General features: G+C 64.6%; 42 protein-coding genes, 1 tRNA gene and 1 riboswitch. Of the genes, 16 read left to right on the plus strand and 27 right to left on the minus strand.

Going from position 1 to position 48,714, the window contains the following annotated elements:
- The first annotated feature begins 418 nt into the window (after positions 1–418).
- Positions 419–1,120: a cold shock domain-containing protein gene (locus ACLHZ1_RS17675; protein WP_427263122.1), complete on the plus strand. Its 702-nt coding sequence runs from the start codon at positions 419–421 to the stop codon at positions 1,118–1,120.
- A gap of 258 nt (positions 1,121–1,378) precedes the next feature.
- On the opposite strand, the gene ACLHZ1_RS17680 is transcribed toward ACLHZ1_RS17675, so the two are convergent.
- From ACLHZ1_RS17680 to ACLHZ1_RS17705, 6 genes are all read right to left on the minus strand, one after another.
- Positions 1,379–1,936 carry a hypothetical protein gene (locus ACLHZ1_RS17680; protein WP_427263123.1) on the minus strand — a complete coding sequence of 186 codons (558 nt, stop codon included), beginning with the start codon at positions 1,934–1,936 and terminating at the stop codon, positions 1,379–1,381.
- A 133-nt stretch (positions 1,937–2,069) separates the two neighbouring features.
- Entirely contained in the window at positions 2,070–4,862 is a 2,793-nt protein-coding gene (locus ACLHZ1_RS17685) for an FAD-binding and (Fe-S)-binding domain-containing protein (RefSeq protein WP_427263124.1), read from the minus strand.
- Entirely contained in the window at positions 4,862–5,506 is a 645-nt protein-coding gene (locus ACLHZ1_RS17690; RefSeq protein WP_427263125.1) for a LutC/YkgG family protein, read from the minus strand. Before ACLHZ1_RS17690 ends, ACLHZ1_RS17685 begins: the two co-directional genes overlap by 1 nt.
- Before the next feature lies 1 nt (position 5,507).
- The gene (locus ACLHZ1_RS17695) at positions 5,508–6,944 is read right to left on the minus strand and encodes a LutB/LldF family L-lactate oxidation iron-sulfur protein (protein ID WP_427263126.1); all 1,437 of its coding nucleotides are present in this window, start codon (positions 6,942–6,944) and stop codon (positions 5,508–5,510) included.
- Entirely contained in the window at positions 6,937–7,728 is a 792-nt protein-coding gene (locus ACLHZ1_RS17700; protein ID WP_427263156.1) for a (Fe-S)-binding protein, read from the minus strand. The genes ACLHZ1_RS17695 and ACLHZ1_RS17700 overlap by 8 nt, the downstream gene beginning before the upstream one ends.
- A gap of 12 nt (positions 7,729–7,740) precedes the next feature.
- Positions 7,741–9,438 carry an L-lactate permease gene (locus ACLHZ1_RS17705; RefSeq protein WP_427263127.1) on the minus strand — a complete coding sequence of 566 codons (1,698 nt, stop codon included), beginning with the start codon at positions 9,436–9,438 and terminating at the stop codon, positions 7,741–7,743.
- A gap of 63 nt (positions 9,439–9,501) precedes the next feature.
- Between ACLHZ1_RS17705 and ACLHZ1_RS17710 the strand changes: the two genes are divergently transcribed.
- Positions 9,502–10,479, plus strand: coding sequence for a LysR family transcriptional regulator (locus tag ACLHZ1_RS17710; RefSeq protein ID WP_427263128.1), 978 nt, complete (start codon positions 9,502–9,504; stop codon positions 10,477–10,479).
- Between the two features lie 30 nt (positions 10,480–10,509).
- On the opposite strand, the gene ACLHZ1_RS17715 is transcribed toward ACLHZ1_RS17710, so the two are convergent.
- Positions 10,510–11,304: an alpha/beta fold hydrolase gene (locus tag ACLHZ1_RS17715; RefSeq protein ID WP_427263129.1), complete on the minus strand. Its 795-nt coding sequence runs from the start codon at positions 11,302–11,304 to the stop codon at positions 10,510–10,512.
- Between the two features lie 108 nt (positions 11,305–11,412).
- Between ACLHZ1_RS17715 and ACLHZ1_RS17720 the strand changes: the two genes are divergently transcribed.
- From ACLHZ1_RS17720 to ACLHZ1_RS17730, 3 genes are read left to right on the plus strand one after another with little or no spacing between them, the layout of a single operon-like run.
- Positions 11,413–11,769, plus strand: coding sequence for an MmcQ/YjbR family DNA-binding protein (locus tag ACLHZ1_RS17720; RefSeq protein WP_427263130.1), 357 nt, complete (start codon positions 11,413–11,415; stop codon positions 11,767–11,769).
- Positions 11,766–12,281, plus strand: a complete 516-nt coding sequence (locus ACLHZ1_RS17725; RefSeq protein ID WP_408796767.1) for a GNAT family N-acetyltransferase — start codon at positions 11,766–11,768, stop codon at positions 12,279–12,281. Before ACLHZ1_RS17720 ends, ACLHZ1_RS17725 begins: the two co-directional genes overlap by 4 nt.
- 35 nt (positions 12,282–12,316) lie before the next feature.
- Positions 12,317–12,652, plus strand: coding sequence for a DUF3802 family protein (locus ACLHZ1_RS17730; protein WP_408796768.1), 336 nt, complete (start codon positions 12,317–12,319; stop codon positions 12,650–12,652).
- 260 nt (positions 12,653–12,912) lie between these two features.
- On the opposite strand, the gene msrA is transcribed toward ACLHZ1_RS17730, so the two are convergent.
- Positions 12,913–13,545, minus strand: coding sequence for a peptide-methionine (S)-S-oxide reductase MsrA (gene msrA / locus ACLHZ1_RS17735; RefSeq protein ID WP_427263131.1), 633 nt, complete (start codon positions 13,543–13,545; stop codon positions 12,913–12,915).
- A gap of 251 nt (positions 13,546–13,796) precedes the next feature.
- On the opposite strand from msrA, the gene argA reads away from it, so the two are divergent.
- Positions 13,797–15,125 (plus strand): amino-acid N-acetyltransferase, encoded by a 1,329-nt coding sequence (argA, locus tag ACLHZ1_RS17740; protein WP_427263132.1) that lies wholly within the window; start codon positions 13,797–13,799, stop codon positions 15,123–15,125.
- Positions 15,126–15,234: 109 nt separating this feature from the next.
- Positions 15,235–15,460, plus strand: a riboswitch (Lysine riboswitch).
- 86 nt (positions 15,461–15,546) lie between these two features.
- Complete coding sequence (lysC, locus tag ACLHZ1_RS17745; protein ID WP_427263133.1) at positions 15,547–16,899, plus strand: lysine-sensitive aspartokinase 3; 1,353 nt, start codon at positions 15,547–15,549, stop codon at positions 16,897–16,899.
- Between the two features lie 66 nt (positions 16,900–16,965).
- Here lysC and ACLHZ1_RS17750 read toward each other — a convergent pair whose 3' ends face one another.
- Complete coding sequence (locus ACLHZ1_RS17750; RefSeq protein ID WP_427263134.1) at positions 16,966–18,042, minus strand: hypothetical protein; 1,077 nt, start codon at positions 18,040–18,042, stop codon at positions 16,966–16,968.
- Between the two features lie 233 nt (positions 18,043–18,275).
- On the opposite strand from ACLHZ1_RS17750, the gene ACLHZ1_RS17755 reads away from it, so the two are divergent.
- Positions 18,276–20,540 carry an LTA synthase family protein gene (locus ACLHZ1_RS17755; protein WP_427263135.1) on the plus strand — a complete coding sequence of 755 codons (2,265 nt, stop codon included), beginning with the start codon at positions 18,276–18,278 and terminating at the stop codon, positions 20,538–20,540.
- A gap of 63 nt (positions 20,541–20,603) precedes the next feature.
- On the opposite strand, the gene ACLHZ1_RS17760 is transcribed toward ACLHZ1_RS17755, so the two are convergent.
- The 4 genes from ACLHZ1_RS17760 to ycfP all read right to left on the minus strand — a co-directional run bounded on the left by ACLHZ1_RS17760 (position 20,604) and on the right by ycfP (position 24,198).
- The gene (locus ACLHZ1_RS17760) at positions 20,604–21,614 is read right to left on the minus strand and encodes a S66 family peptidase (protein WP_427263136.1); all 1,011 of its coding nucleotides are present in this window, start codon (positions 21,612–21,614) and stop codon (positions 20,604–20,606) included.
- A 242-nt stretch (positions 21,615–21,856) separates the two neighbouring features.
- Complete coding sequence (locus ACLHZ1_RS17765; RefSeq protein WP_111874480.1) at positions 21,857–22,174, minus strand: heavy metal-binding domain-containing protein; 318 nt, start codon at positions 22,172–22,174, stop codon at positions 21,857–21,859.
- A 113-nt stretch (positions 22,175–22,287) separates the two neighbouring features.
- Positions 22,288–23,580, minus strand: a complete 1,293-nt coding sequence (locus tag ACLHZ1_RS17770) for an NAD(P)/FAD-dependent oxidoreductase (protein WP_427263137.1) — start codon at positions 23,578–23,580, stop codon at positions 22,288–22,290.
- Positions 23,581–23,658: 78 nt separating this feature from the next.
- On the minus strand, positions 23,659–24,198 hold the full coding sequence (gene ycfP, locus ACLHZ1_RS17775; RefSeq protein ID WP_041998845.1) for an alpha/beta hydrolase YcfP: 540 nt from the start codon (positions 24,196–24,198) through the stop codon (positions 23,659–23,661).
- Positions 24,199–24,375: 177 nt separating this feature from the next.
- Between ycfP and ACLHZ1_RS17780 the strand changes: the two genes are divergently transcribed.
- Positions 24,376–25,533 carry a diguanylate cyclase gene (locus ACLHZ1_RS17780; RefSeq protein ID WP_427263138.1) on the plus strand — a complete coding sequence of 386 codons (1,158 nt, stop codon included), beginning with the start codon at positions 24,376–24,378 and terminating at the stop codon, positions 25,531–25,533.
- Here ACLHZ1_RS17780 and ACLHZ1_RS17785 read toward each other — a convergent pair.
- The 3 genes from ACLHZ1_RS17785 to ACLHZ1_RS17795 form a co-directional block, all read right to left on the minus strand.
- Positions 25,526–27,355: a M3 family oligoendopeptidase gene (locus ACLHZ1_RS17785; protein ID WP_427263139.1), complete on the minus strand. Its 1,830-nt coding sequence runs from the start codon at positions 27,353–27,355 to the stop codon at positions 25,526–25,528. The two genes, ACLHZ1_RS17780 and ACLHZ1_RS17785, sit on opposite strands and share 8 nt — an antisense overlap.
- A gap of 156 nt (positions 27,356–27,511) precedes the next feature.
- Complete coding sequence (locus tag ACLHZ1_RS17790; protein ID WP_427263140.1) at positions 27,512–29,290, minus strand: M3 family oligoendopeptidase; 1,779 nt, start codon at positions 29,288–29,290, stop codon at positions 27,512–27,514.
- A 176-nt stretch (positions 29,291–29,466) separates the two neighbouring features.
- Complete coding sequence (locus ACLHZ1_RS17795; protein WP_427263141.1) at positions 29,467–30,384, minus strand: DUF808 domain-containing protein; 918 nt, start codon at positions 30,382–30,384, stop codon at positions 29,467–29,469.
- 215 nt (positions 30,385–30,599) lie between these two features.
- Between ACLHZ1_RS17795 and ACLHZ1_RS17800 the strand changes: the two genes are divergently transcribed.
- Positions 30,600–31,202: a DUF924 family protein gene (locus tag ACLHZ1_RS17800; RefSeq protein WP_427263142.1), complete on the plus strand. Its 603-nt coding sequence runs from the start codon at positions 30,600–30,602 to the stop codon at positions 31,200–31,202.
- Between the two features lie 69 nt (positions 31,203–31,271).
- Here ACLHZ1_RS17800 and secF read toward each other — a convergent pair whose 3' ends face one another.
- The 9 genes from secF to hinT all read right to left on the minus strand — a co-directional run bounded on the left by secF (position 31,272) and on the right by hinT (position 39,162).
- Positions 31,272–32,186 (minus strand): protein translocase subunit SecF, encoded by a 915-nt coding sequence (gene secF / locus ACLHZ1_RS17805; protein ID WP_427263143.1) that lies wholly within the window; start codon positions 32,184–32,186, stop codon positions 31,272–31,274.
- Positions 32,187–32,188: 2 nt separating this feature from the next.
- Positions 32,189–34,000: a protein translocase subunit SecD gene (gene secD, locus ACLHZ1_RS17810; protein WP_427263144.1), complete on the minus strand. Its 1,812-nt coding sequence runs from the start codon at positions 33,998–34,000 to the stop codon at positions 32,189–32,191.
- 131 nt (positions 34,001–34,131) lie between these two features.
- Entirely contained in the window at positions 34,132–34,530 is a 399-nt protein-coding gene (locus ACLHZ1_RS17815) for a hypothetical protein (RefSeq protein WP_427263145.1), read from the minus strand.
- A 136-nt stretch (positions 34,531–34,666) separates the two neighbouring features.
- Positions 34,667–35,524, minus strand: coding sequence for a DUF6279 family lipoprotein (locus ACLHZ1_RS17820; RefSeq protein ID WP_427263157.1), 858 nt, complete (start codon positions 35,522–35,524; stop codon positions 34,667–34,669).
- Positions 35,525–35,532: 8 nt separating this feature from the next.
- Complete coding sequence (locus tag ACLHZ1_RS17825) at positions 35,533–36,366, minus strand: phosphotransferase (protein ID WP_427263146.1); 834 nt, start codon at positions 36,364–36,366, stop codon at positions 35,533–35,535.
- Complete coding sequence (lpoB, locus tag ACLHZ1_RS17830) at positions 36,356–36,952, minus strand: penicillin-binding protein activator LpoB (protein ID WP_408796785.1); 597 nt, start codon at positions 36,950–36,952, stop codon at positions 36,356–36,358. Before lpoB ends, ACLHZ1_RS17825 begins: the two co-directional genes overlap by 11 nt.
- Positions 36,952–37,350: a YcfL family protein gene (locus ACLHZ1_RS17835; RefSeq protein WP_408796786.1), complete on the minus strand. Its 399-nt coding sequence runs from the start codon at positions 37,348–37,350 to the stop codon at positions 36,952–36,954. Before ACLHZ1_RS17835 ends, lpoB begins: the two co-directional genes overlap by 1 nt.
- Before the next feature lie 67 nt (positions 37,351–37,417).
- On the minus strand, positions 37,418–38,812 hold the full coding sequence (locus ACLHZ1_RS17840; protein WP_427263147.1) for a COG3014 family protein: 1,395 nt from the start codon (positions 38,810–38,812) through the stop codon (positions 37,418–37,420).
- Positions 38,812–39,162, minus strand: coding sequence for a purine nucleoside phosphoramidase (gene hinT / locus ACLHZ1_RS17845; protein ID WP_427263148.1), 351 nt, complete (start codon positions 39,160–39,162; stop codon positions 38,812–38,814). Before hinT ends, ACLHZ1_RS17840 begins: the two co-directional genes overlap by 1 nt.
- 260 nt (positions 39,163–39,422) lie before the next feature.
- On the opposite strand from hinT, the gene ACLHZ1_RS17850 reads away from it, so the two are divergent.
- Positions 39,423–41,423, plus strand: a complete 2,001-nt coding sequence (locus tag ACLHZ1_RS17850) for a methyl-accepting chemotaxis protein (protein ID WP_427263149.1) — start codon at positions 39,423–39,425, stop codon at positions 41,421–41,423.
- Between the two features lie 69 nt (positions 41,424–41,492).
- Here ACLHZ1_RS17850 and ACLHZ1_RS17855 read toward each other — a convergent pair whose 3' ends face one another.
- Positions 41,493–42,368 (minus strand): 6-pyruvoyl trahydropterin synthase family protein, encoded by an 876-nt coding sequence (locus ACLHZ1_RS17855; protein ID WP_427263150.1) that lies wholly within the window; start codon positions 42,366–42,368, stop codon positions 41,493–41,495.
- Positions 42,369–42,446: 78 nt separating this feature from the next.
- Here ACLHZ1_RS17855 and ACLHZ1_RS17860 point away from each other — a divergent pair, with 78 nt between their 5' ends.
- The 4 genes from ACLHZ1_RS17860 to ACLHZ1_RS17875 all read left to right on the plus strand — a co-directional run bounded on the left by ACLHZ1_RS17860 (position 42,447) and on the right by ACLHZ1_RS17875 (position 46,330).
- Positions 42,447–43,790: a dihydroorotase gene (locus ACLHZ1_RS17860; RefSeq protein WP_427263151.1), complete on the plus strand. Its 1,344-nt coding sequence runs from the start codon at positions 42,447–42,449 to the stop codon at positions 43,788–43,790.
- Between the two features lie 336 nt (positions 43,791–44,126).
- A tRNA-Pro gene (locus tag ACLHZ1_RS17865) sits at positions 44,127–44,203 on the plus strand.
- Positions 44,204–44,427: 224 nt separating this feature from the next.
- Positions 44,428–44,874, plus strand: a complete 447-nt coding sequence (locus tag ACLHZ1_RS17870; protein WP_427263152.1) for a CC0125/CC1285 family lipoprotein — start codon at positions 44,428–44,430, stop codon at positions 44,872–44,874.
- 196 nt (positions 44,875–45,070) lie between these two features.
- Positions 45,071–46,330 (plus strand): dicarboxylate/amino acid:cation symporter, encoded by a 1,260-nt coding sequence (locus tag ACLHZ1_RS17875; protein WP_427263153.1) that lies wholly within the window; start codon positions 45,071–45,073, stop codon positions 46,328–46,330.
- 73 nt (positions 46,331–46,403) lie between these two features.
- On the opposite strand, the gene ACLHZ1_RS17880 is transcribed toward ACLHZ1_RS17875, so the two are convergent.
- Positions 46,404–46,844: a methyltransferase family protein gene (locus ACLHZ1_RS17880; protein WP_427263154.1), complete on the minus strand. Its 441-nt coding sequence runs from the start codon at positions 46,842–46,844 to the stop codon at positions 46,404–46,406.
- A 186-nt stretch (positions 46,845–47,030) separates the two neighbouring features.
- Here ACLHZ1_RS17880 and alr point away from each other — a divergent pair, with 186 nt between their 5' ends.
- Positions 47,031–48,257 carry an alanine racemase gene (alr, locus tag ACLHZ1_RS17885; protein ID WP_427263155.1) on the plus strand — a complete coding sequence of 409 codons (1,227 nt, stop codon included), beginning with the start codon at positions 47,031–47,033 and terminating at the stop codon, positions 48,255–48,257.
- Positions 48,258–48,714 lie beyond the last annotated feature (457 nt).

The following is a 48,714-nucleotide window of genomic DNA, read 5'->3' on the forward strand; positions in this document are numbered from 1 at the left end:
TCGATGTGGTTGAGGATTAGTTCGTGGTTAAACATGGGGATAGTCTGTTGGGTATTAGCTGGTCAAGGATGGCGATCATACCTCAGAAGCCGCGCCACGCCTCGCTCATATGAGGGGATGGTTAAGGTTCGTACCTCGTCAATCGGTTAACCGCAGCACAATGGAGGCTATATCCCGTGCGGTAGCCGTGTGATTTAGTGAGTAATGAAATAGGACTGGATACCAGTAAACACCATTGCTTGATAGTTAAGCAGGGTTTATAACATCAAGATTGAGTGTGTTATACGACATGACAATCTCAGTGAGATCTTCCTCTATATATAAAGTACCTAGGGACACAAGAATAAAAAATCATTTTCTTTGTCAATCCCTCATTCATTAACACAGTCAATTCAACATTCGATACCCAGGGAAGAAAATGAAAGGAAAAATTACTCAATGGAATGATGGCAAGGGCTTTGGATTTATTACGCCAGAGGATGGTTCAGAAAAAATATTCTTCCATATCTCTGCTGTGAACCCCAAAGACAGAAGGCCACAGATTAATGACGAGGTGTTGTTTGAGACTGAGACCGATAGTCAGCGACGGGTGAGAGCGACAGAAGTTTACTATGAAGGTTGGACTCTTCGTCCTATCAAACAACCTTCCAAACAAAGCTCTCGTTCTAAGAGAGGGTCAAGTGATCAAAAAATCATTCTTGAACCGGTCAGAAAAACACCTCTGGATTATGTTTTTTTAATCTTGGCTATAGTTTTGATAACTTTATCTGGTTTTAAATATCTTAAAGAAAAAGACCTTGCGATATCACTTCCAACTGCATTGTTTGCAATGATATTACTTGCTCTCTTCAGTCGTCCCAAAAAACCTTCAAACAAATTCTTTACCTGTTCTCGTTGTCGTTGCAATGCCCTGTTTGACAATCGCACCATTCGCGCTTGGAATACGGGAACAATGAAACTCTATTGCTCAACTTGCCATGCTGAATGGTTGAGCAACCAAGAAACAACAAATAATTATTTCCACTCATCATCAGGCCGGGATAGCGGCTGCCTTGGTGTTCTAGCAATGATGATCGTTATTCCAGTAGGGTTAGTGTCTATCGCATCTTGGCTGAGTTGAACATTACTTAATCAGAACTTGTCGTGAAGCAGTTAATGGCCAGATAAACTCCCGACTCTTGCACCTACTTCTTTATCTCACCACTTGATCAACCAGATGAGGATACTGTGATAGGGAATGCTGTCTCCACCCCATTTCGCAGGTGCGGCTGTATTCCATGGCTGCAAGCACGGCAGCATGGAACTCAGATGTCATTAACTCCTTATCTTCTGCTTGTGCCAAAAAGTGAAGGTCAAGATGAGTGCTCTGGCATGGCGACTACAACACTCTTTCGCTCTCGGCCTTGATGGCGCCCAGTATCCGGCGCCGGATCAGGCCGCTGACGGGGCGGATCAGATACCAGTAAGGTGCGAACTTGAGGCGACAGGCCAGATCCGGGCAGAACACCCTTGTCTGGGTGGTCAACCGGGTGGTGCCGTTTGGCTGGCGGCTGGCCGAAAACCCCAGAGCCAGCTTGGCGACGCCTGGCACCGCAAAGTCCAGATAAGCCTGGCTGTCCGCCATGGTCACCAGACCAAAGTCCGGCCGCCAGAACCGGCCGACAAGGCCGTAGAGCAGCGTGTTGTCGTCCTGGCTGTCGAGCTGCACGAATCTGTGCAGGCCAAAGGGAGGAGGGCTGGCGCTCTGTTGGCGGCCAAGAAGATGCCCAAGGCGCATCGGCACTTCCCGCAAGCCGATCAGGTGGCGAAAGGCCGGATCCGTTTCCGGTCGATAGTTGGCCGCCGCCTGGATGACGGTGTGCGGGTCGGCGGCAATGTCGCGAGCGTGCTCTTCACAGAAGTGATAGGCAGGCAGATAGTGGTTCAGCGGCGTCATCCATTCTTCCTTGCCATCGTTCGTATCAGCATCGGCCCCTTTCATAGCACGTAGCTCCAGACAAGTCCCGCTTTCAAACCACCTTGTTCACCCCATTGAAAACGGCAGGATATTTATCCTGCCGTTTTTTTCCCTATCTCGCCGCCTGATCCACCAGATAGAGGATGCTGTGATAGGGAATACCGGCGTGCTGGCTGAGCCCCATTTCGCAGGTACGGCTGTTGCTAAAACCCTGACGGCAATCGACGGGCACTTGGGCAGGCAGGCTGGCAAGCGCCGCGGCGTTAAGCTCAGGGGTCATCAGCCCCTTGTCGCCGGCAAAGCCGCAGCACTGGATATGCTCAGGGACTATCACCTCGCGGGCGCAGGCGCGGGCCACCGCCAGCATCTTATCGCCGAGCCCCATGCGCCGGCTGCTGCAAGTGATATGGAGCATGACGGTCTCATCGATGGGGACCAGCTCAAGGTGGGGCAGCAGGTGTTCCAGCACAAAGGCGGAGGGTTCGAACACCCGAAGGCCCTTGCCAAGCGCCCCCGAGAACAGCCGCTGCACGCAGGGGCTGGTGTCGAGCAGCACGGGCCAGCGGCCGGCTTCGCTTGCCTGCCACAGGGCCTCGGCCAGCTCAGTACGCTTGGCCTCTGCGACCTCACTCATCCCCTTGCTGTCATAGGGCATGCCGCAGCAGAGCCCCTCAACCTCCGTCGGCACTATGACCCGGCAGCCTGCCTTCTTGAGCAGGGATAACACCACGTCCGGCAGTGACGGGGCCTCCTCCTGCTGGCCGAATACCCGGCTGGCGCACGACGGCAGATAGACCACAGCGCGCTCGCGGGATCCGCCATGGCTCCCCTCCCCTTGCGGCCAGTGGTAGCGGCTCGGCCCCGGCAGAGTGGGCAGCCAGGCGGGGGTGCGCTGGCCGCTGAGCTTGCGCACCCCGTTCACCAATCCTGCCAGCGCTTTCTCCCCCAACACCTTGCCAGCAATCCCTTTGAGGCCGAGAGCCCCGCGCGCCGTGCGGGTGACCCCGGCGAAGTGATCGGCGCTCCAGCGGGCGATGGGCACGAAGCGGCTGTACTTGTCAGTGCGCAGCTTCTTGATGAGCGCACCGGTGTTGATGCCCACCGGGCAGCGATCGGCGCACAGCCCCGTCGCGGCGCAGGTCTCAATCCCCTGATAGTCAAACAGCCGGGCCAGCTCGTGGGAGGGCTCATTGGCACGATTGCGGCGGGCCAGTTCGCGGTAAAGCACGATGCGCTGGCGCGGTGAGAGCGACAGGGTGCGCGAGGGGCAGACTGCCTCGCAAAAGCCGCACTCGATGCACGGGTCGACGATGGCATCGCTCGCCGGCATGGGTTTGAGGTGGGCCAGATGTGCCTTGGGGTCGTCGTTGATGATGACGCCGGGATTGAGCAAGCTATCGGGGTCAAGCAGCGCCTTGATGCGGCGCATCAGCGCCATCCCCTCCGGCCCCCATTCCAGCTCCACATAGGGGGCCATGTTGCGGCCGGTGCCGTGCTCGGCTTTCAGCGACCCGCCAAAGCGCACGGCGACGAGTTCGGCCACCGCATCCATAAAGGCGCCATAGCGGGCCACCTGCGCCGGATCATCGAACCCCTGGGTAAAGACGAAGTGCAGGTTCCCCTCCAGCGCGTGGCCGAAGATGATGGCTTCACCGTATTCAAAGCGATCGAACAGGGCTTGCAGCCCCGCCACCCCTTCGGCCAGACGCTCGATGGGAAAGGCGACATCCTCGATGATGACGGTGGTGCCGGTGGTGCGCACCGCCCCCACCGCCGGGAAGAGCCCCTTACGAATGGCCCAGAGCCCGGCGCTGTCGGTGGTAAAGGGCACAGAGGCGACCTGAGCGAATTCGGCGGCCATGGCCGTCACCTGCTCGCAGCGATCGACCAGCTCTTCCTTCGACTCCCCATGCACCTCGACAAGCAAGGCGCAGGCGGTTAAATCCAGCGCCTTGATAAAGTCCGGCAGGCCGGGCTTGCCCGCCACCGAGCGAAGGGAGCGCCCATCCATCAGCTCCACCGCCGCCACCGGGGCACTTTTCAGGCGCGAGGTGGCCAGACAGGCCTGCTCGGCGTCCCGAAACACCAGCAGGGCCGAGGCCTTGTGGGGGTATTCGGGCACGGTATCGAGCACCACCTCGGCGATAAAGCCGAGGGTTCCCTCCGAGCCAATCATCAGATGGGTGAGGATATCGATGGGATCTGCATGGTCGAGCAGGGCATTGATGGCGTAGCCGGTGGTGTTCTTGAGCCGGTACTTGTGGCGAATGTTGGCGGCAAGCTCGGTATTGGCCAGCACCTCGGCGCGCAGGGCGGCGAGCCCGGCCAGCAGCTCTGGGCGCTTGGCCGCAAAGGCGGCGCGGCTGTGGGGATCGCCGCTATCCAGCACGGTGCCATCGGCCAGCAGCAAGGTCATGGCGTGCAAGGTGTGATAGCTGTTGTGGGCGGTGCCGCAGCACATGCCGCTCGCGTTATTGGCGGCGATGCCGCCGAGCTTGCAGGCGTTGATGGAGGCCGGATCCGGCCCAATCTTGCGTCCCAGAGGCGCCAGATAGCGGTTGGCATCGGCGCCGATCACTCCGGGTTGCAGGGCAATGCGGGCCCCCTCGTCCAAAATGCGGTGGCCGCGCCAACTGTCGGTCAAGGTGATGAGCACCGAATCGCTCAGGGCCTGACCCGAGAGGCTGGTGCCGGCGGCGCGAAAGGTGCACGGCAGGTGCAATTCGCGGCACACCCCGAGCACGAAACGCACTTCATCGAGGGAGTCGAGGCGCACGATGCGCTCGGGCACCAAGCGGTAGAAGCTCGCGTCCGTGCCGTGGGCGAGCCGAAGATCCGGGTCGCTCACCAGCCGCTCCGGCGGGATGCGCGAGAGCACGGCGGCGTCAAATTGGCTCCAGCTCATTAGCAACCCTCCACCAGCACCACCAACAGGCGGCTCGGGCCGTGGGCGCCGTAGGCCAGGGTCTGCTGGATGTCGGCGGTCTTGGAAGGGCCGGAGACCAGCAGCAGATTGGTGGGCATGGCCTGCTGCCAGCGCCCGGCGTCCACCAGCCCCGCCAGGTTGTCGGCGATGGTGGAGGCCGCCAGCAGGGCGATATGGCAGGGGGGCACCAGGGAGAGGGTGCGCGGCTCGCCGCCATCGGGCAGCAACACCAGGGTGCCGGTATCGGCGATGGCCCCCGCGCAGTGGGTGATGCCGGCCTGCATCTGATCAAACAGCGCCTCCTTCCAACTGGCGAACTCTCCCGCCGGAGTCAACACAGAGCGCCCGGCGCAGGCGGCCGCGACCGCCTCCTGCCAGCGGCCCCCCTGACCGCAGGCCAACGTCTGAATCTGTTCCCCATCCAGCCAGGCAGCCAGATCTCGGGCCAGGGTTGCCTCCGTGACGGTGAGGGTCTCGGCGTGGCTGGCGCTGATCATGCCAAGAAAGCGCTCACGCCGCGCGCCGTCGTCTGCCCCGCGCCAGGGCTGCCAGCCATGGGGAGCGTGAGATATGGGGGTGGCGGCGCCGCGCAGGCGGCTTAATATGGCCTCTTTGCTGGTCATCTCAGGACTCCTTCTTCTTCTGGCGCAGCAGGGCGTGCAGGCTCTGGGGGGCGGGTTGGGGGGCCTCGCGGCACTGGGTCCAGGGGCCCAGATGTTTGGGCATCAAGCCTCGCAGGCGACCGGCCACATTGGTTGCGGCGTGATAGAGGCGTGGGTGGGTGGCCGCGAAGGCAAAGCCTTGCATGGCGAGGGTTTCGAGCCGGCTCTTGGCCGCCCCCTGCCCCGCCAGCGGCTCGTGGCCGGGCTGTGCGTCATGCTTGGCCTCCCGGCGCAGGCGCTGCAACATATCGGGAATGGGGATGCGCACCGGGCACACCTCGCCGCAGGCGCCGCACAGGCTCGATGCGGTCACCAAGTCCTGGGTGCTTTCCAGACCCAATAGATGGGGGGAGATGATTTTGCCGATGGGGCCCGGATAGATGGTGCCGTAGGCGTGGCCACCGATGCGGGTGTAGACAGGGCAGTGGTTCATGCAGGCGCCGCAGCGGATGCACTGCAAGGTCTTTCGCAGCTCCTCGTCCCGATAAGCCTGACTGCGGCCGTTGTCGAGCAGCACCAGATGCACCTCGTCCGGGCCATCCAGCTCCCCTGCCCGGCGCGGGCCGCTGATGACGTTGAAATAAGTCGTGATGGCCTGGCCGGTGGCCGAGCGGGTCAGGGCGCTGTAGAGGGGCGGCACGTCGGATAAAAACTCCACCACCTTCTCGATGCCGGTGATGGCCACGTGCACTTTCGGCACCGTCGTACACATGCGCCCGTTGCCCTCGTTCTCGACGAGACACAGGCTGCCGGTCTCGGCTACCGCGAAGTTCACGCCCGACAGCCCCATGCCGGCGCGGCGAAACTCTTCGCGAAGGGCCCGCCGCCCGGTCTGGATCAGGGCGTCCACGTCCGTGGTGGGGGTGAAACCTTCCAGGTTATGGGCGAAGGTGTCGCTCACCTCCTGCTTGTTCTTGTGGATGGCGGGCATGATGATGTGGGACGGGGTGTCGCCATCGAGCTGGACGATGAACTCCCCCATGTCGCTCTCAAGGCAGCGGATGCCGTAGCGCGCCATCTCGTGGTTGAACCCCACCTCCTCGCTCACCATGGACTTGCCCTTGACGATAGAGCTCACCCCGTGCTGCTGGGCGATGCGAAGGATAATGGCATTGGCCTCATCGGGGGTCTGGGCCCAGTGCACCTTGATGCCGTTGCGCTCGCAGTTGGCTTCGAGCTGCTCCAAAAGATCGGGCAGGCGCGACAAGCAGCGCTGGCGAATGCGCTCGGCGGCATCGCGCACCGCGTCCTCTTCAGCCGGATCGGCAAAGGCATCGCGGCGCTTGGCGCGCAGGTAATCCATGGCGCCGCGAAAATTCTGGCGCAGCACGGGGTCAGCCAGGGCCACCTCGGCCTGGGGATGGAAGCGGCGCGGCGAATACTTGGCGTGCTCACTCATGATGGGCCCCCTGTTTTTGCGCTGGTAAGCCCTGAGCCACCGGCTCGCTGTGGGCGAGCAGGAAGCTCGCCAGGTGCATGGCGGGCAGTGTCTTGCCCTGATAGGCCAGGGAGCCCTTGATGTTCAAGAGGCACCCCCAGTCGGCGCTCACCAAGGTGTCAGCGCCGGTCGCCAGCAGGTGGCGGGTCTTGTCTTCGACCATGGCCTGGCTGATGTGGGGATGGCGCACCGAGAAGGTGCCGCCAAAGCCGCAGCACTCGCTCTCGTAGGCCTGCTCGTGCAAGGTGACGCCATCGAGTTGCCCCAGCAGGGCGCGGGCCGTGGTATGTACCTGCATCTCGCGCCGGGCCGAGCAAGAGGTGTGCATGACGATGCTCGCCTCCCCCACCGCGCGCCAGCGTACCCGGCAGATCTGGGCCAGAAACTCGGTCAGCTCGAACACCCGCTCGCAAAACGCCGCCACCTCGGGGTTGCCCGGAAAGAGGCGGCCATAGTGATGGTGCATCATGCCGCCGCAGGAGCCCGAGAGCACCACCACGGGCCAGGGCTCGGGAAAGAGCGCCATCTGGCTTTGCGCCACCTGGCGCGCCTCCTCCTCATGGCCCGAGGTGTAGGCCGGCTGCCCGCAGCAGGTCTGTTTCTCGACAAAGTGCACCCTTATCCCTTCCCGCTCGATCAGGGCGATGGCATCGAGCCCCGCCACCGGGTCGAACAGGTCCACCAGACAGGTGGCGTAGAGATAGACATCGGCCGGCTTGGCCGGATAGACCCGCATTACCTTCATCACTTGCTCTCCTTACTTCAATTGCAGCAGTGCGTCCGAGATGTGGAAGCTATAGATGATCGCCAGCCCGATGAGGCCGGTGGCCAGCAGGTAGTAGAGGGTGGGCAGCGCCGTCTTGCGCAGCGTCGCCCCCTCGCGGCCGAGCAGACCCACGGTGGCCGAGGCCGCCACCACGTTGTGGATGGCGATCATGTTGCCGGCGGCCGCGCCCACCGCCTGAAGCGCCAGCATGGCGGCGGTGGAGACCCCCAGGGTCTGCGCCACCTCGAACTGGAACTGGCTAAACATCATGTTCGACACCGTGTTGGAGCCGGCGATAAAGGCCCCCAGGGCGCCGATAGTGGCGCTCAGCGCCGGGAAGAACTCCCCGACCAGCCCGGCGGCGAAATTGGCGGTGGTCACCGGCATGCTGGCGAGATCCGCCCCGTTGACGCCGGAGTTGATGAAGATGCGCACCATGGGCACGGTGAAAATCAGCACGAAACCGGCGCCGATCAGGGTGCGGCCGGACTCGCCCATGGCCTTGCCAAAGGGGGCGAGGGAGCGAGACTGGATCAGGGTCGCCAGCAGGGCGCACAGCACCAAGAGGCCCCCCGGCAGATAGAGCGGTTCAATGGAAGCGCTCACCCCCTTCTCTCCCAGCAGATCGGCAAACGGCAGGCTGACCGACAGGAGGCTCGCCTTGAACTCCGGGCTCACCCGGCTCGCCACCAGCAAGAGGGCCAGCGCCACATAGGGCAGCCAGGCCAGCATGAGCGACATGGGGCGGCCAGCGGCCTCCTTGAGATCCAGCTTGATGGAGCCGAGCCACTCGGCCGGCCACTCTTTCTCGGGGGCGAAATCCCACTGAGTCTTGGGCACCAAAAAGCCGTGGTGCGCCGCGGTCACCACCAGGGCCAGCCCCACCAGACCGCCGATGAGGGACGGGAACTCGGGGCCGAGCAGCATGCCGGTCAGGGCATAAGGCACGGTGAAGGCGAGCCCGGCAAAAATTGCGAACGGCAATATGGCGAGCCCCTCGGTCCAGCTGCGGTGGCGGCCGAAGAAGCGGGTCAGCATCATCACCATGAGCACCGGCATCAGGGTGCCGACGGTGGCGTGAATGAGGGCCACGTTGGTGGTGATCTGCTGCAGATAGATGTCCCAGCTGCTGCCGCCTGCGCTTAACGTCTGGCCAATGGCCTGGCTGTCGAGCCCCTTGTTGATGCCAACGAGGATGGGGGTGCCCACCGCGCCGAACGATACCGGGGTGGACTGGATCATCATGCCGAGCAGCACGGCGGCGAGCGCCGGGAAGCCGATGGCCACCAGCAAGGGGGCGGCGATGGCGGCCGGGGTACCAAAACCAGAGGCCCCTTCGATAAAGGCGCCAAAGCACCAGGCGATGATGATGGCCTGGATGCGCCGATCCGGTGAGATGTTGGTAAAGCCGCTGCGAATAGCGGTGATGGCACCGGTGTGCTTGAGGGTGTTGAGCATCAGGATGGCGCCGAACACTATCCAGAGCACGGTCACCGTGATCACCAATCCTTGCAGGGTGGAGGCGAAGACCCGGGTCGGGCTCATCTGCCAGCCCCACAGGGCGATAAAGACGGTCAACAGAAAGGCGATGGGCATGGCGCGCTTGGCGGGCCAGTTGAGGCCGACCAGCAGCACGGCGGCCACCAGGATCGGCGAGAAGGCCACCAGGGCCAGCAGGGTGTCTGTCATCATAACGTCCTTGTCCAGAGGGGGCACCGCGGGGGCACCTTGTTGTTGTTTTGTTAAGCGAACGTGACCTTACCCTGTTCCTTTTTCGCGATATATGGAAATAATGAACAACATTCATTCCAAAAGTTGATCAATATGGCCAGCACCGACGACCTCATCCTCTTCGCCCAGGTGGTGGAGGCAGGCTCCTTCAGCAAGGTGGCGGAACAAAATTCCCTGACAAATTCAGTGGTTAGCAAACGGATCGGGCGTCTTGAGGAAGAACTCGGGGTGCAGCTGCTCTATCGCACCACCCGTCGCCTCACCCTGAGCGAGGCGGGCAAGGCCCTCTATCAGGGTGCCAAAAATGTGAAGGCCGCCGCACTGGACGCCTTCGATGCGGTGGCGGGGTTTGGCGAAAAGGTGAGCGGCCACGTGCGCATGTCGGTGCCCACCATCTCGGGGGAACTGTTGCTGGCCGATGCGGTGGCCGATTTTTGCCAGCAGCACCCCGGGCTCACGGTGGAGATGTCGCTGGACAACCGCTTCGTCAATCTGGTGGAAGAGGGGTTCGATCTGGTCATTCGCACCGGCTATCTGGATGATTCCAGCCTGATTGCCCGCCACATCCTCGACTCCCAGTGGGTCATCTGCGCCGCTCCCGGCTACGTGCGCCGCTTCGGGGCGCCGCGCGAGCCCAGGGATCTGCAAGGCCACAACTGCCTGCGCTACGCCTACCAGAGCACGGGGGCGTCCGAGTGGGCCTTCAAGGGGGAACAGGGGGATTATCTGTTGTCGGTGTCGGGCAGCTTCTCAACCGACAACGCCGGGGCCCTGCGCAAGGCGGCGCTCGGGGGGCGCGGCATCGTCTATGTGCCGCGCTGTCTGGTCTATCACGATCTGATGAACGGCGAACTGGTGGACTTGTTTCCCGAGCGAGTGGGCAAGAAACTCGGCATCTACGCCGTCTACCCCTTCACCCGCCAGCCACCGCGCAAGATAAGGCTGCTCATCGAGCATATCCGCCAGCGTTATCTGGAGATTGGCCACTACTTCGTCTGAGGGGCCCGAACACGGGCTGGGGGCTCGCCGCTATCGGCCCGGCAGGGTCGCCTGGCGGGAGAGAAACGCCAACGATTGGCGATTGAAGCGCTCCGGTTGCTCCACGTTGCAGACGTGGCCGCACTTTTCGATGATCTCGAGCCGGCTGTAAGGATCCCGGGCCACCTGCTCGCGCACCGGGGCGAGGAACATGTGATCCTCCTCCCCCATCACGTAGAGGGTGGGAATGGGCAGGGCGCGCTCCTTGAAATAGCGCATAAGAGGGTTCACCTCGGTGGCGAGACGAAACCAGCGCTTGAACTCCTTCTGGCACAGCTTGCGGGCCTCGCGCACGAAGAGGTTGCGGGACTCCTGATGGTGCTGGCGCGGCATGATGATGAAGGCGAACAGGCGGTAGAGCCACATGTAGGGCAGGACGTGCTGACCGATCCGCCCCAGCTGCACCAGCACCCGGGAGCGGATGTCGAGGCGCAGGATGGCGCCGCCCAGCACCATGCTCCTGACCCGCTCGGGGCAGAGCTCCGCCAGGTGGCGGATGAGGATGGTGCCAAGGGAGATGCCGACAAAGTGGGCCTGGGGGATGCGCAGGTGATCGAGCAGCTGCAGGATGTCCTCGGTCACGGCGCGAAAGCTGTAGTGGCCCTTGACCACCTGCTGCAACTGGTTGGACTGGCCGTGACCGCGCAGGTCCAGCAGCAGCACGTTGAAGTGCTCCCGGTAGGCCCGCAGCTGCTTGAACCAGATGGAGGAGCTGCCGCCGGCGCCGTGCACGAACACCACCCAATCCCGATCGGGGCCCAGCTCAAAGGTCTTGTGGTACAACATCTCATGGGCTCCCGCTGTGATGGGGGGTATACTCGGCGCGCATATTAACAGATGGCTCACCCGGATGAATATGCTTGCTCGCATGATCGGATCCGCCTGGAGGCTTGCATGACCCTGACACAGTTACGTGAATTTCTGCTCAGCCTGCCGGGCGCCGCCGAGGATACGCCCTTTGGCCCCGAATACCTGGTCTATCGCATCGCCGGCAAGATGTTCGCCCTGCTGAGCTGGCAGGAAGCGCCGATGCGCCTCAACCTCAAGTGCGAGCCCGAACTGGCCCTGCTGCTGCGGGAGATCCACCCCGAGGTCACCCCCGGCTATCACATGAACAAACAGCACTGGAACACCGTGATCTTAAGCGAGAGCCTGCCGGACGATCTCTGGCAGGGCTGGATAGTCCACTCCTATGAGCGGGTGGTGGCCGGCCTGCCCAAGGCCAGGCGACCCCAGGCGGTCAAGCCATGAGGGCGCACCCGCCCCTGGCCCCCCGCTGCGTGCCCCTGACCGCAGCGCACATCCCCCGCCTGGCCGAGTTGTTCGAGCGGGCGGTGCGCCAGCTCGGCCCCGCGCACTACAGCCAGGAACAGGTGGAACAATGGGCCCGGGGAGCCCATCACCCCGGCTTCGCCGATCAGTTGCAGACCCATTACGGCTGGGTGCTGGCCCAGGGGGATGCGCTGCTGGGCTTCATCACCCTGAGCCCGAGTGGCCATCTGGGGCTGCTCTATGTCGCCCCCGAGTGGGGCAGGCAGGGGCTCGCCAGCCTGCTGATCCGCCGCCTCATCGCCGAGGCCCGCGCCCTGGGCCTGACCTGGATCGATACCGAGGCGAGCCTGCTGAGCTATCCCCTGTTTCTGCGTCACGGTTTCGTCCTGGACGGCCTGGAGCAGGTGAGCCGGGGCGGCGTCGGCTTCACCCGCCATCGCCTGCACCTCTCCCTTGACGACGGCCCTTGCCAAGCTGACGACAACCACTAGAATACGCCCTGATTTTTTCGATGAGGTAGCACCCCATGGTGGTTGAGAGTGACGGCTATATAGCGCTGATTGAGTATTTGGTTGAACGGCTCAGCCTGTTCGAAGGCCATCAATCCGGCCAGGGCGAGCTGACCATAGAGGATCTGGTGAGCAGCCGGGTCGCCAACAGCCTGATGACCCTGTGCGAGCAGAACCCCCAGCTCGATGCCAAGTTGCGCTTCGTGATGATGCAGGAGGCCGACGCCGTGGTCGCCGATCTGGAGGAGGTGCTCTCCGCCGTCTGGCTCCAGGCCCCGACCGAGCAGCAACACGCCTTCCTGAACGAATTCATCGACCTCATCAAGAACCTGTTCGACAGCGCCATCAACTGATCCTCCCCGCTCGGCTTGTCCCTGCCAGCGGCGCCCTCATGGGCGCAACCCGGGCGACGCCACCGGTCGGCGAGCTGAAATGAGAAGGGCCGCCCCTTGAGGGCGGCCCCGCTTGCTATCATGGTTGGGAGGCTCATCATGTGTCTGGCATCGCGGCCATCCTTGGCTGCTAACTAGTTAGTCCACGCCTTCCCGGCCAAGTTCCGCTTTGTTGCCCATTTATTTCAACTTATTTTGCTGCCAGTACCAAGCGGCGCCAACTAGCGCGCCAGGCTGGGGGGCAGGCAGACGCCTATGCCACCGAGACCGCAATACCCTTCCGGATTTTTATGCAGATACTGCTGATGGTAATCCTCGGCGTAGTAGAAGGGGGCCAGCGGCCTGATCTCCGTGGTGATGGTGCGCGGGTCGCCGCTGGCGGCCATGGCGCTCTGGTAGGCGACCAGGCTCGCCTGGGCCAGGGCCTGCTGCTCCTCGTCGCCACAGAAGATGACGGAGCGGTACTGGGTGCCCAGATCCCCACCCTGGCGCATGCCCTGGGCCGGATCATGGTGCTCCCAGAACAGGCGCAGCAGCTCGGCGTAGGAGATGACCTTGGGGTCGAACACCAGCTGCACCGTCTCGGCATGGCCGGTCTGGCCGCTGCACACCTCCTGGTAGCTGGGGTTTGGGGTATGACCCCCCTGATAACCGGCCGCACTCGAATAGATGCCGGCCTGCTGCCAGAACAGGCGCTCCACCCCCCAGAAACAGCCCATGCCAAACCAGGCCAGCGCCATCCCCTCGGGCCAGGGCCCCTGGGTCGGGTGGCCGTTGACAGCGTGCAGCTGACCAATGACCATGGGCTCATCGCGCCCGGGAAGGGCCTGTTCGGCACTCAATATCGCTTCCATTGACTCATCCTTAACTAGCGGGTCCAGCCCGTGACATCGGCAAGAAGGGTGAAGATAAGGAGTTTGTCCCGCCGGATCAACCGCCCTGCTCTCTCCCGGTGGCGAGTCATGACCTCGTCATCTCGGACCATCAGACTCCCGGGGCGAGGCCGTGACGGCAACAAATCGCGCAAAATCAATATTTAGTCTTGATTTGTGAATTTATTTTCATATATTGAGCCCATTGCTGTTTTTTTATGGATGAATCTCGAGTGCGTGAACGTGAACCCAGCCTGGTCCATGCCTTTCGGCAGTCCACCCCCTATGTCAACGTGCACAGGGGGGCCACCTTCGTGCTGATGATGGGAGGGGAGTCCATCGCCCATCCCAACTTTGCCAATATCGTCAGTGACATCGCCCTGCTTCAGACGCTTGGGATCCGATTGGTGCTAGTGTTTGGCGCCCGCCCCCAGAACGACGAGGCCCTGGCCCGCGCCGGCATCGAGGCCCATTACCACAAACGAGTCCGGGTCACCGACGACCCCAGCTTCGCCCTCATCAAGCAGGTGAGCGGCGGCCTGCAATTCGACATCACCGCCAAGCTCTCCATGGGGCTGGCCAACACCCCCATGCAGGGGGCGCGCATCAGCGTGGTGAGCGGCAACTTCGTCACCGCCCAGCCCCTGGGAATCGACGATGGGGTCGACTACTGCCACAGCGGCCGGGTCCGTCGCATCGACGTGGAGGGGATAGTGCGTCAGCTCGATCAGCAGAACCTGGTGCTCATCTCCCCCATCGGCTGCTCCGTCACCGGGGAGAGCTTCAATCTCACCTCGGAAGAGGTGGCCAGACGCATCGCCGTGGATCTCAAGGCCGACAAGCTGATCTGCTTCAGTTCCAGCCAAGGGGTGCTGGACAGACAGGGCCATGCCATCTCCGAGCTCTTCCCCGAGCAGGCGGAAGAACGGCTGGTGGAGCTGGAGCAGGCGGGGGAAGAGATGTCCGGCACCGCCCGTTACCTGCGGGCGGCCATCGCCTCCTGCCGCGGCGGCGTGCCCCGCTCCCACCTGGTGAGTTACCAGGATGACGGCGCCATGCTGCAGGAGCTGTTCAGCCGCGAGGGGCTGGGTACCCAGATAGTGCGAGAGAGCGCCGAACGGGCCCGCGCCGCCACCATAGAAGACATCGGCGGCATCCTGGATCTCATCCGCCCCCTGGAGGAGGAAGGGATCCTGGTGCGCCGCTCCCGGGAGCAGCTGGAGATGGAGATCGACAAGTTCACCATCATAGAGCGCGACGGCCTCATCATCGGTTGCGCGGCCCTCTACTGCTTCATGGAGGAGGCGATGGCCGAGATGGCCTGCGTCGCCATTCACCCCGAGTACCGCAACTCCAACCGGGGCGATCAGCTGGTGGCCAAGGTGGCGGAGCGGGCCAAGCGGCTCGGCATCCGCCAGCTGTTCGTGCTCACCACCCGCTCCATCCACTGGTTCAGGGAGCGGGGGTTCGAGCCCCTGGAGGTCGAGGCCCTGCCGGTGGCGCGCCAGCGGCTCTACAACTGGCAGCGTCGCTCCAAGGTTTTGTCAAAGCCCATTTTTTAAGCTGTTGATTTTGTGTTGTCTTCGGCGGGAAATTGAACTTTTTTCGAAACTCGATTGACAGTGCAATCCAACGCGGGTTATTTCTAACTGCACTCCACCCCCAGCGGGTGGAGCCAGAAGAGGAGCGTTGCCCAGGTAGGTCGGAGCAGGACACCAGAGTCCCATGATGCCGATTGAGGGGGAGCAGCGCCGAGACGCAGGAGGAGCCTGGTATCCTCATCGTCGGCCGCGGGGGCTGAATCCCCCGGGTTGTCATCGGTCGTGTCCATCCACTACCCGGTCCAGATCCTGGCCGGGTACTGGATGGGCTCTGCAGGTGGAGCGCTTCTGGCCGGGATCCTTCGCCATTCCTGCCATTTTCTGCCCTCCCCTGTCTCTTTGCCCCATGGATCCGGATATTTGATATAGACAGGAGTATGCAATGAGCCCTTTCAACGTCGCCAAGTTTGGCGGAACCAGCGTCGCCAATGCCGCCGCCATGAACAACTGCGCCAACATAGTGCTGGCCAACCCGGCAACCCGGCTGGTGGTGCTGAGCGCAAGCTCCGGGGTCACCAATCTGCTGGTGGCCCTGGCCCAGGGCGAACTCGATGAAGGGGAGCGCGAGGCGCAGCTCGGCAAATTGGCCGAGATCCAGCAGGGTATACTGCAAGACCTCGGCCAGCCGGCCGACACCGCCGCCATCATCCATGGCCTGCTGGAGGAGGTGCGCAAGATGGCGCTCCAGGCCACCCAGCAGACCGATGCGGAGCTGGCGGATCGCCTGATCGCCTGCGGCGAGCTGATGTCGACCCGGCTCTTTACCGAGCTTCTGTGCCAGCGGGGCGTCAAGGCCCAATGGCAGGATGCGCGCCAGCTGCTGCGCACCGACAGCCGCTTTGGCAAGGCCAGCGTGGATCTCGCCGCCAGCCGCGCCCTCTGCCAGCAGGCCCTGGGCCCCCTGCTCGGTGACACCCTCCTCATCACCCAGGGCTTCATCGGCGCCGATGGCGATGGCCGCACCACCACCCTGGGGCGCGGCGGCTCCGACTACAGCGCCGCCCTCTTTGCCGAGGCCCTGGACGCCACCGCCATCGAGATCTGGACCGACGTCCCCGGCATCTACACCACGGATCCCCGCCTGGTCACCCGCGCCCGCCCCATCCCGGAGATCAGCTTCGTGGAGGCGGCAGAGATGGCCACGTTCGGCGCCAAAGTGCTGCACCCGGCCACCCTGCAACCCGCGGTGCGCCAGGACATCCCCGTGTTTGTCGGCTCCAGCAAGGATCCGGCGGCGGGGGGCACCTGGATCCGCGCCACCACCCAGAGCAGCCCGCTGTTTCGCGCCGTGGCCCTGCGCCGCCGGCAGGTGCTGGTGACCCTGCACAGCCTCAACATGTTCCACGCCTACGGCTTTTTGGCCGAGGTGTTCGGCATCCTAGCCCGCCACCGCATCTCGGTGGATCTCATCACCACCTCGGAGGTGAGCGTGTCCCTGACCCTGGATCACACCGGCAGCCAGAGCAACGGCGAACCCGCCCTCGGCGACAAGGTGCTGGCGGAGCTGGGCCAGCTGTGCAAGGTGAAGGTGGAGACGGATCTGGCGCTGGTGGCTCTCATCGGCAACCGGATGAGCGAGGCCGCCGGGGTGGGCAGCCGGGTGTTCGACGCCATGCGCGAGCACAACATCCGCATGATCTGTTACGGCGCCAGCGCCCACAACCTCTGCTTCCTGGTGCAAGAGCACGAGGCAGGCGAGATAGTCAATCGTCTGCACCAGGAGCTGCTCGACTGAGCCGTCGCCGGCCACGGCAACAAAGAGGGCGCCCCGGGCGCCCTCTGTCGTTTTTTGCTCCCGGGATCAGGCCGGGGTCGGGCTCAGCTGCCACTCCCTGGCCTGCTCGCGCCAGCGGGCCAGCTCCTCGAGCAGCTGGGACTGGCTCAGCCCCCCCAGCTGCGCGCCCTCGGCCAGCTCCTCATAGAGATGGCGCAGGGCATGTTCCAGCCAGTCGAGCCGCTTGAGGGTGAGCGGGGTGCAGCTCTTGCCGCCGAGATCGTCTTGCACATCCAGCCGATGGCTGCGATACATGTCCTTGAGCCAGTTTGCCGCCAGCGCCTCCTCGCCGCTCAGGGCGGTGCGCCACTCGCCGGCGAGCCCTTCCAGCCTCGCCAGCACGGGGTCACAGGCCCCCTCCCGGCTCAGCCGCGCCAGCTCCTGCTCGGCCCAGGCCAGGGTGAGGCGTCGCCAGCAGGCAAACTGCGCCAGCGGATTGACCTCGTCGAGCCAGAGCCCGGACAGGGTTCGGGTCTCGAGACGCTCCACCACATGAAACTCAGGGTCGCACAGGCCGTTGGAGTTGAACTCGAAGCGGGGATCGAAGGGCCAGGTGTAACCGAAATCGAACAGGCTGATCTGCTGGCCGTCGTCGAGCAGGTTGCCCGGGCTCGGATCCCAGTCAAACCAGCCCCAGCGCGCCAGCTCGGCCTCGGCCGCCAGCATCTGGGCCAGATTGCGCTCGCAGAGCGTGCGCACCGGCTCGCCCCGCAGCCAGGGGGAGAGCAGGATCCCGGCCCGGGCCGAGCCGAAGCTGGTGCAGACCACGTTGGGCAGCAGGGTGGGATGCAGCTCGCGCAGGGCCTCTATCTCCCGCCGGCGTTCGAGCTCGGTGAGAAAGGCGGTCTGGCCATCGGGATTGGCGACCCGGGAGACGGCGCGCCTGCGCTTGAGGCACCAGTGATGGCCCTCGACCTTGAGGTGAAACACCTGGGCGCTGAGGCCGCCATCATGGAGCGCGATCACCGCGGGGTGGCTCTCCCCCAGGCTCTGCAACTGGGCGAGGGAGAGGGGACAGTCGCGCTCGCGGCCAACCCGTATCTCGTCGTTGCGCTGCAACATCTGTAGTAGTCTCGCCTGGCGTCCGGCAACTTTAGGATTCATTACAGTCTCCCTCATTCGTTATTGAGAGAGTAAACAGCGCTCCCGCTCCCTTGCCAGTGCCATCCTCTCATGATGCCGCTTTCATCACAGAAACAGCGGTCGGGACCGGATCCCCGTCACACAAGTGTCCGCATCCATTCATTTTTCTGTCATTAAATTGACAAGCAAGGGCAAGCCCAGCACCATCGGTCAACATTGAAGCAAGCAAGATGATGCTCAAAGGACGAGCCCTTATGCCCCTCTCCCGCCCAGGCCAACGGCCACGGGTTCCCCCGCTGCCAGCCTTGATGCTGGCGCTGCTGTCTGCCCTGCTGCTGTTCACCCTGCTGCTGCCGACCTTAAGCCCGGCCAACCTGCTGAGTCCGGCCAGACCCATGGTGCTGGGGCCCGCCGACAACCCGGTCGCCACCCTGGTGCGTCACTCCCTGCTCTACAAGAGTGACAACCGCGGCCTCTATCTGGTGGTGCACAGCCAGTGGCAGCTGAGGCAGCCGCTGCAACCGGCGGACAGGGTGCGGGTGGAGCTGCTGGGGGAGCAGGGAACGGCCATCGCCACCCAGAGCCAGCGGGCCGACAAGCGCCAACGCTGCGATCCCACGAGGTGCAGCCTCGACCTCAACAGCACCCTCAGGGCACCGGACGACGCCCTCTCCAACCACTATCAGCTGCGCATCGGTTTGCAGCTGGCAGACAGGGATGACAGCGGCGGGCTGCGCCGCATACTGCAACCCCTGCCGGAGCAGGGGTTCAACCTCAGCTATCTGCTGGCGAGCCTGGGGCTGGTGCTGCTCATCTGCGCCGCCGCCCTGCGCATCTGCCTGCCGCTCCTGCGCAGGGGGCTCGCCTGGCGGCTGATGGGCTGCCTGCTGATAGGCAACCTCACCTTCGTGCTGCTGCACGGTTTCGTGGTGTTTCGGGTCGGCGAGTTCCTGCTCTGGACCGGCTTTCGCCCCGAGCGCTACTACCTGGCCTGGGGCAGCATGGTGCTCGGCTGGGGACTGTGCGCCCTGGCCGGTTTCAACCTCTACATGGGGCTGGTGTTCACCCTGCTCTGCGCCCTGGGGCTGCTCGCCAACTTCATGAAAATTGCCATCTACGGGGTGCCGCTCGGGGGAGACGATCTGGGCAACCTGCTGGCCCTGGCCCGCATCCTGACCGAGCAGCATCCCCTGCTGCCCTGGGTATTCGGCCTCGCCCTCCTCTTCCTGTGCTGGTACTTCGCCCTGTCGCGCTGGGTGCTGCGCACCCTGGCCGCCACCGTCGCCTTCTTCGCCCTGTGCGTGTTCGCCACCCAGGCCGGCAACCTGCTGCTGGGGGTCAACATCCGCTACATGGACAGGGCGGTCAACTACCACAGGGACATCATCCGCGCCGGTCCCGGCCTCTATCTGTTCAACCTGGTGGACGAGATGCTGCAAAGCGGCAACATCTTTCGCCACCCCTTGCACAGCAAGGCCCCCAGCCTGAGCCAGGCCCGGCCGCAGACCCCGCCCCCGGCTCAACCTCGCTGGGACAGGGTAATAGTGCTGCAGTACGAGTCCCTCTGGCTCGACTGGCGGGCCAGGATCTGCGCCCCCGCCCCCACCCTGAACCTGCCCGCCACCGTGGCCCGCTGGCACAAGACCATCCACTCCCCCACCACGGGGGGCATGACGGTGCTGCCGGAGTTCGAGATGAACACCGGGCTGCCGGTGGGGCTGCTCAAGCAGGGCATAGTGCCCTACTACTATCTGCGCGACCAGGTGCCCGGGCTGGCCCAGACCGCCAGGGCCAGCGGCTATCGCACCCTGTTCGCCCACCCCTATACCGAGAAGTTCTGGGGGCGGGAGAAGGCCATTGCGGCATTGGGGTATGAGGAGCGCTGGTTCAGTGACCACTTCACCAGCCTGGAGTACAAGGGACTCTATGTGTCGGACCATGCCCTGATCGATCACCTGCTCAGGCGCAGCAATCAGGATGACCAGCCGCTGTTCGCCTACGGGGTCACCATGCAGGGTCATGGCCCCTTCGATGGCGTGCGTTATCAGGCCCAGCAGCTCGACAAGGCCTGCCCGGATCTCGCGCCGGCCGAGCGCCAGCTGCTCAACACCTATTACACCGGGGTGGTGGATGCCATGGCTTCCCTGGAGCGGCTGCTCAAGGCCCTGGATGCCAGCGGCAAACGCTATCTGGTGGTGGCCTTTGGCGATCACCAGCCCTACCTGATGCCGGCGGGCAAGGGGATCCATGGGGACAGGCCGCCCCGGGATGCCAGCTATCAGATCCCCATGATGGCCTTTACCCGCAATGACGGCAGCCTGGATCTCGCGCGCCAGTTTGGTGCCGTGCGCCAGCTCTACCAGATGGGCCAGGCGACCCGCGCCCTGCTGGCCGGGGATCTCACCCCCCTGAAGGATGGCCCCCTGCTCCACCCCGTCCTCGGCCAGGAGAAGGGATTCGACGTCTCGCCCCTGGTGCCGCAGATCCGCGAAAGCTTTCGCCCCGAGACCCTGCCCTGAGCCGGCGCGGGGCGATGACAACGAGGCCGCAGCTGCGGCCTCGTTGTCTGTGGCAAGGTTCCCCTAGCGCCACCAGGGTTCGCACAGGCTCAGGCGCTGGGCATCCAGGTCCAGCTCGGCCTCGATGCCGAGCGGCACCGTCAACATGGGGTGGGTATGGGCGCAGTCGAACTGCGCCAGGATAGGGAAGCCGGGCTCCCCCACCACTTCCAGCAGGATATCGAGGGGCGCCTTGCCGCTGCCCTGGCTGTCAAACCCCTCGTGCTTGCCGAGGACGAGGGCGCCGATGCGGTCGAACACCCCGCACAGCTTGAGGTGGGCAAAGCCCCGCTCCACCGTCTCGGCCTGTTTGAGGCTGTCTTCCAGCAGCAGAATGTCGCCCCGCTCGATGGCCGGCATATAGGGAGACCCCCAGATCCCTGACATCGTATTGAGATTGCCGCCCATCAGCCGCCCCCGCACCCGGCCCGTCCCCACCGAGACGAGCCGGTTGGGCTGGCACTGCTTGGCGCGGCTCTGCTGCTCCCACGCCAGTCGCTCCTCGCTCCAGTACGCCGGGGTCGGCAAGCCATGGGGCAAGGGGGAGGCGCCGTCAGCACAGATCGCCAGAAACGCCGCCAGTGTCTCATCCACCAGGGGGGAGAACTCGCCAAAGGAGGCCACCAGGGCAGGCCCGTAGAAGGTCACCAGACCGGTTCTGGCATGGATGCCGAGCAGCAGGGCCGTCATGTCCGAGTAGCCGACGACTATCTTGGGATCCCGCTGCAATGCCTCGTAATCGACATAAGGCAGCAGGGAGTTGGCGTTGCTGCCACCGATCACCGACATGATGCAACGGACTTGCGGATCCCGGATGAGGGCGTTGAGCTCGGCGGTCCGCGCCGCTATGGTGCCGGAGCGCCAGTGATCCTGCGCCCCCGTCAGGCAGCCTGCCTTTAGCCTGAACCCCTGCCCTTCCAGAAACGTCCTGGCACGCTCGAACCGCCTGGGCGCCCAGGCGGTGGCCGCACTGGCGGGGGAGAAAAAACCGATGGTGTCGCCGGGTTTGAGCCCGGCGGGTTTGAGAAGATCCATGGCTGACAGTCGTTCCTGATCGTCTGGGCGCCGGGCACCTCATGACCCGACATCGGGTTCCATCCTAATCCAGATATTTTCTGCCCGACAAGAGATAGTGGCCCCATGGCAGACCTGCTCGGGCGTGGGCGAGGATCCCTTTCCCCGGCGTGAGGCAGGGAGGCCCCCAGAGACTCGCCACCATGAAAAAGCCGATCATCCGATCGGCTTTGCGGGTTGAGGACTGGCGGGTCACGGCGCCGTCACACCACCACGGCGGTGCCGCTGATGCTCACCATCAACATGCTGCCGTTCTGGCCGACCACCTCGTAGTCGAGGTCGATGCCCACCACGGCGTTGGCGCCAAGGGCCTGGGCACGCTCCTTGAGCTCATCGAAGGCGATCTCCCGGGCCCGGGCCAGCTCCTTTTCATAGGCGCCGGAACGCCCGCCTATGATGTCGCGGATGCCGGCGAACAGATCCTTGAACACGTTGGCACCGAGGATGGCCTCGCCGACCACGATGCCGCGATACTCGCGAATAACCTTGCCTTCCAGGGTGGGGGTGGTTGAGAGGATCATCTTGCGCTCCTTGGGTGAAAACGGGTTCCAGACTACCCCAAAGCCTGCCGGGACAGAAACAAAAAAGGGAGAGGCCTCGGCCTCTCCCTGTCGTCATCGCGTCCGGACGGGACTCAGTGCAGCTTCAGAGTCGGTCTCAGCACCCGGTTGATGCGGCCCACCAGCATGATGAGGCCGGTCTTCACATAGCCGTGCAGGGCCACCTGGTGCATCCGGTACAGGGAGATGTAGACCAGACGGGCGATGTAACCCTCCACCATCATGGAGCCGCGCATCAGGTTGCCCATCAGGCTGCCCACGGTGGAGAAGCGACTCAAGGAGACCAGGGAGCCGTGGTCGTGGTAGAGGTAGGGCTTCATCTCGCCACCCGCCAGCTTGGCCAGGATGTTCTTGTAGGCCTGAGTCGCCATCTGGTGGGCGGACTGGGCCCGCGGCGGCACGAACTTGCCATCCGGCTGCGGGCAGGCCGCGCAGTCGCCAATGACGAAGATGTGCTCGTCACGGGTGGTCTGCAGGGTCTGGTGCACCACCAGCTGGTTGATGCGGTTGGTCTCGAGGCCCGCGATCTCCTTCATGAAGTCCGGCGCCTTGATGCCGGCGGCCCACACCATGAGGTCTGCTTCGATGAGCTCCCCATCCTTGGTGCGCAGCCCCTCGCTGGTGGCTTCGGTGATCATGGTGGCGGTGCGCACGTCCACTCCCAGCTTGACCAGCTCCTGGTGGGCGGCGCCGCTGATGCGCTCGGGCAGGGCCGGCAGGATGCGGGGGCCCGCTTCCACCAGGGTCACCTTGAGGCTGTCGGTGGTGAGGTTCTTGAAGCCGTAGGCGTAGAGCTGCTCCACCGCGTTGTAGAGCTCGGCGGAGAGCTCCACCCCGGTGGCGCCGCCGCCGACGATGGCGATCTTGACCTTGTCACCGGGTTGGTACTCGGTGGCGAACTGCAAGAAGCGGTTCATCATGTGGTCGTGGAAGCGGTGCGCCTGGGAGGGGCTGTCCAGGAAGATGCAGTGATCCTTGATGCCCGGGGTGTTGAAGTCGTTGGAGACGGAGCCGATGGCCATCACCAGGATGTCATAGGGCAGCTCGCGCTCATGGACCACCAGCTCCCCATCCTCGTCGTGGATCGGGGCCAGCACGATGCGTTTCTCGTCACGCTTGATGGCGGTCAGGCTGCCAAGCTGGAAGTCAAAGCCGTGGTTCTTGGCATGGGACTGGTAGCTCAGGGCGTCGATGCCCGCGTCCATGGAGCCGGTGGCCACTTCGTGCAGCAGGGGTTTCCACAGGTGGGTGCGATTGCGGTCCACCAGGGTGATCTGTGCCTTGTTCTTCTTGCCCAGCTTGCGGCCCAGGCTGGTGGCCAGCTCCAGCCCGCCAGCCCCGCCGCCGACGACAACGATATTGGTCATGGTGAATTACCTCAGGTTCCATTTAAAGCTAAGGGAGCCGGAGGCTCCCTTGATAGTTGAATCCATGACGTGACTGCATCAGGCCTCCTTGAAGGCCTTCATCCGCTGCAGGTGATGGGAGATATTCTTGAATTTGTGGCTCTCCCGCTCATCCCACACGATGTCGTAATAATTCTTCAATTCACGCTCAGTGTCCGCATTATTACCCACTTCATCCCGCACGGAAAGGATGCACAGGCAATTTCCTGAGTTTTTATTACGAAATTCTGACACGCATTTGGTGCCTATGTCCTGGTACTCCTCGGGCCGGTCGATACGCCCCTCCATGTTGATCTCGGGGTGCAGGTTGGGGTTGAAGATCACCTGTTTGATGCCACACAGAAAACCGATCCGCTCGCTCCAGTAGCCGCCCAGGCCCACACCGCAGATGAGGGGCTTGGGGTCCGTGCTCATGTCGAGCTGCTTCTTCACCTCCTTGAGCAGGTGACTCATGTCGTGGCGGGGATGTATGGTGCTGTAGTGTACGAAGCGCACATCATCATCGATATACTGCAACTGCAGCACCTTCTCATGATTGCCAGGGCTAGTGGCATCGAAGCCATGCAGATAGATGATCATGGTAAGACCTCAGAATCTGTGTCGGTTCTTTCGAAACTACCGCAGCAGACGGGCCCGGCGCCACCAAAACATGCGGCTTTCTTGCTTTGGATCACGACTGGGGTCGTCGGTTGCGTCCGCTGCCGACCCCGATAAGTTGCTACGCTTCAAACACAAAAAACAACGGATGAGGACGGCGTGAACGGAATCGCCCTGAGTTATCTGTTACTGGCCGCCCAGATGGGTCTGTATGCTGTGCTCTGGACCCTGACGGCCTGGCTGGTGCGCAGCGAGCGTCTCACCTGCCTGCTCGGCGCCGCCTACTCCCTGTGCTGGGCCGCGGCGCTCGTCCTGTTTGCCCGGCGCGGCGCCCTGGATCCCTGGCTCAGCTACACGGGGGCGGATATCCTGGTGCTCTGCGGCTTCACCCTCTTGTGGGGACGCGCCTACCGCTTCGACCGGGGCCGCTTCCCCCTGCTCCGCTGGCTGAGCATCACCCTGCTCGGTGCCCTGCTGCTGGTCTGGGCGGGACCGAGCCTGCCCCAGAGCCACTTGCGCCTGTTGCTGCTGGCCCTCTTCTCCGGCGTCAGCGGTTTTCTGATGATCTGCTACTCGGCCCGTCCCCTCAGCCAGCAGCTGGGCGCCCCCCTCAGCGGCCTGCTCAGTCTGCTGGGGCTGCTGACCATCCTGGCCTGGGGGGAGCGGCTCCTCATGGCCCAGAGCCTGCCGCTGCCGAGCCAGGAGATCCACTTTCGGGCCCATCACAGCCTGGTGGCGCTGCTGGTGATCTGGCTGCTCGCCACTGGCCTGCAACTGGGACAGTTCTTCATGGTGGTGCTGCGCAACACCCGCAAGCTCAACGAACTCTCCTTGCGAGACAGCCTGACCCAGCTGCTCAATCGCCGCGGCTTCGAGACCCGCTGGCAGGCGCAGACCGATCCCCAGCGCGCCCTGCTGCTCATCGACGTGGATCACTTCAAGCAGGTCAACGACCATCACGGCCATGACACGGGCGATCGGCTGCTCTGTCACCTCGCCCGCCTGCTGCAACACCATATGGGCACCCCGGCCATCCTGGCCCGGGTCGGCGGCGAGGAGTTTGCCATCCTGCTGCCCGGGGAGGATCTGGCCAATGCCCACGCCCGCGCCGAGTACCTGCGCAGCCAGATAGCCGCCTCCCCCCTCATCTGCGAACTGGGGGCACTGCGCATCACGGTGAGCATAGGGGTGGCCAGCGGTCGGGGATCCTCCCTGGCCGACCTGCTCAAGCAGGCCGATCTCGCCCTCTATCTCGCCAAGCGGCGCGGGCGCAACTGCGTGGCCTGCCAGCAGGAGCTGGCCACTCAGCTCAATTGAGACCCAACTCAGGCTCCCCGACCAGCGCGGCCAGTCGCGTCACCGCCCCCTCGACGCCCTCCAGGCTCTGGCGCCAGAAGGCCGACTCACGGATATCCTGCCCCAGGTGTTTCGCCACCAGCGCCTCGGCGCTCATGCGGCCGGTGTCTCGCAGCAGGGCGCGGTAGGCCTCGGCCACTCCCGCCTCCCCTGTCCCCTTGCGGCTCATCAGTTGCCGATAGACCCCGAGGCTGAACAGGTAGCCAAAGAGGTAGGGGTAGTTGTAAAAGCCCAGCCCCGCGATGGAAAAATGCCCCTTGGCGGCCCAGAACATGGGGTGATAGCGGCCAAGGCTCCCCTCGTACCAGCGGCCCCAGGCCTCGTCGGTGAGCCCCTTGAGCCGGGCCGAGGAGACATAGCCCAGCTCCCGCTCGGCCACCAGGGCCCGCTCGAAGTCGAAGCGAGCCGGGATATTGACCAGGAAGGTGGCGGCGCCGTCGGCTTCCGCCCAGGCCATGGCCAGGCGCTCCTCGGGATTCTGCGCCTGCTCGTAGAGGGCGCTGCGCACCAGGGTTTCGGCGAAGATGGAGGCGGTCTCCGCCAGGGTCATGGGGTAGCTGCGCTGGCTCATGGGCAAGTCGCGGATGAGCCAGTTGTGCCAGGCGTGCCCCAGCTCGTGGGCCAGCGTGATGACGTTGTCCAGGGTACCGGCATAGGTGATGAAGACCCGCGGCTCCACCGGCTCGGCAAACTTGGTGCAGTAGGCCCCGGTGCGCCGGTTGGGGGTGGGAGCGGCATCAATCCAGCCGCGCTCGGCCATCATGCGGGCAAAGTCCCCCATCTCGGGGTCAAAGCGCGCGAAGGCCAGGGCGATGAGGTCGACCGCCTCCTCGAAGGGGATCGCCCGGCGGCTGGCGGCAGGGGGCGGCGCAAAGAGATCCTCCGGCCCCAGCACCTCGAGGCCAAGGTGACCGGCCATCAGCCCCAGGGCCCGCTGGCCCAGATGGCGGGCCTGCCAGGTCTCCTGCATCAGGGTATCCAGGGTCGCCCGCTCGATATGGCTCTGGTGGCAGGAGAGATCCAGGGCATCGAGGCGCCGGTGCTTGCCGCGCTGGCGCGAAAGCTCCAGGCGCCAGCCGTTGAGGGCGTTGAGGATGGCGGCCACCGTCTCCTGCTCCCCCTCCCAGCCGGCGCTGATGGCGTCGAAGGCCGCTTTGCGCAGCGCCCGATCCGGGCTGGAGAGCAGGTTGCTCGCCTCGGCCAGCCCCATCTCGCGGCCATCGATGGTCAGCCTTATCTTGCCCACCAGATCGTTGTAGAGGTTGCCCCAGGCGTGCAGACCGTCGGTGCCAAGGCCGATGACCAGCTGCTCCGCCGCCACCGGCAGCCGCTGATCCTGCAGGCGGCGCTCGTGGCGCAGCCGGTACCCCTCCTCCCCGAGCAAAGGATCGGCCATCAGGCGTTCAAACTCGGGCTCGGGCAGCCCCAGCATCAGATCTTCGATGGGGGCAAGCGTCTTGAAGAGATCGGCGTTGAGGGCCCGGGCCCGGGAGGCAACCTGCTTGGCCAGGGGATCCCGGGCGTCCTGGCTCCCCTTGCAGGCGGCCAGCACGGCGATGTTCCAGCCGATGTCGCGAATGCGCCTGGCCCGCAGCCGCACCTCCCTGAGGAAGTCCTGCAGGGCGCCTGGGGTGCGCGGAACCTGGGCCAGCCCTTCGATAAAACCGCTCAGCTCGGCCAGGCTGGCGCGGGCCAGGCTCATGTCCGCCTCGAGGACACAGCTGTCGAGGGAGGGGTAGATGTGATCATTTTGCCACTGCTGTGGATAGACTCGTTGTTGCATCGAACGCTCATCGTCAGGGACGGGTCTGGCCCGTCGTTACATCCAGGTGGCCAGAGCCACCACCTTCGTAGGCAGGCATCACACCAGCCGCGCCAGGCGCACCACCGCCGCTTCCACATAGCGCAGGCTCTCCTGCCCAGAGAAAGGGGTTCGCGACTATACCAGCCGCTCCAGGCGGCTCACCGCCGCTTCCACATGACGCAGGCTCTCCTGCCAGAACCCGGGTTCGCGGATATCGACGCCCAGGTGCTTCTCCACCAGCGCCTCGGCGCTCATGCGACCGGTGTCACGGAGCAGCTCGCGATAGGTGAAGACAAACTCGCCCCCGCTGCGCTCATGCTGGGCATAGAGCCCCAGGCTGAAGAGATAACCAAACAGATAGGGGTAGTTGTAAAAGCCGAACTCGGCGATGGAGAAGTGGCTCTTGCTGGCCCAGAGCAGCTCGTCATATTGGCTGAGGGTGTCACCATACCACTGCTGCTGCGCCGATTTCATCATGGCCCGCAGCTGACTCGCCCCCACATAGCCCGCCTCCCGCGCCGCCACCAGGGCGCGCTCGAAGGTGAAGCGGGCGGGCACGTCGAGCAGCAGGCTGGCGGCCCGCTCCCCGTCCAGCCAGGCGATGGCCCGGCGCTGCTCCACCCTGTCGCAGGCGGCCAGCAGGGCGTCGCGCACCAGGGTCTCGGCAAAGAGGGAGGCGGTCTCCGCCAGCGTCTTGGGATACTCCCGCTGCTCCAGGGGGAGGTCACGCAGCAGCCAGCTGTGCCAGGCATGGCCCAGCTCGTGGGCCAGGGTGATGACGTTGTCCAGGGTCCCCTCGAAGGTGAGGAAGACCCGAGGCTCGGGCGGGTCGGCATACTCGGTGCTGTAGGCGCCGCTGCGCCTGTGCTTGCTCGGGGCCGCATCTATCCACCCCTGGTCGGCCATCATGCGGGCGAAGGCCCCCATCTCGGGATCGAAGGCGGCAAAGGCCTGCGCCACCAGATCCAGCGCTTGCTCGAAGCCGAACCCGCCGTGCGCGATCTGGGGGGCCGGGGCATAGCGATCCCAGGGGGCAAAGTCCGCTATCTGCTGGGCACAGGCCATGGCCCGCAGGGCGCGGCGCCCCAGCTCCCTGTGCTCCTCGGCCGCCGCCATCAGGGTCTCCAGGGTGGCGCGGGTGATGCGCTCCTGATGGCAGCTGACGTCGAGGGCATCCTGCCTGCGCCCCCGCCCCCGCTGACGGGTGAGCTCGTTGCGCCAGCCGTTGATGGCGTTGAGGATGGCGGCCACCGTCTCCTGCTCCGCCCCCCAGGCCGCCTGGATGGCGTGCCAGGCACCGGCCCGGCGCGCCCTCTGCGGGTGGGCGAGCAGGTTGTCCGCCTGGGCCAGCCCCATGGGCTCCCCCTCCACCACTGGGGTGAGCCGGGCAACCAGGGTGTCGTAGAGCGTGCCCCACCCCTGCAGCCCATCCACCGCCAGCCCCTCGATGAGCTGCTCGCTCTCGAGGGAGAGCCACTGATCCTGCTGCGCCCTGTCGTGGTGGATGAGGTAGGCCAGCTCGAACAGCTCGGGGTCCTGCAGCAGGACTCGCACCCGCTCCTCGGGGGCGTTCAGCCAGAACAGGGCCACCGGCTTGGCGAACTGGGCCAGGGTCGCCTGCAGCTGCTGGCTGCGGCCATAGAGCGCCCTGGCCTTCTCGTCGCGACCGTCCCGGCTGAGCCGGTTGTAGCCATAGGTCTGGCCGTTCCAGGCCAGCCGATGCAGCCGCGTGGTCACGCGCCGGATGGCCCGAAGCAGGTGGCGCAGGGCATTGATCTCTGTGGTATGGGGGATCTGCTCAACCAGTTGACCCAGGGTGGCCAGGGCCTGGCTGGCCTGGTGGAAATCGGCGGCGATCGCCGGGCAGTCGGGGGCGGCATAGATGTGATCATCCTGCCAGACGGGTGGGTTCATAACTGTCCTTGTTGGTTTGCATCCATGTCATCTGGCCCCGCCTCTGTGGGCGAGTGCCAGTTCGGATAGTACGAAGGGGGCCGAGCCTTGCCCAGCCCCCATCCGAGCCAACCCCCTGGACAACCCTTGCCGGATGCGACGGCCCCTGTCGGCCGAAGGCAGATCCGACGCGCCCGTTACCTGGCGGGCTTGAGCCGGCTCACTAGCGTCATGGCCAGCACCAGCACCATGCCCGCCGCCACCCCGACCAGGGCACTGAGCAGGGTCGGCGTCACCGCGGCCAGCAGGCCTCCCAGGGTCGGCAGGGTGGCGATCGCGCCGGCGGCCCCCTCGATCAGGTGGTGGGCGAAGGGCCAGCCATGGACCAGGATGCCGCCCCCCACCATGAACATGGCGATGGTGCCGACCAGAGCCAGCAGGTGCATCAGGCGCGGCGCCGTCACCAGCAGCCCCTGTCCCAGGGCGCGGCGCAGGGGGCCGCCATCGGGCTTTTTCAGCAGGTGCAGGCCGATGTCGTCCAGCTTGACGATGAGGCCCACCAGGCCATAGACCCCCACCGTCATCAGAACGGCGATGCCCGCCACCACCGACAGCTGCAGCGCCAGGCTGGCCCCCTGCACCGTGCCGAGGGCGATGACGATGATCTCCGCCGAGAGGATGAAGTCGGTGCGAATGGCTCCCTTCACCTTCTGCTGCTCGAAGGCCATCAGATCGTCCGGGATGGCATCGACCTGCACCTCCCCCTCCTCTACCCCGTGGGGCAGGAACTTGTGGGCCAGCTTCTCGGCGCCTTCGAAGCAGAGGTAGGCGCCCCCCAGCATCAGCAGCGGGGTGATGAGCCAGGGGATGAGGGCGCTGATGGCGATGGCGGCGGGCACCAGGATCAGCTTGTTGCGAAACGACCCCTTGGCCACCGCCCACACCACGGGCAGCTCCCGCTCGGCCCGCACCCCGGACACCTGCTCGGCGTTGAGGGCAAGATCGTCCCCCAGCACCCCGGCGGTCTTCTTGGCCGCCACCTTGGTCATCAGGGCGACATCATCGAGCACGCTGGCAATATCATCGAGCAGGGCCAACAGACTGGTTCCGGCCATATCAGGCATTCCTTCTATACAGTGGAAAAACAGTGGGGAAATCCCCTCAAGCTCCCAGGGCACCTCGCCGGGCAGACGCCACACGCGAGTGCCGAGCAGAGAGGGGTTCCTTGTTTCAGGCAAAAGATGGCACAGTGTAACCAGAAGCCGCCCTTTCGGCAGCCCCTCTGAGTCGGATGACACCGCCTCAGGCCACCCCAGCCCAAGGAGTTCCCATGCAAGCCTGGCAGCCTCTGCTCGATTTCTGGTTTGGCGATGACGCCGACGACGCCCCCCGCGCCCAGCGGCAAGCCCCCCTCTGGTGGGGCAAAAACAGCGAGACCGATGCCCTGCTGGCCCGCCGCTTCGGCGAACTGGCCGAGGCGGCGGCCAGGGGCGACCTGGCTCACTGGGCCGAGGTGTCCGCCGGCCGGCTGGCGTTGATCCTGCTGCTGGATCAGTTGCCGCGCAACATCCACCGAGGCACCCCAGGCGCCTTTGCCCAGGACGCCAAGGCCCGCGACCTCTGCCTGGCGGGTCTCTCCCTCGGGGCGGACAAGTCCCTCTCCCCCCTGGCGCGGGTCTTCTTCTATCTGCCCCTGGAACATGCGGAGTCCCGGGAGCAGCAGAGCAGAAGCGTCGCCCTGTTCGAGGCCCTGGCGGCCGAGCAGGCCGGGGGGCCTGCCCGGGCCACCTTCGAGGGCTTCGCCGACTTTGCCCGCCGCCATCAGGTGATCGTCGAGCGCTTCGGCCGCTTCCCCCACCGCAACGCCATCCTGGGCCGCCCAAGCACCTCGGAGGAGACGGCGTTCCTGCAGCAGCCCGGCTCCGGTTTTTAAGGCGCCCCGGCGGGGCCATCAGCAAAAACGGGCCCGACGGGCCCGTTTTTCATCAAGCGGCGACGCGACTCAGGCCGCCTGCGCCAGATCGTCCTCCTTCTTCTGGTAAGCCTGGGGGGAGAGCCCCAGCAGCTCCTGTACCGTGGAGGCCACCGTGATGGAGGAGAGGGTCCCGGTCAGGATGCCGGCAAACAGGGTGAAGGCGAAGCCATGGAGGGCGTCGCCGCCAAACAGCAGCAGGGCGCCCACGGTAAACAGGGTGGTGCCTGAGGTGATCATGGTGCGGCTGAAGGTGGCCTTGATGGCGAGATCGCTGCAGCCGTGCATGTCGAGGCGGGTACGGGAGCTCAATATGTCCCTCAGCCTATCCGAGATGACGATGCTGTCGTTGAGGGAATAGCCGATCACTGCCATCAGCCCCGCGATCACGTTGAGATCAAACTCGATGTGAAACAGGGCCAGCAGTCCCAGGGCCACCACGCCGTCATGGAGCACGGAGAGCAGTATGCCCACAGCCTGGCGCCATTCGAAGCGAAAAGCCAGGTAGACCGAGATGGCCAGGGAGGCCACCAGCACCGCCATCATCCCCTGCTGGAACAGCTCGGCGCCCACCTGGGGACCGACCATGGTGGTGCGCAGCAGCTCCACCGGCAGGCCAAGCTGGTCGGCCAGCTGCTCCGCCAGGGCCTGGGCGGGCATGGGCAGGCCATGGGGCGGCAGCTTGATCAGCCACTCCCCGGGCACCCCGGCCGGTTGCAGGCTGACCAGGGCTTGCAGGGAGCCATCGAGCAGGGCGTTGAGTTCATGGGCCTCCTTGAGGGTCTGGATCTTGAATTCCAGCAAGATGCCGCCGGTAAAATCGAGACCCAGTTGCAGGCCGTTGCCCAGCAGCAGCGCCACGCTGGCCAGGGTGACGAGCACGGAGAAACCCAGGCCAAGGTAGCGCCAGCGGGTCAGGTTCATGGCAAATAGACGATGGAACATGATTAAACCCTCTGCAGCCGCTGGCTGCTCTTGCCCCAGATGGGGTTGATGATGGCACGGGTGCCCCAGATACCGGTGATCATGCTGGAGACCAGCCCCAGGATCAGGGTGATGGAGAAGCCTTGCAGCGGCCCTGAACCGATGGAGTAGAGCACCACGGCGCTGATCAGGGTGGTGAGGTTGGCATCGAAGATGGTGCTAAACGCCGAGCGGTAACCGAAGTCGATGGCCCCGGCCAGGCTCCCCCCCTCCCGCAACCTGTCTTTCACCCGCTCGAAGATGAGCACATGGGTATCCACCGCCATGCCCACGGTGAGCACCAGGCCGGCGATGCCGGGCAGGGTCAGCACGGCGCCGGGCAGCACCGCCAGCATGCCCACCTGCATCAGCAGGTTGGCGAGCAGGGCCGAGATGGCCACCCAGCCAAACTTGCGATACCAGGCCATCATGAACAGCATCATGCCCGCCATGCCAAACGCCAGGGCGGTGAAGCCCGCCTCTATGTTCTGCATTCCCAGGGTGGGGCCTATGCTGCGCTCCTCCAGGATCTTGAGCGGCGCGGTGAGGGCCCCGGCCCGCAGCAACATGGCGAGCTCCTGGGCCTCTGGCATGCTGCCAATGCCGGTGATGCGAAACTGGTTGCCCAGCGCCGTCTGTATGGTGGCGACGTTGATCACCTCGCTATGGGCCCGAAGCTTGCCCTTGCCGTCCGTCTTGTATTCGGTGAACAGGGTGGCCATGGCGCTGCCCACGTGCTGGCGGCTGAACTGGCTCATCTTGCTCCCCCCCAGGGCATCGAGCACGATGGCGACCTGGGGTTGGCCCATCTCCCCCATGCTGGCCCTGGCATCGACGATATGCTCGCCGGTCAGCACGGGTTTGCGATCCAGCCCCACGCTGCGCCCCTCTCTGTCGGTCATGACGAAGTGGCTCTCGGGCCTGGCCTGATAGAAGGCCAGGGATGCCGTGGCCCCGATCACCTCCTTGGCCTGCCTGGGGTTGTGTACCCCGGGCAGCTCGATGCGGATGCCGTCCTGGCCCTGGCGCTGGACCGAGGCCTCGACGATGCCGAGCTCATTGATCCGTTTTTTCAGGATCGACAGGTTCTGGGTCACGGCGTTGTTGATGAGCAGGCTGCGCTCGGCCTCGCTCAGGGTCAGGGTCACCTGGTTGCCGCTGCGCGCCAGCTGCCACTGCCCCTGGCGCACGCCGCCGCTCTCCTTGATGAGGGTGAGCCAGGGGGCCTGCTGTGCGTCCTGGGGAAGCTGGATGCGCACCTCCCCCGTCGCCACCCGGCTCACGGCGCCGCCCCGCAGGTGGGCCTCGCGCAGGCCGCTGCGCAGGTTGTCCACCAGGTTGCGGGTCTGGCTCTCCAGCACGAAGTCCAGATCCACGCCGATCAGCAGCTGGGAGCCGCCGCGCAGGTCCAGCCCCAGCTTGATGGGGCTGGCCCCGAGCCGGCTTATCCAGCCAGGGGCGTTGGCATGAAACTCCAGGGTCAGGGCGGCGCTGTCATGGCCCTGCCCCTCGAGCAGCTGTTTGGCGCGCTGCTGATCCGCCTGATTGGCGAACACCAGCTCCAGCTTGTCCGCCGAGGCGATGGTCTGCTGCACCGATATGCCCTGCTGGGCCAGCAACTGGGCATCGCCCTCGCTCAGACTGGTCTGGCCGTGCAGGCCCAGGGAGGGCTGCTCACCGAAGAAGGTGGGCAGGGAGTAGAAGCCGAAGGTCAATAACATCAGCAGCAACAGGGCGTACTGCCAGGCGCTCGTGCGATTGTGCACGAGGCGCGATTTCTTTCTCACGCTGTTCATAGGGAAGATCCGGATCGAAGGACACAGGGCGAGCACCCGCACGGCGGGCGTCATCGCGGACAATCAGTCGACATCGGGCAAGGATGGCCCGGGGAGCGGCCGGCAGGCATTGGCCCGACGGCGGCTCGGGATCAGCGCGAAACGGCGCTCTGGGAGAAGCGGTATTGCAGGTGGCGGCGGCAGAGCCAGTGGCGATGAATGGCCCTGAACTGGTCCCGGAAACTGTGTCTCTGGTAGAGCAGGGCGCGGCAGAGCAGCAGACCGCCGAGCAGCAGCTGGCAGAAGGCGGCGGACCAGTCGGCGATCAGCTGGTAATCGAGCGGCGGACGTTCACCTTCCCTCAGCTGGGCATGTTCCAGCCGCAGCAGATGATTCTGATGGGTACCGATGAACTTGACCGCCCCCCCTTCGGGGACGCTGGCGCCATGAAAGACGCTCTCCTGGCTGTGCTGATGCTGGGGAACGACCACCGCAGATCGCTCCACTCCAAGAGTGGAGAACAACAGCATGAAGGCCATGAGCACGCTCATCAGCATCCATTTCACTGTCTCTGGACGATTGGTCGACATATTACCCCGATAAAAGCCGTGGGCGGGCGCCCACAGCTGGCAAGCTATCACAGCCAAGGCGGCGGGGGCAAGGCCGGCCCTGCCCCCGCGCGCACTGTCATCGGCTGCGGGTCATGGTCTCGAAGTCCTCGGCATACTCCTTGAGCAGGGTATAGAGGTGGGCGCGCTGGGAGAGATCCAGCGACTGGCTCAAATCGCTGAGCCACTGGATGGTACGCTGGCGGGACTGATCCGTGTAGCCGGTGAAGCGGCCATCCATCAGGCCGTCCCCCTGTTGCAGCAAGCGGGTCAGCTCCTTGCCAAAGTCCGGACTCTGGCGCTGCTTCATCAACCTGTCCAGCTCCCGGGTCCAGGCCCCCTGAAACTCGAGCCAGGGGGGCATCATCTCGTATTGCCACTCGGCCCACTGGGCGATGAGCGGCTCCTGGGCCGGTTTCACCTTGCCTATCCAGAACGCCAGCCGCTCCCTCAGCTTGTCCTGGAACTCTTGCTGCATCCCTGTCTTCGACTCCGTGGTGAAGTCATGCTGGCGCTCCTGCTGGCGCTTCACCCGATCGACCATGAAGTGCGCCACCTGGGCATCGGTCAGGGTGCGGGCCAGGCGCACCGTGCGGGGGATGGCGTTCTCCAGGGTGCGGGTCAGGCTCGCCTGTGTCCTGTCCAGATGGAGGGTGACCTGGGCCGGGGTCATGGGGCTGGCCACCGCCTTGGCCAGGGCATCGAGATCCCGGGCGTAGAGGGGCAGCTCGTGCTGGCGATGCCAGGCCATCAGCCCCTTCACCTCGGAATCGAGCAGTGTCTTCTGGCTGCGATCCAGGGAGAAGTAGTCGTCCAGCTGCCAGATGATGGCCGAGTCGAGCCAGTAGTAGATCACCCGGGTCGCACAGCCGACCAGCAGCAGACAGGCCAGACCCGCCAGCCAGACTCGTGTTTTCTTGCGCCAAAGGTGTGTCATCAAGATGGTTACTCCAGTCGTTGGCGATGATGGGCTATCAGGGTGTCATAGGCCGGATCCGGCGCCTGTTCGGCCATGAGCAGGGCCCACAGCAGGGCGATGTAGTCGACCCAGGGCAGGAAGGCCTCCCCCTGAAACACCGGGATCGGGGTGGCGGGGGCGAGCCGTGCATGTTCTTCAAGATAGCAGGCTTCAAGTGCCGCCATCTCATCCAGGTCCCAGCCATGGGTGCGCACTATGCTGGCCAGCTCGAATCCCGGGTGACCGGCGGCGCCATATTCCCAGTCGATGACCCAGGGCCGCTCCCCCAACAAGTTAGCCGGATTGAGATCGTGATGGCAAGGGAGCCAGCAGCCGTCCGGCTCCCGGCTGGCGAGCAGGGGCGCCTCCAGGGCGGCCAGCCAGGACGGAGGGGCCCGCAACCGGCTGCGATAGCCCCGGGCATGGGCCCGCACCGCCATCCTGACGGTCGGCACCGGCAGGCGATGCAGCCGCACCAGCAGCCGCGCCAGGGCAGGCAGCGCCAGATCGCGGGGAGGAGGCGACTGCGCCCAGCTCGGCGCCTCGCACCAGTCCAGCAGCAGGATGCCGCGCTCGGGATCCCCGTGATGGCAAGGCAGCGCCAGCCCGGCCGCCATGGCCCCGCGATAGAGCTGCCACTCGGTGGCTCTATCGATGCCGAGGCGCGCCGGATCCGGGTGGCCTTGCCTTAAAAAGTAACTGCGCCCCGAGGGGAGGCGCAGTCGATAGTTGCGGTTGGTCAGCCCGAGCCCCAGGGGCTCGAGCCGTCCCGTCCGCCAGGGGGCCGGCAGGCTCGCCAGCAGGGCCTGGTTACCAGCCAAAGGTCGAGGTCTTGGCCTGCTTGCGGATCTCCTTCTGATCCGCCCACTCCAGCTCGCCGCTCTGCAAGTCCATCAGGTTCATGGTCATCTGGTAGTAGACGTCCTTCACCTTGCCGTTGTCCTTGACGATGCTGCTGAGGTTGCCATAGACCATGTAGCGGGCGCCGGTCTGCTTGCCCAGGCGCACCATGGCGGCAGGGTCCACCATGCCGCTGCTCTGCTGGTACTCGAGCTGCTGCCTGACCGCCGCCACCTTGCTCATGTCGACGAAGCGGAACTTGCCCGAGCGCAGCAGCCTGGTGCGCAGGGTGTCGGTGATGGCCTCGGTGTCGATGTGCTCCGAGGTCTTGTTGCGGATGCTGTCCATGAACATCACGGGACGTCCCCCCGCGGTGATTTCGCTGGTCACCGGCGAGGCGAGCATGGAGTCCGCCATCTTGTCGGCGATGGCCTGCAGATCGCTCGAGCCATAATCGACGGTGACCGTCTCGGTGGCGGTGGCATCGCCATAGCTCACAGTGGTGCTGGAGCAGCCCCCCAGCAGCAAGGCGCCGGTCAAGATCAGCAGGGCATGGTTCATTCTCATCAGTTCGATTCCTCAATCACTTCGCGTACGTAAATCCGGTAGCCCCGGGCGGCCGGACTCGGCGCCAGGGCGGACAGGGTGCGGGTCTGGTAGCCGTGCAGCGTGATGGGGGTCCAGCCGCGGCCATCGCTGGCCACCTCCTGGCCGGCGTCATCATACCAATAGAACAGGTATTGCAGCTTGTTGTCGCCGCGCTGGGTGCTGGCCGCCGCCACATTGACCTGCAGCAGGCCGTTTTGCTGACGACGGCTGAGTTCGGTCAGGGTGACGTTGACGTTCTGGTGCTGCTCCGCCACCGCGGCCGCCCCGGCCGCGCCATAGAGCGCCACGCCGGAGGTATTGGTGGCGCACCCCGCCAGCAGCAGTACCAGAGCGAGGGCCAAGCCATGTGCTTTCATCTTGTTCTCCTTGCCGGTGGCCGAGGGGCCGAACCGGTCAGTCAGTGATCCTTGCCCAAACGGGCACTCATAGGGGCATCACCCGGCTGCTCAGGCCCGCGCCGAGGTGCTGCACCCAGACTAGGGTGGTGCGCCCGGCCCGCACCTCGATGGGCAGGGTCTGGCTCGCGCTCCCCGCCCCCAGGCTCAGACTCTGGCGACCCGCCGGCAGGCTGGCCTCCCAGCTCGACGCCTGGGCCGGCAGGGTCAGCCAGCTGCGGGTATCGGCCCGCTCGGAGAAGGTGTTGAACAGGCCGACCACCAGGTTGCCCACATCCCCCCCCTCCTTGGCGGCGGTGCGCCGCAGCTGCTCCTTGGCCAGCAGCCGCAGCGCCTGACGGCTCAACATGGCGGGCAGGCGCTCCTGCAGATCCCTGGCGGCCAGGGCCTCGAGCCGCACCAGGGGCGCCGTGCTGCCGACTTGGCCGGCCACCCCGACCCTGAGGGGGCCCACGTCCGCGCCGCGATTATCGTAGTAGGGGATGGCGACGGTAAAGGTACGAAAATCCCCGGCCGAGGTGAACAGGGGCAGCGGCAGGAAGAGTTCGCGCCGGGCCGGGATCAGGCCGTCTTCGAACAGGATCACCACCCTGCCCTCCCCCCGCGCCAGGAGCGGCGCCTTGCGACCGAGGCGCCGCTGCGTCTGCTCCAGCTCCTCGGCGGAGCCCCGCAGGCGCGCCAGTCGCAGCAAGGCCCCTTGCAGAGCCGGGTTGTCCGGCGCTATCTCCAGGGCGCGGCCATAGTCGACCCAGGCATCGTTGAGATCCCCGCTCGCCTCATAGAGCACCCCGGACAGATAGAAGGTGTAGGCGTTCTGGAAGCCATTTTTGACCTGACCGACCAGGCGATCGAGATCCGGTGCCCGCGACAGGGCCTGGCGCACGCCGGCCTGTGCCTTCGCCTTGGCGAGCTCGCCATCGCGCTCGCGCAGAGCCCGCTCCTGCACCTGGTTGGCGCGGCGCACCTCCACCAGGGCCCCCTCCCGATCCCCTCGCGCCAGGTAATCGAGGGCCAGGTAGTGGTGCAGCATGGTGCGCTCATAGTCCGGGGTCTGATAACCCAGGGTCTGATCGTTGGTGAGCAGGCTGCCCGCCTGGGCCAGCCCCTGGCTCAGCCGGTAGCGCGCCTGCTCATCCTGTGCCGTCAGGGCCCGATCCGCCGCCACCCAGGCCTGGCGGCTGGCGGGATCCTGCCGGGCCAGCTGGGCGATGCGCCCCAGCTCCAGGCGGCTGAGCACATAGCCGTCATCGCCGGGGGCCAGCTCGCGCACCTCGGCCATGGCGTCCAGGGCCTTGCCCTGGAGCAGGGCGCTGCGCACCGGCACCATCTGCACCGAATAGGAAACGAACAAGTCCTGCCAGCTGGCACAGCCCCCCAGCAGCAGACCGGCCAACAGCAGGCCGGTCGATGAGACGAGGCGCATCACAGGCTGAGCAAGGGGCCCAGGGGTTGACCACCGACCAGGTGCATATGGATGTGGTACACCTCCTGCCCGCCGTGGCGGTTGCAGTTCATGATGAGGCGATAGCCATCCTCGGCGATGCCGGCCTCGGCCGCCAGCTTGCGGGCCACGGTGAACATGCGCCCCAGGGCCAGCTCATGCTCGGCTTCGACGTCGTTGACCGTGGGGATCAGCACATTGGGCACTATCAGTATGTGGGTCTTGGCCTTGGGGAAAATGTCGCGAAAGGCGGTGACCAGATCGTCTTGATAGAGGATCTCGGCCGGGATTTCCTTGCGGATGATTTTGCTGAAAATGGTTTCATCGGCCATGGGTAACTCCTTGCGTTAAAAAGAAAAATCAAAATAAAGCCTCTAACGAGGCTATTCCATCGCCACCGGGGCCGCCAAGTGTGACACAGGCCGGTTTTTGCGACAGCCGTTGTCACAATCCCTTCAGTTATTGTTAAAAATACCGATAGCCAGAACGAGGGATCCCCGGTGCCGGGCGCGACGTCCGTAGGGTAGCAAAGGGACGGGGGATTCAGGCAAGGGACTTTTGTATTCAAAGCGGGACAATAATGAAACTAAGCATGTCGGACCTCTCCATCTTGCAGCGGGTCTATCTCGGGTTTGCCATCCTGGTGGCCGTGATGATAGCGAGCTCTGCCTTCACCTTTCACAGCCAGCGCGCCCTCGGTCAGGCCCTGCATCAGGTCACCCAGCAGTCCATGCCGCTGGTTCAGGCCAGCAGCCAGACCCAGATAAGCCTGCTCAGCGCCAACAAGCGGCTCAACGACGTGCTGACCGAGCAGGACGCCAGGATGCTGCCCGAAGAGATAGCCGCCCTGACGGAGGCCGAGGCCGAGGTCGAGCGCCGGCTGCAGGCCCTGAGCAGCCAGGCCGGCAATGAGCCCCAGTTGCAGGCGCCGCTCACGGCGCTCAAGGAGCAGGTCGCCAGCTACCAGGCCCTGACCCAGGCCCTGCCCGCCGCACACCAGGCCCTGCTCAGCCAGTTGCACAAGGTGAACCGGGCCAAGGGCCAGTTTCAGGTCACCCTGCCCCAGTTCAAGAAGAACCTGGGCGACATGATGGCCGGTCAGGATGACAGCTTCATCAAGATGCTCTCCGAGAAGCTCACCACCCAGCTCTCCACCATAGAGCTCTCCACCATGGATGCCCTGAACCAGTCCGTCACCGGCCCCATCGAGTCGGCCCTCAAGCGCAACAAGATGCAGATCGACGGCTTCAACGGCACCATCGCGGATCTGGAGCGGGAGCTGCCGGACTTTGACAACGACCTCGGCCACAGCGTGCGCGCCTTCGTGCGCGACACCACGGCCGCCGACGGCCTGCTCGGCCAGTATCTGACCCTGATGAAACAGCAGGCCACCCTGCACGAGAAGAGCAAGCAGGCGAGCCAGCTCATCATCGCCATCCAGGGCCAGCTCGAGGCCATCACGGCCCAGAGCCAGCAGCTGATGAACGCCAGCATCCTGGCCTCCGAACAGGTACAGCAGCGCAGCAGCCTCTCCCAGGGAGTCAGCATAGGGCTGGCCATCCTGGTCGCCATCCTGGTGGCCATCACCCTGGGCCGCGCCATCCGTCGCCCCCTCAAGGAGCTGCTGCGGGTATTGACCGAGGTGACCCAGGGGGACATGACCCTGCGCATCGGCTTCAAGAGCCGCAACGAATTCGGCCAGCTCGGCAGCCAGGTCAACCTGCTGATCGCCCAGATGAGCGAGGTGCTCTCCCAACTCTCCCAGGCCTCGACCCAGCTCAATGACGCCGCCCACGACAACCGCCACACCACGGAATCGGTGCGCGCGGATCTGGAGAAGCAGCGCCAGGAGACCGCCTCGGTCGCCGCCGCCATGACCCAGATGGAGGCCTCGGTGCGGGAGGTGGCCCAGGCCGCCAACCAGACCCTGGAGCGGGTGATGGACGTGGAGAAGGCCTCCGAGACCGGGCGCCAGGTGATGGCGGGCAACATCAGCACCACCCACCAGCTGGCGGGCAAGTTGCAACAGACCGGCAAGGTGATTGGCGATGTGAGCGCCATGAGCGATCAGATTGGCAATATCCTCGACGTCATTCGCGCCATCGCCGAGCAGACCAACCTGCTGGCCCTCAACGCCGCCATCGAGGCGGCCCGGGCTGGCGAGCAGGGCCGCGGCTTCGCCGTGGTGGCCGACGAGGTGCGCAACCTGGCCGGGCGCACCGCCCACTCCACCAACGAGATCCAGACCATGATAGAGAACCTGCAGCAGGGGGTCGCCCGGGCGGTCAGCGTGATGCAGGAGTGCTCCCGCGAGATGGACAGCTGCATGAGCCAGAGCTCCCACGCCAACAACGCCATGGAGGAGGTGCAGGGCATAGTGGTGCTCATCAGCGACATGTCGAGCCAGATAGCCTCCGCCGCCGAGCAGCAGCAGGCCACCAGCGCCGACATCGCCACCAATCTCAATCGCATCTCGGACATCTCGGACCTCAACTATCAGGGCATAGAGCGGGTCGCCGAGACCAGCCAGCAGCTCGATGCCCTGGCCGAGCAGCAGGAGAGCCTGGTCCGGCGTTTTCGCCTCAGCGCCTGACGGCTGCCCCCAGAGACGACGAGGCCCCGCATCTGCGGGGCCTCCTTCTTTGTGGGACGAGCCGGGTCGTCAAGCGTAGGCGATGGCGCCCTTGCCCACCCCTTCATAGGCCACTATCTTGACCAGCTTGTCCCCCACCTGCTTTTTCACCTCGCGGGCGATGTAGCAGGCCAGCAGCTCTATGGTGGTGTCCGTGTCTATCATCTCCACCTCGGTGGCCGGCATGGCGAGCTGGAACAAGCCCTGGGGCGCCACGTACTTGAAGCCGATGTGGCCAGCCCCCAGCAGGGGGGCGGCAACGCTACTCAGCGCCAGCTCGGTCAGGGGCACCTCATCGTCGGCGGTGCCGAGGTAGATGTCGGCCCAGCGCTCGGCCCAGTTGAGCTCGAGCTCCTCGTTGCGCGCCCCGTCCACCTCGATCTCGATGGGGGAGCGGTGGCCGTGGGCGATGCGCTGACAGTTGCCGTCGTGCTTCTTCAGGCCATGGCTGTAGTGGTAGAAGGCGCCCTGGATGGCTTCGTGGCGCAGGGTCAGCGACAGATCCTTGATGTTGCCGGGCAGCTCCCTTGCCAGCACCCCCAGCAGGTAGCGGGTCACCGACTCCTTGTCCACCTGGGTGCCGGGAATGAAGGCGAATGCCTGATCCGGGCAGCGCAGATGGATGGACTTGTCCTGGCGCAGCAGATCGACACAGGTCTCGCCGCCGGATAAGGACTCGATGCGCACCATGGCACTGTCCGTCGGCACCAGCAGCTTGTGATCCACCTCGCGGTCGATGATCGCCTTGATGAGCTTCTTCACCCGGCCAAAGTCCAGCAGCATGCTCATCTCGTTGAGCTCGCCGCTCATCTCCACGTCCACCAGCCAGCTCTCCCCCACCATGCCACGGCGTTCGCACAGATAGCTGGAGTCGATCACGGTCAAATCTCTTACAAATAACTTCATCACTCAGGCCTTGCTACAGAGTAGGGACAGATTGCGCTATTATGACCCGCGATCACAGACAAAGGAACTGGACCCGCCATGAACACACTGCTTATCAAGAACGCCACCCTGGTCAACGAAGGGCGCATCTACGCCTCCGATGTGCTGATCGAAGGGGAGCGGATCAAACGGATCGCGCCCCATATCGAGGCGCCGGACGCCATGGTGATCGATGGCACCGGCCGCCACCTGATCCCGGGCATGATCGACGATCAGGTCCATTTTCGTGAACCGGGTCTGACCCACAAGGGCACCATCGCCAGCGAATCCCGGGCCGCCGTGGCCGGGGGCACCACCAGCTTCATGGAGATGCCCAACGTCAATCCCCAGACCACCACCATCGACGCCCTCGAAGCCAAATACCAGATAGCCGCCAACTCCGCCGCCGCCAACTACAGTTTCTACCTGGGTGCCACCAACGACAACCTGGAAGAGATCAAGAAGCTCGATCCCAAGCAGTCCTGCGGCATCAAGATCTTCATGGGGGCCTCGACCGGCAACATGCTGGTGGACAACCAGGAGACACTGGCGGCCATCTTCCAGGAGAGCCCGGTGATGATAGTCACCCACTGCGAGGACACCCCCTCCATCAAGGTGCTCGAAGACGAGGCCCGCGCCAAGTGGGGCGAGGATGTGCCCATGCGCGAGCACGGCCGCATCCGCAGCGCCGATGCCTGCTACAAGTCCTCCAGCATGGCGGTGGGGCTGGCGAAAAAGTACGGCGCCAAGCTGCACGTGCTGCACCTGACCACGGCGAAAGAGCTCTCCTTGTTCACCGCCACCCCGGATCTGAAAGATCTCAAGGACAAGAACATCACCGCCGAGGTGTGTGTCCATCACCTGTTCTTCAACGAGGCGGACTACGACACCCAGGGCAGCCTGATCAAGTGCAACCCGGCGGTGAAGAGCGCCGCCGATCAGCAGGCCCTGCTGGATGCGGTGCGCAACGACGTGCTCGACATCATCGCCACCGACCACGCTCCCCACACCTGGGAAGAGAAGCAGAACAGCTACTTCAAGGCGCCGTCCGGCGTGCCCCTGGTGCAGCACTCCCTGCAGGCGCTGCTGGAGCTCTACCACAACGGCGTCTTCAGTCTGGAAACCATCGTCAAGAAGACCTCCCATGCGGTGGCCGAGCGCTTCCAGGTGCAAGATCGCGGCTACATCCGGGAAGGCTACTTCGCCGACCTGGTGCTGCTGGATCTGGGCAAGCCCTATGTGGTCAACGACGACAATCTGCTCTACCTGTGCGGCTGGTCCCCCTTCAACGGCTACCGCTTCCAGAGCACTATCGAGATGACCCTGGTCAATGGCCAGATAGCCTGGCAAAACGGTCAGGTCACCGACCAGGTATTGGGCAAGCGCTTGACCTTCAACCGCTGAGACGGGCTGCCGCTGCCAGAGCGCCATGATTGACATGACCCTGGTCAACGGCCAGATAGCCTGGCAAAACGGTCAGGTCACCGACCAGGTATTGGGCAAGCGCTTGACCTTCAACCGCTGATCTCTGCTTGAAAGCGTTACGCCAGACGGCCACCCACAGGGTGGCCGTTTTTTTGGCCGCAAGGCCCGAAAAACAGCGCCAATACGGGCAATTGCTCGCACTTTGATCCGAAGTTGCCCACAAAGCAGGCAAACGATCTCACGGTGTGATTTCCCCTGTTGACAGGATAGGGTCATCTCCATAAACTCAGCCCCCGTCAGCCAAGCTGACGCAGTCGGCGTGTAGCGCAGCCAGGTAGCGCACTGTCATGGGGTGTCAGGGGTCGGAGGTTCGAATCCTCTCACGCCGACCATCATTCCCCGAGTAAAGGCCCAGTCAGTGACTGGGCCTTTTCTTTATCCGCATGCTTGTCTACTCGGCGCGGCGGCCTGCGCCAGGCCGGCCTGCCGGCGGCCCTCTCCCCGCCCATTCCCAGATCGTCCCCACGCCAGCCAGTGTCACAGCCAGACCCTGGCTTGCCCATGGCCGTCTCCTGTGGTGTGATCGGCCCATCTCACCGCCCCGAGGCCAGATCCCATGTTCACCAGACTCCTGCTGCTGTGCGCCCTGCTGCTCGCGGGCTGCGCCACCCCCTATGACAGCGAGCCCTCCCTCTGGGGCGGCCAGACCGGTTTTTCCCAGAGCCAGATAGGCCCGGATCGCTGGCAGATAGAGTTTGTCGGCAACGATCTGGTGAGCCGGGAGACGGCGCGCAAGTATGTGCTCAAGCGCGCCGGGGAGCTGGCCCTGGCCCAGGGCTATGGCTGGGTCGAGGTGGTGAGCCTGGACATAGTGCGTGATGCGGTGCGCGCCACCCCCCGTCGCCCCCAATTCGGGTTCGACCGGTACGAACCCGACACCTTCATGGAGCAGCTGCACGTGGAGCACCGCATCTCGGCCCTGCTGCTCCTGCGCCTCGCCCATCGCCAGCAGGGGGACGAGGCGTTGTCAGCCGCCTATCTCGCCAAGATCGCAACCGACTAGCATAAATCACCACCGGCGGTTAAATGGCATGTCGAATACACCTAAGACCAGCAATAAAAGTGTGATCCCGCGCTAGATTTCACCGCGTCCTTTGGGCATGCTGCGCCAATGGCTCGCCCTCCCATGGCGAGCCGACCCGGCTGTCGTGGCACTCGCCACCCCATTCCGACTCCTTGCGCTGCGCGGATCTCTCCCCATGAAACTGAACAAGCTGACTCTCGCCATCCTGACTGCCATGTTGCTTGGCATCGCCACCGGTCAGGGCTACCGACTCCTTGCCCCGGATCAAGCCCCTGCCTTCGCAGGCAACATCACCCTGCTCACCGACATCTTCCTGCGCCTCATCAAGATGATCATCGCCCCCCTGGTGTTCACCACCCTGGTGGTCGGCATCGCCAAGATGGGGGACACCCGCACCGTGGGCCGGATCGGCGCCAAGACCCTGGGCTGGTTCATGCTGGCCTCCCTGATGTCCCTCTCCCTGGGGCTGCTCATGGTCACCCTGATGCAGCCAGGCAGCGGCCTCTCCCTGCCCCTGCCCCCCGAGTCCGCCAGCAGCGGCCTCGCCACCGCCAGCCTGAGTCTGCGCGACTTCATCGCCCATGCCATCCCCAAGAGCCTGGTGGAGGCCATGGCCAACAACGAGATCCTGCAGATAGTGGTCTTCTCCCTCTTCTTCGGGCTGGCCGCCGCCGCCCTCGGGGATGCCGCCAAGCCGGTGGTGAGGCTGCTGGCAAGCGCCGCCGAGATCATGCTCAAAGTCACCGGCTATGTGATGAACTTCGCCCCCTTCGCCGTGTTCGCGGCCATCTCGGCCATGGTCGCCAGGGAGGGACTCGCCATCCTCGCCACCTATGGCAGCTTCATGGCCCAGTTCTACCTGGCGCTCGGCTGCCTCTGGCTGCTGCTGATCGCCATGGGCAGCCTCTTCATCCGCCGCCGCACCCCGACCCTGCTGGCCCTGATCCGCGAGCCCGTGCTGCTCGCCTTCTCCACCGCCAGCTCGGAGGCGGCCTATCCCAAGACCCTGCAACGCCTGGAGCAGTTCGGTTGCCCCAAGCGCATCGCCAGCTTCGTACTGCCCATGGGTTACTCCTTCAACCTGGATGGCTCCATGATGTACTGCACCTTTGCCGTCATGTTCATCGCCCAGGCCTACGGCATCGAACTCTCCTTCGCCCAGCAGGTGACCATGTTGCTGCTGCTGATGGTCACCTCCAAGGGGATGGCCGGGGTGCCGCGCGCCTCCCTGGTGGTGATCGCGGCCACCCTCAATCAGTTCCATATTCCGGAGGCCGGGGTCTTGCTGCTGCTCGGCATAGACCACTTCCTCGACATGGGACGCTCCGCCACCAATGTGCTGGGCAACGCCATCGCCGCCTGTGTGGTCGCAAGGACGGAAGCGCGCCTGGAGGAGGCCTCCCCCCTGACGAGTCCGGAGTCCGCCTCGGCCTGAACCTGATCCCAGGATGGCAACGACCCGCCAGGGCGGGCCCTGTCTGACTGGTTTTTTCAGCGCGCCGCGCGGCTCAGCACCAGCGACGCACCCGTCGGCAGTAATCCAGATAAGGCTCGCCAAAGCGCGCCCGCAGGGCCCGCTCCTCCGGCACGATTTGAAAGCGGGTGAGCCAGCCCCACAGCACCAGGGGCCCGATCCAGACCCAGACGCCCCCGAGATAACAGGCCAACGCCATCATCCAGCAGAGCAACCCCAGGTACATGGGATTGCGACTGAGGCCATAGAGCCCTGTGGTCACCAGGGCACTGGCCCGCTCCGGGCGCATCGGGCTGACGCTGGTGCCATGGCGACGAAAGCGCAGCAGGGCGCCAAACCCGAACACGCAGCCGAGCAGGGTCAACAACAGGGCAGCCACCGGCCACCCCTCCCCGCCGCCACTCCCCAGCACCATCCCCAGCGCCACCACGCCAAACAGCAGCACGGGCGGCACGCGACACTCCAACGATCTCATCTGTCATCTCCCATGAGACGTGCCACAAAGGGCACCATACGGTACACTCCCATTCGGGTCGAGTTACCCACTAAACATATATAAATCAATAAGAAGGCATCGATGGCCCGGCCACTGATACCAAGGAACGGATCGCGGGGGCGCCAGTTGTTCCCCCAGCCTTGCCTCAACATAACAGGACACCCCATGAATCAGAAAACCCTGCTCGCTACCCTGATCTTCGGCCTGATGGCCGGTCAGGCCACCGCCGCCCCCTACCTGCCCCAGACCAGCGACCTGCGCAGTGGCGAGGTGCAGACCGCCGCCAACGCCTGGCTGGAGGTAGACCTGGGTGCGTTTGAGCACAACCTCCAGACCCTCAAGACCCGCCTCGGCGACAAGGGACCGCAGATCTGCGCCATCATGAAGGCCGATGCCTACGGTCACGGCATCGATCTGCTGGTCCCCTCCGTGGTCAAGGCGGGCATCCCCTGCATCGGCATCGCCAGCAATGAAGAGGCCCGCGTCGCCCGCGAGAAGGGCTTCGAAGGCCGCCTGATGCGGGTGCGCGCCGCCACCCCGGATGAAGTTGAGCAGGCCCTGCCCTATCGGCTGGAAGAGCTGGTGGGCAGCCTGGTGAGCGCCCAGGGGATCTCCGACATCGCATTGCGTCACAACACCCGGATCCCGGTGCACATCGGCCTCAACTCCGCCGGCATGAGCCGCAACGGCATCGACCTGAGGGCCGAGGATGCCAAGGGCGAGGCCCTCTCCATGCTGGCGCTCAAGGGGATCACCCCGGTCGGCATCATGACCCACTTCCCGGTGGAAGAGAAAGAGGACGTCAAGCTGGGGCTGGCCCAGTTCAAGCTGGACACCCAGTGGCTCATCGAGGCGGGCAAGCTGGATCGCAGCAAGCTCACCATCCACGCCGCCAACTCCTTCGCCACCCTGGAGCTGCCGGAAGCCTACTTTGACATGGTGCGCCCGGGCGGCATCATCTACGGTGACACCATCCCCTCCTACACCGAATACAAGAAGGTGATGGCGTTCAAGACCCAGGTCGCCTCGGTCAACCGCTACCCGGCGGGCAACTCCGTCGGTTATGACCGCACCTTCACCCTCAAGCGCGACGCCCTGCTCGCCAACCTGCCCCTGGGCTACTCAGACGGCTATCGCCGTGCGCTCAGCAACAAGGCCTATGTGCTGATCCAGGGCCAGAAGGCCCCCGTGGTGGGCAAGACCTCCATGAACACCATCATGGTGGACGTGACCGACATCAAGGGGGTCAAACCCGGTGACGAGGTGGTGCTGTTCGGACGCCAGGGGGAGGCCGAGGTGAAGCAGGCGGATCTGGAGGAGTACAACGGCGCCCTGCTGGCGGACATGTACACCGTCTGGGGCTACACCAACCCCAAGAAGATCAAACGCTGATCGACAACCAGAGATAAAAAAGGGCTCCCGAGGGAGCCCTTGTTGTCTGTGTCTACACCGTCTTGCGAGCGGGCACTTGCTTGCGGGTCACCCAGAGACTCAGCCCCATGGAGGCCACCAGAATGAGGGCCACCACGCCCAATGCGATACACCGCACGGGATCTTGCGCCAATCCAGCCGCACGACCTTACGCCAGCTTCTTGCGGGTCACCCAGAGACTCAGCCCCATGGAGCCGACCAGGATCAGCGCCACCACGCCGAGGGTGATACACCGCACGGGATCTTGCGCCCATTCAGCCGAACAACCTTACGCCAGTTTCTTGCGGGTCGCCCAGAGACTCAGCCCCATGGAGCCGACCAGGATCAGCGCCACCACGCCGAGGGCGATACACCGCACGGGATCTTGCGCCAATCCAGCCGAACGACCTTACGCCAGCTTCTTGCGGGTCACCCAGAG

The sequence above is a fragment of the Aeromonas sobria genome (assembly GCF_050266975.1).
GTDB lineage: Bacteria > Pseudomonadota > Gammaproteobacteria > Enterobacterales > Aeromonadaceae > Aeromonas > Aeromonas sobria_B.

What these genes read in the sequence shown, in the direction of transcription:
- lysC (WP_427263133.1), top strand. Translation starts at nt 15,547, where the DNA reads ATGAGCCCTTTCAACGTCGCCAAGTTTGGCGGAACCAGCGTCGCCAAT.
- ACLHZ1_RS17875 (WP_427263153.1), top strand. Translation starts at nt 45,071, where the DNA reads ATGAAACTGAACAAGCTGACTCTCGCCATCCTGACTGCCATGTTGCTT.
- ACLHZ1_RS17840 (WP_427263147.1), bottom strand. Translation starts at nt 38,812, where the DNA reads ATGCGCCTCGTCTCATCGACCGGCCTGCTGTTGGCCGGTCTGCTGCTG.
- ycfP (WP_041998845.1), bottom strand. Translation starts at nt 24,198, where the DNA reads ATGATCATCTATCTGCATGGCTTCGATGCCACTAGCCCTGGCAATCAT.
- ACLHZ1_RS17870 (WP_427263152.1), top strand. Translation starts at nt 44,428, where the DNA reads ATGTTCACCAGACTCCTGCTGCTGTGCGCCCTGCTGCTCGCGGGCTGC.
- ACLHZ1_RS17770 (WP_427263137.1), bottom strand. Translation starts at nt 23,580, where the DNA reads ATGACCAATATCGTTGTCGTCGGCGGCGGGGCTGGCGGGCTGGAGCTG.
- ACLHZ1_RS17705 (WP_427263127.1), bottom strand. Translation starts at nt 9,438, where the DNA reads ATGACAGACACCCTGCTGGCCCTGGTGGCCTTCTCGCCGATCCTGGTG.
- ACLHZ1_RS17860 (WP_427263151.1), top strand. Translation starts at nt 42,447, where the DNA reads ATGAACACACTGCTTATCAAGAACGCCACCCTGGTCAACGAAGGGCGC.
- ACLHZ1_RS17855 (WP_427263150.1), bottom strand. Translation starts at nt 42,368, where the DNA reads ATGAAGTTATTTGTAAGAGATTTGACCGTGATCGACTCCAGCTATCTG.
- ACLHZ1_RS17755 (WP_427263135.1), top strand. Translation starts at nt 18,276, where the DNA reads ATGCCCCTCTCCCGCCCAGGCCAACGGCCACGGGTTCCCCCGCTGCCA.
- ACLHZ1_RS17690 (WP_427263125.1), bottom strand. Translation starts at nt 5,506, where the DNA reads ATGACCAGCAAAGAGGCCATATTAAGCCGCCTGCGCGGCGCCGCCACC.
- secD (WP_427263144.1), bottom strand. Translation starts at nt 34,000, where the DNA reads ATGAACAGCGTGAGAAAGAAATCGCGCCTCGTGCACAATCGCACGAGC.
- ACLHZ1_RS17750 (WP_427263134.1), bottom strand. Translation starts at nt 18,042, where the DNA reads ATGAATCCTAAAGTTGCCGGACGCCAGGCGAGACTACTACAGATGTTG.
- ACLHZ1_RS17795 (WP_427263141.1), bottom strand. Translation starts at nt 30,384, where the DNA reads ATGGCCGGAACCAGTCTGTTGGCCCTGCTCGATGATATTGCCAGCGTG.
- ACLHZ1_RS17720 (WP_427263130.1), top strand. Translation starts at nt 11,413, where the DNA reads ATGACCCTGACACAGTTACGTGAATTTCTGCTCAGCCTGCCGGGCGCC.
- ACLHZ1_RS17785 (WP_427263139.1), bottom strand. Translation starts at nt 27,355, where the DNA reads ATGCAACAACGAGTCTATCCACAGCAGTGGCAAAATGATCACATCTAC.
- alr (WP_427263155.1), top strand. Translation starts at nt 47,031, where the DNA reads ATGAATCAGAAAACCCTGCTCGCTACCCTGATCTTCGGCCTGATGGCC.
- ACLHZ1_RS17880 (WP_427263154.1), bottom strand. Translation starts at nt 46,844, where the DNA reads ATGAGATCGTTGGAGTGTCGCGTGCCGCCCGTGCTGCTGTTTGGCGTG.
- ACLHZ1_RS17800 (WP_427263142.1), top strand. Translation starts at nt 30,600, where the DNA reads ATGCAAGCCTGGCAGCCTCTGCTCGATTTCTGGTTTGGCGATGACGCC.
- ACLHZ1_RS17695 (WP_427263126.1), bottom strand. Translation starts at nt 6,944, where the DNA reads ATGAGTGAGCACGCCAAGTATTCGCCGCGCCGCTTCCATCCCCAGGCC.
- hinT (WP_427263148.1), bottom strand. Translation starts at nt 39,162, where the DNA reads ATGGCCGATGAAACCATTTTCAGCAAAATCATCCGCAAGGAAATCCCG.
- ACLHZ1_RS17820 (WP_427263157.1), bottom strand. Translation starts at nt 35,524, where the DNA reads ATGACACACCTTTGGCGCAAGAAAACACGAGTCTGGCTGGCGGGTCTG.
- ACLHZ1_RS17850 (WP_427263149.1), top strand. Translation starts at nt 39,423, where the DNA reads ATGTCGGACCTCTCCATCTTGCAGCGGGTCTATCTCGGGTTTGCCATC.
- ACLHZ1_RS17730 (WP_408796768.1), top strand. Translation starts at nt 12,317, where the DNA reads ATGGTGGTTGAGAGTGACGGCTATATAGCGCTGATTGAGTATTTGGTT.
- secF (WP_427263143.1), bottom strand. Translation starts at nt 32,186, where the DNA reads ATGTTCCATCGTCTATTTGCCATGAACCTGACCCGCTGGCGCTACCTT.
- ACLHZ1_RS17685 (WP_427263124.1), bottom strand. Translation starts at nt 4,862, where the DNA reads ATGAGCTGGAGCCAATTTGACGCCGCCGTGCTCTCGCGCATCCCGCCG.
- ACLHZ1_RS17700 (WP_427263156.1), bottom strand. Translation starts at nt 7,728, where the DNA reads ATGAAGGTAATGCGGGTCTATCCGGCCAAGCCGGCCGATGTCTATCTC.
- ACLHZ1_RS17675 (WP_427263122.1), top strand. Translation starts at nt 419, where the DNA reads ATGAAAGGAAAAATTACTCAATGGAATGATGGCAAGGGCTTTGGATTT.
- ACLHZ1_RS17765 (WP_111874480.1), bottom strand. Translation starts at nt 22,174, where the DNA reads ATGATCCTCTCAACCACCCCCACCCTGGAAGGCAAGGTTATTCGCGAG.
- ACLHZ1_RS17790 (WP_427263140.1), bottom strand. Translation starts at nt 29,290, where the DNA reads ATGAACCCACCCGTCTGGCAGGATGATCACATCTATGCCGCCCCCGAC.
- lpoB (WP_408796785.1), bottom strand. Translation starts at nt 36,952, where the DNA reads ATGAGAATGAACCATGCCCTGCTGATCTTGACCGGCGCCTTGCTGCTG.
- ACLHZ1_RS17835 (WP_408796786.1), bottom strand. Translation starts at nt 37,350, where the DNA reads ATGAAAGCACATGGCTTGGCCCTCGCTCTGGTACTGCTGCTGGCGGGG.
- ACLHZ1_RS17760 (WP_427263136.1), bottom strand. Translation starts at nt 21,614, where the DNA reads ATGGATCTTCTCAAACCCGCCGGGCTCAAACCCGGCGACACCATCGGT.
- ACLHZ1_RS17815 (WP_427263145.1), bottom strand. Translation starts at nt 34,530, where the DNA reads ATGAGCGTGCTCATGGCCTTCATGCTGTTGTTCTCCACTCTTGGAGTG.
- ACLHZ1_RS17680 (WP_427263123.1), bottom strand. Translation starts at nt 1,936, where the DNA reads ATGACGCCGCTGAACCACTATCTGCCTGCCTATCACTTCTGTGAAGAG.
- msrA (WP_427263131.1), bottom strand. Translation starts at nt 13,545, where the DNA reads ATGGAAGCGATATTGAGTGCCGAACAGGCCCTTCCCGGGCGCGATGAG.
- ACLHZ1_RS17715 (WP_427263129.1), bottom strand. Translation starts at nt 11,304, where the DNA reads ATGTTGTACCACAAGACCTTTGAGCTGGGCCCCGATCGGGATTGGGTG.
- ACLHZ1_RS17725 (WP_408796767.1), top strand. Translation starts at nt 11,766, where the DNA reads ATGAGGGCGCACCCGCCCCTGGCCCCCCGCTGCGTGCCCCTGACCGCA.